43 protein-coding genes and 8 pseudogenes (1 of these 51 running past the window's edge) are annotated in these 57,671 nt (G+C 69.5%); 23 read left to right on the top strand and 28 right to left on the bottom strand.

Features of this window, described 5'->3' with window-relative positions; translation table 11 throughout:
* Positions 1-94: 94 nt before the first annotated feature.
* Entirely contained in the window at positions 95-2,158 is a 2,064-nt protein-coding gene (locus ABZ865_RS21305; RefSeq protein ID WP_361232330.1) for a discoidin domain-containing protein, read from the bottom strand.
* A gap of 297 nt (positions 2,159-2,455) precedes the next feature.
* Positions 2,456-5,107: a glycosyl hydrolase gene (locus ABZ865_RS21310; RefSeq protein ID WP_361232333.1), complete on the bottom strand. Its 2,652-nt coding sequence runs from the start codon at positions 5,105-5,107 to the stop codon at positions 2,456-2,458.
* 767 nt (positions 5,108-5,874) lie between these two features.
* On the opposite strand from ABZ865_RS21310, the gene ABZ865_RS21315 reads away from it, so the two are divergent.
* Entirely contained in the window at positions 5,875-6,708 is an 834-nt protein-coding gene (locus ABZ865_RS21315) for a PIG-L family deacetylase (protein WP_361232336.1), read from the top strand.
* Positions 6,709-7,142: 434 nt separating this feature from the next.
* Here the strand turns inward: ABZ865_RS21315 and ABZ865_RS21320 are convergent, their stop codons facing one another.
* Entirely contained in the window at positions 7,143-7,562 is a 420-nt protein-coding gene (locus ABZ865_RS21320; RefSeq protein ID WP_361232339.1) for a hypothetical protein, read from the bottom strand.
* 519 nt (positions 7,563-8,081) lie between these two features.
* Between ABZ865_RS21320 and ABZ865_RS21325 the strand changes: the two genes are divergently transcribed.
* The 3 genes from ABZ865_RS21325 (at position 8,082) to ABZ865_RS21335 (ending at position 12,115) form a co-directional block, all read left to right on the top strand.
* The gene (locus ABZ865_RS21325; RefSeq protein ID WP_361232342.1) at positions 8,082-8,540 is read left to right on the top strand and encodes a hypothetical protein; all 459 of its coding nucleotides are present in this window, start codon (positions 8,082-8,084) and stop codon (positions 8,538-8,540) included.
* 438 nt (positions 8,541-8,978) lie between these two features.
* Positions 8,979-9,722, top strand: coding sequence for a beta-phosphoglucomutase family hydrolase (locus ABZ865_RS21330; protein WP_361232345.1), 744 nt, complete (start codon positions 8,979-8,981; stop codon positions 9,720-9,722).
* Complete coding sequence (locus tag ABZ865_RS21335) at positions 9,719-12,115, top strand: glycosyl hydrolase family 65 protein (protein WP_361232348.1); 2,397 nt, start codon at positions 9,719-9,721, stop codon at positions 12,113-12,115. Before ABZ865_RS21330 ends, ABZ865_RS21335 begins: the two co-directional genes overlap by 4 nt.
* Before the next feature lie 727 nt (positions 12,116-12,842).
* Here the strand turns inward: ABZ865_RS21335 and ABZ865_RS21340 are convergent.
* The 8 genes and pseudogenes from ABZ865_RS21340 to ABZ865_RS21375 all read right to left on the bottom strand — a co-directional run bounded on the left by ABZ865_RS21340 (position 12,843) and on the right by ABZ865_RS21375 (position 19,581).
* Positions 12,843-12,998, bottom strand: coding sequence for a hypothetical protein (locus ABZ865_RS21340; protein WP_361232352.1), 156 nt, complete (start codon positions 12,996-12,998; stop codon positions 12,843-12,845).
* 120 nt (positions 12,999-13,118) lie between these two features.
* On the bottom strand, positions 13,119-13,535 hold the full coding sequence (locus tag ABZ865_RS21345) for an ester cyclase (protein ID WP_361232355.1): 417 nt from the start codon (positions 13,533-13,535) through the stop codon (positions 13,119-13,121).
* Positions 13,536-13,618: 83 nt separating this feature from the next.
* Positions 13,619-14,023 (bottom strand): annotated as a pseudogene (locus tag ABZ865_RS21350) (alpha/beta hydrolase).
* 335 nt (positions 14,024-14,358) lie between these two features.
* Positions 14,359-14,580: pseudogene (locus ABZ865_RS21355) on the bottom strand (transposase); the annotation flags it as partial.
* Between the two features lie 173 nt (positions 14,581-14,753).
* Positions 14,754-15,209, bottom strand: a complete 456-nt coding sequence (locus ABZ865_RS21360; RefSeq protein ID WP_361232358.1) for a DUF6884 domain-containing protein — start codon at positions 15,207-15,209, stop codon at positions 14,754-14,756.
* Positions 15,210-15,557: 348 nt separating this feature from the next.
* Positions 15,558-17,018, bottom strand: coding sequence for an MFS transporter (locus ABZ865_RS21365; protein WP_361232361.1), 1,461 nt, complete (start codon positions 17,016-17,018; stop codon positions 15,558-15,560).
* A gap of 289 nt (positions 17,019-17,307) precedes the next feature.
* On the bottom strand, positions 17,308-18,009 hold the full coding sequence (locus tag ABZ865_RS21370; RefSeq protein ID WP_361232364.1) for a DNA-3-methyladenine glycosylase: 702 nt from the start codon (positions 18,007-18,009) through the stop codon (positions 17,308-17,310).
* Between the two features lie 567 nt (positions 18,010-18,576).
* A complete protein-coding gene (locus ABZ865_RS21375) occupies positions 18,577-19,581 on the bottom strand; it encodes a GlxA family transcriptional regulator (RefSeq protein WP_361232367.1) in 1,005 nt (334 codons plus the stop codon).
* A gap of 568 nt (positions 19,582-20,149) precedes the next feature.
* Between ABZ865_RS21375 and ABZ865_RS21380 the strand changes: the two genes are divergently transcribed.
* Complete coding sequence (locus tag ABZ865_RS21380; protein ID WP_361232370.1) at positions 20,150-21,229, top strand: TDT family transporter; 1,080 nt, start codon at positions 20,150-20,152, stop codon at positions 21,227-21,229.
* Positions 21,230-21,323: 94 nt separating this feature from the next.
* On the opposite strand, the gene ABZ865_RS21385 is transcribed toward ABZ865_RS21380, so the two are convergent.
* From ABZ865_RS21385 to ABZ865_RS21395, 3 genes and pseudogenes are all read right to left on the bottom strand, one after another.
* Positions 21,324-22,865 (bottom strand): DUF488 family protein, encoded by a 1,542-nt coding sequence (locus ABZ865_RS21385; RefSeq protein WP_361232373.1) that lies wholly within the window; start codon positions 22,863-22,865, stop codon positions 21,324-21,326.
* A 53-nt stretch (positions 22,866-22,918) separates the two neighbouring features.
* Positions 22,919-24,706 (bottom strand): annotated as a pseudogene (gene dxs / locus ABZ865_RS21390) (1-deoxy-D-xylulose-5-phosphate synthase).
* A gap of 81 nt (positions 24,707-24,787) precedes the next feature.
* Positions 24,788-27,532 carry a multifunctional oxoglutarate decarboxylase/oxoglutarate dehydrogenase thiamine pyrophosphate-binding subunit/dihydrolipoyllysine-residue succinyltransferase subunit gene (locus tag ABZ865_RS21395; protein WP_361232376.1) on the bottom strand — a complete coding sequence of 915 codons (2,745 nt, stop codon included), beginning with the start codon at positions 27,530-27,532 and terminating at the stop codon, positions 24,788-24,790.
* 261 nt (positions 27,533-27,793) lie between these two features.
* Here ABZ865_RS21395 and ABZ865_RS21400 point away from each other — a divergent pair, with 261 nt between their 5' ends.
* Complete coding sequence (locus ABZ865_RS21400; RefSeq protein WP_361233600.1) at positions 27,794-28,141, top strand: MarR family transcriptional regulator; 348 nt, start codon at positions 27,794-27,796, stop codon at positions 28,139-28,141.
* A 791-nt stretch (positions 28,142-28,932) separates the two neighbouring features.
* On the top strand, positions 28,933-30,678 hold the full coding sequence (locus tag ABZ865_RS21405; protein WP_361232379.1) for an MOSC and FAD-binding oxidoreductase domain-containing protein: 1,746 nt from the start codon (positions 28,933-28,935) through the stop codon (positions 30,676-30,678).
* 289 nt (positions 30,679-30,967) lie between these two features.
* Here ABZ865_RS21405 and ABZ865_RS21410 read toward each other — a convergent pair whose 3' ends face one another.
* Entirely contained in the window at positions 30,968-31,579 is a 612-nt protein-coding gene (locus ABZ865_RS21410) for a TetR family transcriptional regulator (RefSeq protein WP_361232382.1), read from the bottom strand.
* Between the two features lie 158 nt (positions 31,580-31,737).
* Between ABZ865_RS21410 and ABZ865_RS21415 the strand changes: the two genes are divergently transcribed.
* From ABZ865_RS21415 to ABZ865_RS21425, 3 genes are all read left to right on the top strand, one after another.
* Positions 31,738-31,923, top strand: coding sequence for a hypothetical protein (locus tag ABZ865_RS21415; protein ID WP_361232385.1), 186 nt, complete (start codon positions 31,738-31,740; stop codon positions 31,921-31,923).
* Between the two features lie 32 nt (positions 31,924-31,955).
* Positions 31,956-32,309, top strand: coding sequence for an ester cyclase (locus ABZ865_RS21420; protein WP_361232388.1), 354 nt, complete (start codon positions 31,956-31,958; stop codon positions 32,307-32,309).
* Positions 32,310-32,617: 308 nt separating this feature from the next.
* Positions 32,618-33,238: a TetR/AcrR family transcriptional regulator gene (locus ABZ865_RS21425; RefSeq protein WP_361232392.1), complete on the top strand. Its 621-nt coding sequence runs from the start codon at positions 32,618-32,620 to the stop codon at positions 33,236-33,238.
* 64 nt (positions 33,239-33,302) lie between these two features.
* Here ABZ865_RS21425 and ABZ865_RS21430 read toward each other — a convergent pair whose 3' ends face one another.
* Both ABZ865_RS21430 and ABZ865_RS21435 read right to left on the bottom strand, forming a co-directional pair.
* Positions 33,303-34,481: a YbfB/YjiJ family MFS transporter gene (locus ABZ865_RS21430; protein WP_361233603.1), complete on the bottom strand. Its 1,179-nt coding sequence runs from the start codon at positions 34,479-34,481 to the stop codon at positions 33,303-33,305.
* A gap of 196 nt (positions 34,482-34,677) precedes the next feature.
* Positions 34,678-34,980: a muconolactone Delta-isomerase family protein gene (locus tag ABZ865_RS21435; RefSeq protein WP_361232394.1), complete on the bottom strand. Its 303-nt coding sequence runs from the start codon at positions 34,978-34,980 to the stop codon at positions 34,678-34,680.
* Positions 34,981-35,145: 165 nt separating this feature from the next.
* Here ABZ865_RS21435 and ABZ865_RS21440 point away from each other — a divergent pair, with 165 nt between their 5' ends.
* The 5 genes and pseudogenes from ABZ865_RS21440 to ABZ865_RS21460 all read left to right on the top strand — a co-directional run bounded on the left by ABZ865_RS21440 (position 35,146) and on the right by ABZ865_RS21460 (position 38,717).
* A complete protein-coding gene (locus tag ABZ865_RS21440; RefSeq protein ID WP_361232397.1) occupies positions 35,146-36,069 on the top strand; it encodes a LysR family transcriptional regulator in 924 nt (307 codons plus the stop codon).
* Between the two features lie 289 nt (positions 36,070-36,358).
* On the top strand, positions 36,359-37,072 hold the full coding sequence (locus ABZ865_RS21445) for an SDR family oxidoreductase (protein ID WP_361232402.1): 714 nt from the start codon (positions 36,359-36,361) through the stop codon (positions 37,070-37,072).
* A gap of 32 nt (positions 37,073-37,104) precedes the next feature.
* Positions 37,105-37,476 carry a nuclear transport factor 2 family protein gene (locus ABZ865_RS21450; protein ID WP_361232405.1) on the top strand — a complete coding sequence of 124 codons (372 nt, stop codon included), beginning with the start codon at positions 37,105-37,107 and terminating at the stop codon, positions 37,474-37,476.
* 514 nt (positions 37,477-37,990) lie between these two features.
* Positions 37,991-38,248, top strand: a pseudogene (locus ABZ865_RS21455) (DJ-1/PfpI family protein); the annotation flags it as partial.
* A 70-nt stretch (positions 38,249-38,318) separates the two neighbouring features.
* Positions 38,319-38,717, top strand: coding sequence for a helix-turn-helix domain-containing protein (locus ABZ865_RS21460; protein WP_361233685.1), 399 nt, complete (start codon positions 38,319-38,321; stop codon positions 38,715-38,717).
* A 180-nt stretch (positions 38,718-38,897) separates the two neighbouring features.
* Here the strand turns inward: ABZ865_RS21460 and ABZ865_RS21465 are convergent, their stop codons facing one another.
* The 6 genes and pseudogenes from ABZ865_RS21465 to ABZ865_RS21490 all read right to left on the bottom strand — a co-directional run bounded on the left by ABZ865_RS21465 (position 38,898) and on the right by ABZ865_RS21490 (position 43,577).
* Positions 38,898-39,773: an ABC transporter substrate-binding protein gene (locus tag ABZ865_RS21465; RefSeq protein ID WP_361232408.1), complete on the bottom strand. Its 876-nt coding sequence runs from the start codon at positions 39,771-39,773 to the stop codon at positions 38,898-38,900.
* A gap of 58 nt (positions 39,774-39,831) precedes the next feature.
* A complete protein-coding gene (locus tag ABZ865_RS21470; protein WP_361232411.1) occupies positions 39,832-40,587 on the bottom strand; it encodes an SDR family oxidoreductase in 756 nt (251 codons plus the stop codon).
* Positions 40,584-40,817, bottom strand: a complete 234-nt coding sequence (locus tag ABZ865_RS21475; RefSeq protein ID WP_361233688.1) for a hypothetical protein — start codon at positions 40,815-40,817, stop codon at positions 40,584-40,586. The genes ABZ865_RS21470 and ABZ865_RS21475 overlap by 4 nt, the downstream gene beginning before the upstream one ends.
* Positions 40,818-40,924: 107 nt before the next feature.
* Positions 40,925-41,017 (bottom strand): annotated as a pseudogene (locus ABZ865_RS21480) (IS5/IS1182 family transposase); the annotation flags it as partial.
* A gap of 71 nt (positions 41,018-41,088) precedes the next feature.
* Positions 41,089-41,979 (bottom strand): NAD(P)H-binding protein, encoded by an 891-nt coding sequence (locus ABZ865_RS21485; RefSeq protein WP_361232414.1) that lies wholly within the window; start codon positions 41,977-41,979, stop codon positions 41,089-41,091.
* A gap of 224 nt (positions 41,980-42,203) precedes the next feature.
* On the bottom strand, positions 42,204-43,577 hold the full coding sequence (locus ABZ865_RS21490; protein ID WP_361232417.1) for a carboxypeptidase regulatory-like domain-containing protein: 1,374 nt from the start codon (positions 43,575-43,577) through the stop codon (positions 42,204-42,206).
* 290 nt (positions 43,578-43,867) lie between these two features.
* Here ABZ865_RS21490 and ABZ865_RS21495 point away from each other — a divergent pair, with 290 nt between their 5' ends.
* Positions 43,868-44,437 (top strand): TetR family transcriptional regulator, encoded by a 570-nt coding sequence (locus ABZ865_RS21495; protein WP_361232420.1) that lies wholly within the window; start codon positions 43,868-43,870, stop codon positions 44,435-44,437.
* Between the two features lie 741 nt (positions 44,438-45,178).
* Here the strand turns inward: ABZ865_RS21495 and ABZ865_RS21500 are convergent.
* A pseudogene (locus tag ABZ865_RS21500) lies at positions 45,179-45,399 on the bottom strand (MerR family transcriptional regulator); the annotation flags it as partial.
* Between the two features lie 522 nt (positions 45,400-45,921).
* Here ABZ865_RS21500 and ABZ865_RS21505 point away from each other — a divergent pair.
* From ABZ865_RS21505 to ABZ865_RS21515, 3 genes and pseudogenes are all read left to right on the top strand, one after another.
* Positions 45,922-47,337 (top strand): DEAD/DEAH box helicase, encoded by a 1,416-nt coding sequence (locus ABZ865_RS21505; RefSeq protein ID WP_361232423.1) that lies wholly within the window; start codon positions 45,922-45,924, stop codon positions 47,335-47,337.
* Positions 47,338-47,544: 207 nt separating this feature from the next.
* On the top strand, positions 47,545-47,787 hold the full coding sequence (locus tag ABZ865_RS21510) for a DUF5302 domain-containing protein (protein ID WP_361232426.1): 243 nt from the start codon (positions 47,545-47,547) through the stop codon (positions 47,785-47,787).
* Between the two features lie 326 nt (positions 47,788-48,113).
* Positions 48,114-48,242: pseudogene (locus ABZ865_RS21515) on the top strand (maleylpyruvate isomerase N-terminal domain-containing protein); the annotation flags it as partial.
* A 247-nt stretch (positions 48,243-48,489) separates the two neighbouring features.
* On the opposite strand, the gene ABZ865_RS21520 reads toward ABZ865_RS21515, so the two are convergent.
* Complete coding sequence (locus tag ABZ865_RS21520; protein WP_361232430.1) at positions 48,490-50,175, bottom strand: ribonuclease J; 1,686 nt, start codon at positions 50,173-50,175, stop codon at positions 48,490-48,492.
* Between the two features lie 840 nt (positions 50,176-51,015).
* On the opposite strand from ABZ865_RS21520, the gene ABZ865_RS21525 reads away from it, so the two are divergent.
* Together ABZ865_RS21525 and ABZ865_RS21530 are read left to right on the top strand one after the other, a co-directional pair.
* Entirely contained in the window at positions 51,016-51,219 is a 204-nt protein-coding gene (locus tag ABZ865_RS21525; RefSeq protein ID WP_014670069.1) for a cold-shock protein, read from the top strand.
* A gap of 195 nt (positions 51,220-51,414) precedes the next feature.
* Positions 51,415-52,202, top strand: a pseudogene (locus ABZ865_RS21530) (IS5 family transposase); the annotation flags it as partial.
* Between the two features lie 25 nt (positions 52,203-52,227).
* Here the strand turns inward: ABZ865_RS21530 and ABZ865_RS21535 are convergent.
* The gene (locus tag ABZ865_RS21535) at positions 52,228-52,584 is read right to left on the bottom strand and encodes a hypothetical protein (RefSeq protein WP_361232433.1); all 357 of its coding nucleotides are present in this window, start codon (positions 52,582-52,584) and stop codon (positions 52,228-52,230) included.
* Between the two features lie 800 nt (positions 52,585-53,384).
* Positions 53,385-54,350 carry a pirin family protein gene (locus tag ABZ865_RS21540; protein WP_361232435.1) on the bottom strand — a complete coding sequence of 322 codons (966 nt, stop codon included), beginning with the start codon at positions 54,348-54,350 and terminating at the stop codon, positions 53,385-53,387.
* 258 nt (positions 54,351-54,608) lie between these two features.
* Here ABZ865_RS21540 and ABZ865_RS21545 point away from each other — a divergent pair, with 258 nt between their 5' ends.
* Together ABZ865_RS21545 and ABZ865_RS21550 are read left to right on the top strand one after the other, a co-directional pair.
* Positions 54,609-56,093 carry an MFS transporter gene (locus ABZ865_RS21545; protein WP_361232439.1) on the top strand — a complete coding sequence of 495 codons (1,485 nt, stop codon included), beginning with the start codon at positions 54,609-54,611 and terminating at the stop codon, positions 56,091-56,093.
* Between the two features lie 405 nt (positions 56,094-56,498).
* Positions 56,499-56,858 carry a cupin domain-containing protein gene (locus ABZ865_RS21550; protein ID WP_361232441.1) on the top strand — a complete coding sequence of 120 codons (360 nt, stop codon included), beginning with the start codon at positions 56,499-56,501 and terminating at the stop codon, positions 56,856-56,858.
* Between the two features lie 162 nt (positions 56,859-57,020).
* Here ABZ865_RS21550 and ABZ865_RS21555 read toward each other — a convergent pair whose 3' ends face one another.
* A protein-coding gene (locus ABZ865_RS21555) for a pyridoxal-phosphate dependent enzyme (protein ID WP_361232444.1) crosses the window boundary here: on the bottom strand, positions 57,021-57,671 show its 3' portion. Its footprint extends 324 nt past the window's final position; the window shows 651 of its 975 coding nt (coding positions 325-975); its start codon lies off the right edge, out of view; it ends in the stop codon at positions 57,021-57,023.

The raw sequence follows: 57,671 nt of genomic DNA on the forward strand, positions 1-57,671 counted from the left end.
GGGCGTTGAGCGGGACGACGTACTCGCCCTTGGCGTCGGCCTTCTCCAGGTCCATCGGCGTCGTCTCACCGCCCCCGGACAGCGGGCCCCGTCGTCAGCCGCTGTGCACGCCGACCTCGTACAGCGAGTACCCCCACCCGGTGCCGCGCTCCGTGCCCGCGATGCGGACGTAGCGCGCCGGTGTGCCGGCGAACCGCGCGGTGTCGAGCCCGCCGTCGCCCGTGGTGGTCGACCAGACCGTGTTCCAGTTCACGCCGTCCGTCGAGAGCCGGATGCTGTACGACTTCCCGTACGCGCGCTCCCAGTCGAGGGTGACCTGCCCGACCCGGTGGGTGGAGCCCAGATCGATCTGCAGCCACTGGTCGTCGCTCCAGCCGCTGGCCCAGCGGGTGTCCCGCAGGCCGTCCACCGCGCGGTTCGGCGCATAACTGACGAACGGGTTCCACTCGGTCGAACTGGCCGTGGCCGGGGCCCCCTTGGCGAGATCGACGCCCGCCTGGTGCCGCTCGGTCGCGCCCCAGGTGCCGAGGTAGGACTCGGCACCCCGGAACAGGTCGTTCACCACGCCCTGGCCGCCGACCATCCTGATGTCCTCGATCCAGTCCGGGACGAGACCGTAGTGCGCGGCTCCGTCGGTGTTCAGGTCCCAGGTGCGCTCACCGGTGGTCTGCCGGTCGATGAGGGAGCCCCCGTCGACGCTGCGGAAGGGGTACGTGACCTTGTTCGGCGCGTCGGCGCCCCGAGGTCCGGGCCAGCCGCCGACACCGTTCATGTCGGTGCCGTAGCCGTACCCGACGTCGTACTTGTCCCGCAGCGCCTTGGTGCGGTTCGCCTCGGCCACGAACCCCTCGGAACCGTGCATGTACTGGGCGATGAAGCCGCCGAGGCCGTAGACCCGCTCGGTCCAGTTCAGGTCCATCCAGCTGTGCGAGGAGATCACGCCGGGGTAGGACTCGGACTCGAAGATGTCGAGCGCGCGGCCGACGGCCTTGACGCTCATGTGGTCGATCTCCAGCATCATCTTGCGTTTCATCATGCCGCGCACGGCGTACTCGCCGAGGTCGGTCAGTCCGCGGACGTTGCACTGCGCGTCCGAGGAGTACGAGGGGACGCTCACGCCCGCCGGGAGCTTCGCCTCGGCCCCGGCTGCCGTGGCCGAGCCGATGGGGTTGTCGTGCTGGGGGCCCGTGCACTTCTCCGTCTTCCAGAAGGTGCCGGTCGACAGGAACTGCCCCACGTTGATGGCCGTGCCGAGGCTGCCCGAGTCGAAGCGGACGCCGCACAGCGCGTTGTCGAACTTGTGGCACAGGAACATGCTGCGCACGCCCAGCGCGTACAGCTCGTCCAGGCCGGCGTCGATGTCCGCCTTGCCGCACTGCGGGATGTCCAGGATCTGCTTGCAGCCGAACGGCTCGGAGGTCTCCACGCCGAGAATGACGGCCAGCTTGCCCTGCTCGATGACCGCACGGGCCTGCGCGCTGTCGGTGACGATCCGGAACCAGCCCTTGCCCGGACCGCCGTACATCTTGTCGATGTAGGCCTGCAGGTCGTACGTCATCTTCGCCTGGAGCCGGAGCGACGTCATCTCGTCGCAGCTGCGGTCCTTGAAGAAGTACACCGAGCAGATCACGCCGTTGGTGACGAGGTCGTTGACCAGCACCCGCTGACCGCCGCGCCAGGCCCGTTCCACCCACGCGTAGTAGTTCTGCTGGTGGGTGAGCGAGTCGTGCGCGGGCCAGTCCTTGAACGTGGGCCAGCCGACCGGGTCGTGCCGGCCGTCACCGCCCTTGGTGATGAAGTCGAAGACGGCGAGCGAGCCGTCGGGGTAGTGCTCGGGGCAGTCCTTGAGCGCGTCGGCGATCCCGGCCTCGGAGAAGACCTTGCCGCAGATGAGGCGCCCGCCGAAGGCCTCGTTGGCGAACAGGTGGTCGTGCGCGTCGACGAACCCGCGCACCTCGCCCTTGGTGTTCGTGCCGGTGAACGGCTCGCCGGTGACGTCGATCCCGGAGTCCGGCGTCGGGCGTGCGGCCGGGACCCACCACGCGTCTCCGGCCGCCGAACTCGGGGTGGGCCCGAGGACGACGGCCAGTACGAGGAGGAGCAGCGGCACGATGATCACGTCTCTGCGTCTGAGGTACCGGCTTTTGCTCTTGGCCACGGCCCACGTCCCTCGGTCGGCGGGATGCGCGGTCGACGGGCAAGGACATTCGGACCCGAAGAAGCCGCACACCACGCGGTTTGTCATGCCCCGTGCAAACTGCCCCAAGAGGATCGCCAGTGCCGCTTTACGAGTCAAGACTCAGGTTCCGTGGATGACGGAGTTCTCGGTGAGTGCGCGACCACGTGCGGCCTCTCCACGACCGATGCCCCGGACCGCGGTCGGTCCGGGGCATCGGCTCCGTCTCCGGCTGCGCCGGGACGGGAGGGGAGGGTCGGGGAGGGGCGGGGCGTGGCGTTACGGCGTCCGGGTCTTCCAGATGCCGCGGCCGTGCGTGGCGACGTACACCTGGCTGCCGTCCGGGCCGGGGGAGAGGTAGACCGCCGGCGAGGTGGGCAGGTTCGTGCCCAGGCGTGCCCAGTGGCCCGCCGAGGTGCTGGTGAACACGCCCAGGTCGGTGGCGACCACGAGGGTGCCGTTCGCGCTGACGAGAGCCGAGTTGGCCGGGGCGTCCGGGAAGGAGTCCGCGGCCGCGGGGTCACCGCTGATGTCCGTCCAGGTCGTGCCGCCGTCCGTGGTCTTCCAGACGTGGCCGTAGCCGGCGCCGGGGCCCTCGTTCCAGTGCCGCGAGAAGCCGTTGATCACGGCGTAGACTGTCTTGCCGGAGGCGTCGGACGGGTCGATGGTCAGACCGGAGATGTAGCGGTTCGGGAAGGCGGCGGGCAGGTCCACCTGGTGCCAGTTGCCGCCGTAATTGGTGGCGACGCCCCGCCCGAAGGTGCCGTCGACCTTCGAGCAGGGGCCGCACCAGGCCGCCCACGTCACGTGGCCGCGGCTGGCGACCGCCGAGGCGGAGTGGCCGGCGCCGAGGTCGTAGAGCTTGGTCCAGTCGGCGCCGGAGGTGCTCTTCCAGGTCTTGGTGTTGCCCCAGACGTACTGGCCGCCCGCGACCCACAGGCCGTTCGGGTCGGTCTCGTCCGCGCTGAACGGGGCGATGAAGCGGGCCCCCGGGTCGCCGGGCGCGATGTCGGTGATCACGTCCTCGGAGCCGTCGTCGCTCGCGGTGTAGCCGCAGTTGTTCGTGATCTGCAGGGCGAGGTCGACGTACTCGCCGACCGTCTGGCAGCCGTTGTCGGGGTTGACCAGCTGGTCGCCGCCGTCACCGCCGAACGGGGAGACCATCTCGCCGTCCGGGTTGAGCTGCTGCCTCTGGTAGGTGGCGCCCTTGGGCGCGAGCAGCGAGACGCCGTTGTCCTGGAGGCCGCCCCATACGGCGTCGCCGCTGCCGTCGGTCATCCTCCCGGCGCGCACCGAGTAGTACTGGAGGTTGCGCAGGGTGCCCGACTCGTTGAGGTTGCGCCAGCCGGCGGTGCTCTGCGTGGTGGGCCGGGCGTAGGCGCCGCCGTCGTTGCCGACGAACACCTCCGGCGTGCCGCCCTTCCACTGGGAGAAGGCGAGGGCGTGCTGGTCGGAGTGCATCACGTCGCCGTCGCAGGAGTTCGCGGCCGGGTCGTACGAGAAGCACGGCATGCCGAAGTTCCAGTAACGGCCGATCGCCTTCCAGGTGGCGCCGCCGTCCCGGGACTCGAACATCTCCTCGAGGCCGAGGTAGACGTGGTCCGGGTCGCTCGGGTCGACCGCGATGACCTGGTCGTACCAGGCCTGGGAGCCGGGCTGGTAGCCGGAGCCGATCTCCTTGATCTTCATCGCGGAGCCGGTCGTCGACAGCGACGAGGAGTTCGCGATCTGCTTGAACGAGCCGCTCGCGTCGCCGCTCTGGCTGACGTACACGCCGGCGAGGACCGAGTACACGCCGGAGCCGGAGGCCTTGTTGAGGAGCTTGGGGGACTCCATGGAGACGTACAGCCTGCTGCCGTCGGCCGCGTACGCGAAGGCGGCGTTGCCGATCTCGGCGGGGTTGATCGCGCCGGTCGGGTTGGCGCGCTTCCAGGTGGTGCCCGCGTCGTCGGAGTAGTAGAAGCCGTTGTAGGCGGCGCCGCTGCGCCAGGCCACGTTGGCCAGCAGTTTCCTGCCGTCGCTGCCGGGCTGTACGGCGATGTCGTTGGCGATGTCCGCGTAGTGGCCGTCCACCCCGCAGCCGACGCCGCTGATGCCGACGCCCGCGCACGGGGCGAGGACCTTCGCCCAGGCGGTGGACCGGCCGGCCGACAGCGGGCGCCGGAAGACGCCGTGCGAGGAGGCCGCGAAGACGTATCCGGCGGCCTGGTCGAAGGTGACGGTGTGGATGGAGGACGAGTCCAGCTCCGTACCGCCCACCTTGTCGCTTTCGCCGAAGGTCCCGGTGACCGGGTCCGCGAGCCGGTAGACGCCGCTGCCCAGGTAGTTGTCGGAGGCGGTGGTCGCCTCGCCGGTGGCCAGCCACAGCGAGCCGTCGGGCGCGACCGCGAGGGCGCCCACGGACAGGGCGGGCAGCCGGTCCGCGATCGGCGTCCAGGTCCTGCCGTCGTCGGTGGAGCGGAACACACCGCCGCCGGCGGCGCCCGCGTAGACCACGCCCCGGTGTGTCGGGTCGGTGGCCAGGGCGGCGATACGGCCCGCCGAATACCCGGCGCCGCCACCGGAGTTGGACGCCGACCGGTCGCGGTAGTGCAGCGCGTCCTCGTTGTACGGGGAGGTGGTGACCTCGCTCCAACTACCCGACTTGACCGGCATGTTCTTGATGTGCGCCCAGGCGTCGGCGTACGCGCCCGGCGCGATCCGGTCGCTGGGGGAGAGCCTCGGCTCGTTGAACGTGTCGAGGGACTCCATCAGTTCGTGGGACTCCTCGCCCGCCACCTCGTGGCGGCCGGCGTCCGGGTCGCCCGCCCCGTACGCGGTGACGGGTCCCGTCCCCGCTATCAGGAGTGCGGCGGCCGCGGCGGCGAGCGCCGCTCTGCCCCCGCTCTCCGCCCCGCGACGCGTTCTGCGCCGTGCGGAATTCACGCGCATGGACTGTCTCCGGCTTCTTCGGCGCAGGTCGCGGCCGCCCCTACGGCCGCACGTGATCTCCTACTGCCGAGCGCCGGAACCGTACTCCCGCGCACGCCCTCAACCCCAGAGGTTTACAGCGACTTTATAGTCTGACAAACGTAACGATTGTCAAAAATGGCCTCGTTCGCCATCTTGCCTCTCGGAGTGACGGCGGCATCTCATCAGTTCCAGCGCAGTCGGCCGGCATTCCGTCACCGGCGGGGGGGCTGTCCCTCGGGGTTCACGGGAGGCGCCAGGCCTGGGGTGGCAGTTGGTTGCGGTCGTGGATCTGGAGCTGTGTGCCGTGGGTGGTGACCCCGTTGGGATCGTCGAGACAGCGCCCGGACTGGGGGTAACGCATTCCGCGAGGCAGATTCGGATGCCGGAACGGGGACGGAGGGACAACGGACACCCCGACAACTACATAGGCCTGCGGAAGAGCCCCGAGCATGCCCGCTGATCACGCCGTCGCACCGGAAAACGCCAAGATCCCCGACAGAGTCAAGCCAAGAGATGCAGGTCGCGCCTGTACCTCGTTCGCGTTGAACGCCGACGCCTGAAAGGTTGGCCGCGCCGGGAACAGCCGGTCCGGCCGGCACGGTTGCATCGAACGAGGGACCGGCGCCGCACGGGCGGGGAACACGGAGACCACAAGGTCGTCCCCCCCACCAGGATCCGGGCCCCAGGATCGCGGTACGCCCGCCGCACACTCGGACCAAGACGTATTTCTACAGGAGGACTGTTTCGTGACTGACCGGCCCTTGACGCTCATGGCAGTACACGCCCACCCCGACGACGAGGCCACCGGAACCGGAGGGGTCCTCGCGCGGTACGCGGCGGAAGGCATCCGCACGGTTCTCGTGACGTGTACCGACGGCGGTTGCGGTGACGGACCCGGTGGTGTCAAGCCGGGCGATCCCGGGCACGATCCGGCGGCGGTCGCCTTGATGCGCCGTCAAGAACTTGAAGCGAGCTGTGACGTCCTGAAGGTCAGCGATCTGGAGACGCTGGACTATGCCGACTCCGGGATGATGGGCTGGCCGAGCAACGACGCCCCCGGATCGTTCTGGCAGACCCCCGTGCAGGAAGGCGCGGCCCGACTCGCGGAACTCATGCGGCACTACCGGCCTGATGTGGTCGTCACCTACGACGAGAACGGCTTCTACGGCCACCCCGACCACATCCAGGCCCACCGCATCACGATGGCGGCACTGGAGATGACCGCGCTGGCACCGAAGGTGTACTGGACCACGATGCCGCGCTCGATGATGCCGCGGTTCGGTGAGATCATGCGCGAGTTTCATGAGGACATGCCGGAGCCGGATCCTGCCGAGGCCGCCGCGATGGCCGAGATCGGTCTCCCCGACGATGAGATCACCACGTGGGTGGACACGACCGGGTTCAGCGGTCAGAAGTTCGACGCGTTGGCCGCGCACGCCAGTCAGGGCGAGAACATCTTCTTCCTCAAGATGGGCAAGGAGAGGTTCGGTGAATTGATGGGCATGGAGACCTTCGTACGTGTCCGGGACGCCACCGGCGCGGCCATCCCCGAGAACGACCTCTTTGCCGGACTGCGCTGATCTGCGGTCCGACCGGCTGGGAAAGCGCATCGACCGCACGGCGCGATCGAGCGGGTCACGCAATCGGGGGCTTGTCCACGCGGGTTCCGCTCCGGCAGCCCGCGTCCGGGCCCTCGCCGGTGGCGTCGACGTGTGCCCACACTTCCGACTCGACACCGCGCTCGTCCCCAAACCGTCCGTTGCTCCAAGTGCGATGCTTCGCTTCGTACCGCGGGCAACGGCACTTCACGGGCCGTTACTGGGCAGCGACGACGGAATCGCTGCTGGGGTTCGAGTCACGGCTGTACCGATCAAGGCGGGGGCTCACGCTGTCCAGTCCTCAATTCCTTGAGACATGGCTATGTCTTTCGCAGCATGTGGGCCCCTGCATCGTCCTCCGGTGCGGGAGGCCCACGTGTGTTTCCGGCGCCGGCCGTGGTTTCGGCTGACTGTGGTCAGGTGCGCCGGCGCGGCACGCGCGTCCGGTGCACGAGCGGGATACCGAGGCGGGCGGCCACGGTTTTCTCCAGGGCGGAGACGACGTGGTCGGGGGTGGTCTCGCGCAGCGGGATCACCCAGTACTCGACCCACTCGTCCCGCTTCGACTTGTTGCCGTTGACGTGCCGGCTGAGCCTGGTAGCGGTGGGCCCCCGGGTCAGGGCTCGGGTGGGAGCGGCCTTTCCGCAGTAGCAGGCGTTGCCATTGCGGTTGACCACGATGTAGATGGCCTTGTCCTCGTACCCGGAGTTCTCGCCGATGGGAATCGGCTCGGGCTGCGGTTCGACGAGCCACTGCCCGGCGAGCCGGGCGAGCATGGCGTACCCGTCGTCGGTCCAGGCGGTATTGGTCCTGGCCCCACGTTGCTCGGCGAGCACGACGATCTGCCCGAGAGCAGAGCCGTGATGGGAATTACTCGTAGTCGTACGCTCGCGCCGTGGCCGGGCTTTGACGGTGAGTGGAGAGGGGGCGGTCTGCATTCGCTCAGGCCCTCGATACGGCCGAGGACTGTTCGATCGGGTGATGCGCGAAACGGATGACCTCCCGCCCACGGTGGAGCACATCAGCCTGTTCAATCCGTTCTCGCTGTACGAGATCCGATTGTGAGGACTGATCACGACCGGTCGTGCTCGCGAGGCCATACGGCTGGTGGAGCACAGTGCGACGCCCACCACAACGGTGGCGCCGCAATGGCGGGTGATCGAATTGGTGACCATGGGACATGTGCAGCTGCTCGCCGACGACCGCCACGGCGCGTCGGAATCTCGGTGCCTCGGCGGCGGCAGGCGACCGCCCCCACCTCCTGTTCACGATCCACAAGTCTTGACTATTGCTCGCCCTCAACTCAGCACGTCGGCAGCACTCTTGTACGCCGCAGCCTGCGCTGGCGTGAGGAAGTGCGAGACCCGAACGACGACCGCGCCATGGACGTAGTCGTACTCGGCGAGGGCGGGCATCGCCTTCGTGACGGCCGGGATGTACTTCGTGCGGATCTGTGCGTCCGACGGACTGTCGACGACCTCGATCGCGACGCCGCCTTCGACGTCGCCCTTTTCCGTGCCCTCGACATCGCTCGACCCGATCCGGGAGTCCGTGAAAGTGACCTTCGACGTGTACTGGTTCGGCCGGCCGAGGAGATGGTTCGGGTCGTTGGCCGCCGTGACGGTGCCCGAGAGCTTCGCGGAAGTGACCTTGCCGGAGATTTGGGCGAATTCGAGGTGCCGCTGCCGCTGTTGCTGCTGCAGGCCGCAAGGCTGGCGAGGAGGAGGGCAGCGGCTGCGGTGCTGAGGGTCTTGTTCACCGGCAGATCATGCAGCCTGTGCGTCTGGCGCGGAAGCAAGGTGATGGAGCTGTGACGGTGTGTTCGGGTGCGCACCCCGAAGAACCCGCGCCCTCGGCCCACGATCGGCCATCGCGGCCGGGACGCAGCCGATAGTCGCCCGGTGCGCCCAACCACACGAGCTGCCGCCACAAACGCCACGCCCTCACCGGCGCCGCATATGGCGTCCTCCTCCCTGTCGCGGACGACCACTGCATGCTCTGCGAGGCCACACGCTCAGCAGGCCGCTCCCTCAATATCGGCGACCGGTGGATGGCCCGCTCGATCTCGCCTGGCCGGGTGAACAGCGACTGGTCGCCGAGCACACCTGCGAGTCCCTGCTTCTGGCGCACTGGTGCCCATCAGAGCCACGGCATGGAGTGCGCCCACAGGGCCTCGACCGAGCGGGTGCCTTCCGGCGTGCCGGAGGGTGACCTATCGCCTCCGTCCGCAGGTGCCTTCTAGCCTCGTCGGCATGCTGGGGCTTCCTGCACATGTCCGTGCCTGCCTGTTCGACCTCGACGGGGTGCTCACCCAGACCGCGAAGGTGCACGCGGCCGCCTGGAAGGAAATGTTCGACGGGTATCTCCGCGAACGCGCGACGCGCGAGGGGACCGAGTTCGTGCCGTTCGACGCGGTCGGCGACTACGACGAGTATGTGGACGGCCGTCCCCGTGAGGACGGCGTGCGTACGTTCCTCGCCGTACGCGGGGTGCACCTGCCCGAGGGATCGCCGGACGACCCGCCGGAGGCGGAGACGGTGAACGGTCTGGGCAACCGGAAGAACGGACTGGTCCTGCGGCGGATCCGCGAGGAGGGCGTGGAACCCTACGACGGCTCGGTCCGCTTCGTGCACGCGGCGCGGGCGACGGGCCTGCGCTGCGCGGTGGTGTCGTCGAGCGCGAACACACGGGACGTCCTGCGAGCGGCCGGCATCGAGGACCTGTTCGACGAGCGGATCGACGGGGTGGTCGCCCACGAGCGCCGGCTGCGGGGCAAGCCCGCCCCGGACACCTACCTGGAGGCCGCCCGAGGGCTGGAAACGGATCCTGGGCAGGCCGCGGTGTTCGAAGACGCCCTCGCCGGCGTCGAGGCCGGGCGGGCAGGACGGTTCGGCGTGGTCGTGGGCGTCGACCGGGTCGGCCAGGCGGAACAACTGCGAGCTCATGGTGCCGATGTGGTGGTCCGTGACCTGGCGGAGCTTCTGGAGGAACGGTGATCACCCATCCGAGCTTCACGGTCGAGCCGTGGTGTCTGCGCGAGACCGAGCTGAACCTGGACGTGCTCGCGCAGAGCGAATCGGTCTTCGCCCTCTCCAACGGGCACGTCGGGTGGCGCGGCAACCTCGAGGAGGGAGAGCCGCACGGACTGCCCGGCGCATACCTCAACGGTGTCCACGAACGGCATCCGCTGCCGTATGCCGAAGCGGGCTACGGGTATCCCGAGTCCGGCCAAACGATGATCAACGTCACCGACGGCAAGGTCTTCCGTCTGCTGGTCGACGACCACCCGTACGATCTGCGCTACGGCCGACTGGTCGCGCACGAGCGGGTGCTGGACTTCCGCTCGGGCATCCTCAGCCGCACCGCACGATGGACCTCACCCGGCGGTCGTACGGTGCGGATCTCCTCGCGGCGGCTCGTGTCCTTCACGCAGCGCTCGGTGGCCGCGGTGGTCTACGAAGTGGAGCCGGTCGACGGACCGACCACGGTGGCCGTGCAGTCCGAGCTCGTCGCCAACGCGCAACTGCCGCGGCTCCAGGGCGATCCGCGCGTGGCCGCGGCAATCGAGTCACCGCTGCTGACCGAGGAGTATTTCGCGCAGGACACCCGGCTGCGGCTGGTGCACTGCACCGACCGCAGCGCGCTGCGGGTGGCCGCAGCGGCGGACCATCTCGTCGAAGGGCCGCAGACCACCCGCTGGACGGCGCAGTGCGAGGCTGACGTCAGCCGCCTGACGGTGACCGCGGACCTGGTGCCCGGGCAACCGCTCCGGCTGGTCAAGTTCGTGGCCTACGGCTGGTCGGGGGAGCGTTCGCTGCCGGCCGTGCACGATCAGGTGGACGCGGCGGTGGCGGCCGCGGTCAGCACCGGCTGGGACGGTCTGGCCGCGGCACAGCGGGCGTACCTGGATCGCTTCTGGGCGGGCGCGGACGTCGAGGTCGAGGGCAGCGCGCGCATCCAGCAGGCGGTGCGGTTCGCCCTCTTCCATGTGCTCCAGGCGGCGGCCCGGGGCGAGAGCCGGGCGATTCCCGCCAAGGGCCTGACCGGAACCGGGTACGACGGTCACTGTTTCTGGGACACCGAGTCCTACGTGCTACCGGTGCTGACGTTCACCGCGCCGGAGGCCGTCGCATCGGCACTGCGGGCGCGTCACCGGATGCTGCCGACGGCGCGGGAGCGCGCGCGTCAGCTCGGGCTCGCGGGCGCAGCATTTCCCTGGCGCACCATCGACGGTGCCGAGTGTTCGGCCTACTGGCCGGCCGGGACGGCCGCCTTCCACATCAACGCGGCCATCGCGGTGGCCGCCGACCGGTACGTGATGGTTACCGGGGACGAGGACTTCGAACGCGGTGAGGGCCTCGAACTCCTCGTGGAAACGGCCCGGCTGTGGCGCTCGCTCGGACACCACGACGCGGAAGGCGTCTTCCACATCGACGGGGTCACGGGCCCCGACGAGTACAGCGCGATCACCCGCGACAACCTGTACACCAACCTGATGGCGCGACAGAACCTGATCTCGGCCGCGGACGCCGCCGTGCGTCATCCGGAGCGCGCCGCGACACTCGGTGTCGACGACGAGGAGACTGCCGCATGGCGGGATGCCGCGGCCCGCATGGCGATGCCGTACAACGACACGCTCGGCGTGCACGAGCAGTCGGCCGGTTTCACGAGTCTCCAGCGCTGGGACTTCGAGGCGACCCCGCCGGAGAACTACCCGCTTCTGCTGCGTTACCCCTACTTCGACCTGTACCGCAAGCAGGTGGTGAAGCAGGCCGATCTGGTGCTGGCGATGATGGAGTGCCCGGATGCCTTCTCCGACGACCAGAAGGCACGCAACTTCGCCTATTACGAGGCGCTGACGGTCCGTGACTCCTCCCTGTCGGCGTGCTTCCAGGCGGTACTCGCCGCCGAGACCGGGCACCTGCGCCTGGCCTACGCCTATCTCGGCGAGGCCGCGCTGATGGACCTGGAGGATCTGGAGCACAACACCCGGGACGGGCTCCACATCGCCTCCCTCGCCGGTACGTGGATCGCGCTGGTCGCCGGTCTCGGAGGCTTGCGCCGGTACAGCGGTGACGATGGGCGGCAGGCCCTGCTGGCGTTCGCACCGCGCCTGCCGGAGGCGCTGTCCAGGGTGGCTTTCACGCTGCTGGTACGCGGACGCAGGTTGAAGGTGGACATCAGTCCGTCCCAGGTGCGGTATCGCCTGGTGGAGGGCGAACCCCTGGTCGTGTTGCATCACGGGCAGCCGACGTCCCTGACCCCGGACGCGCCGGTGGACCGCCCGGTGCCGCCCGCACCTGTGCTGCCCGAGCCGCAACAGCCCCCGGGCCGCCGCCCGGTGGGCCTGCCCATCGAGGAGGATGACCTGGCGGCGACACCGGAGTAGCGCACAAGAGCCGCACCACATGCGACGCTGAGGAAGGCCTCGTGGATGTCGTCGCGTATCTCCCGGTGGATCCGCAGACGGCGGAACCAGCGCAGGTGGGGGAACGCGGGCTCCGCGACCAGCGTCGGAGTCGACGGCGAGCCGCTCCACGAGGTCGGCGGGCAACGACGGGTTCTCGGCGAGGGCCGCCAGGTGCGTCCGCTCGGCGACGCACCGCTCGGCGTCGGTGCGGGCGAGGAGCCCTCGGCTCAGCGCCTCGGCGGCGGACTTCGGATCGCGGAGGAGTTCGGCGGTGACGCGTGCGTCCCGCCGGCACTCCCTCAGTGCGGCGGCCCGCCGCACCTCGGGGTCAGGGGCGGCCAGCAGCGCCGACCGCTCGCCCGGCGGCAGGATCTCCCATGCACGCACCGCTTTCCGGCGCGCTGCCGAACTGTGATGAGTGGCCATCGAGGCCACGAACGACGGCGCCAAATGAGGCGAGTCCAGCAGTGCCGCCCGGACAGAAGGGGCGGTATCGTCGAGCAGGCGGACGCACGCGGCGTCCGGGAGCGGCGCGACCTTTGTTCGCGGGTGGTACACCTCGGGTCCGTATGCAAGAGCAGCCCGCACCCTGGGAGAAGGATCGTCCACGGCCGGGCCCGCTGTGCAGGCTCCGCCCTGGCGCTCATGGCAAAGTCGATCCAGACGCCCGGGTTCGGGTGGGCAAGGATCACCACGACCGGGCGTCTCAGGGCGGACGGTCACCGCCCCCGTCGAAGGCGAGCAGGCGCAGTAGCAGCGCTGTCGGCAGCGACGGATTGCGGGCGACTCCGTCCAGCACGGATGCGTGAAACGCCACCATCGCCAGTTGAGCCGGCGGACCGCGCACCTGACCGTTTGCCATCCGAGGACCTCAACATTCTGCCTCCCCGAAGCGTCCTCTCGGCACCGCATGGATAGGAACGGTGGCCGATCGCGTGCGAGCTGGTTGTTCCCGGTACCATCGGAAATCCCGCTCTTGGGGTCACAACTCGGTGAGTCCGAGTTGGCGCAGCATGCCGAGTTCGTCGCTGCTGCCCCAGCGTTCGACGAGCTTTCCGTCGCTGTCGAAGCGGCTGATCTGCATGCCCCGGTAGCTTGCCTTCCTGCCGGTCGCCGGCCGTCCCATCAGCGGCCCCAGATGCGTTCCGGTGATGGTGTAGGCAAAGGCCAACTCGTCGTCGGTGACCACCAGATGCTCCACCGCGACGTGCAGGTCGGGAAAGGCTGCCCGCAGATCGGCGAACATGGCCTTGTACCCATCGGGCCCCGGCAGCTGTCCTGGGGCTGGATCATGGTCGATCGAGTCGGGTGCGACGATCTCGTCGAGGGCCGCGAGGTCGCCGGTGATGACCGCCTCTGCGAAAGCGGTCTGTGCGGCGATGTTCGTTTGCTGAGACATGGCATTCCTCGGGCTCGCGCCTGCCAGTGGTCTGGCGCCGGCCGCGTGAACGCGGGAAGACCGGTGAAACGACACCTGGTCGGTCAGCCGCGTGCGAATTCAAGGAGGTCGTTGTTGACCGTCCCGCGAACTCCGGCACCATCGGCAGTCCGTGCGGAGCACCGGAGCAGACCTTGAAGGTCACGTCCTTGACCAGTTGCGACGATTTTTTCGCGGATGCCACGATGGGCACGATCTGGTCGTCGTCGCCGTGAATGATCAGCGTGGGGATGTCGAACTCCTTGAGGTCCCCCGTGAGGTCAGTCTCAGAGAACGCTTTGACGCAGTCGTAGGCGCTCTTACCCGGAAACCGTTGTCCGCCATCAGCTTCAACTGCGGATCCCACGCATCCGCGATCAGTGGCCAGCCGTGGGAAAACACCATCGGCTGACCCGCCCCCAGTCCTCGAAGTAGATCTGTGTGCCGTCCTTGGCAGCGGCAAAGGCCATGATCGCCTCGCTAGCACTTGTTCGGAACTCCACCCTTCACGGCCATTCAGCGCCCGAGCCGGGCATGTGAATACCACGTCCGACCAGCAGTGAACGCCCGCGAGGGCGAGGGCGATACTGGTGAAGGCAGCCGTTCCGTACAGTCTCTTCCCCACGCTACTCGGGACGCCCCACTTCAGCACGCCGGGTTGCGTCCATGGAGATGGTGTACGGGTTCGACCTGATCCGGGGGTTTGCTCCGGCGTCGGGATGATGCCCGCATAGATGAACGGCCACCGGCTGATCTTCGAGGTGTCGAAGCCCGAAGGAGATCAGCACGATGACCGCACCCGACAAAGACGACGCCAGCAGGTCATCCCCGAGCCGAATCCCAGCTCCTGCGGCAGGTGCTCCCAGGAGATCCCGGTATGGAGAACAAACAAGATCCCCTGGAACACCGGGCGGTCATCCAGTCGCTTCCACCCTGGGTAGCGAGACCGTCGCTCGACATTCGGAAGCAGCGGCTCGATCACCGCCCAGAGCTCATCGCTGACCTCCCACGGCTTCAGCCGCGCCACCTCAGCGCCCCCACAGCGTGACCAACCTGACGTCCCGTGGGATCCAGCCGCGCCGTTGATCGCTGGTACCACCACACCATGTGCGACCGTCACTTCTGGAATGCTCCCCAGTCCCCGTAGTGCCATGCGCCTCGGCACATGGCGGCGAGGCCTCGGGGTCGCCGCACGAAGCGTCATGTCAGAGGCATTCCCCGTCCCTCGCGCAATGCTGCAAGCCGGGCCATTTGCTCACCCATACCGCGTGCTCCGGCCAACGGCGTGTGGACGTGCGGCCAGACGGAGCGCACGAGGCTGATGTGTCGTGCACCGCCGAGGGCCACCACCGGGTCAAGGCCCACGATGTCACGCACGGTTGCCTGTTCCAGAAGGACCTGGCTCGTTACCGCGTCGGCTGCGCCATGAGGTGTGTCGTACGGCTCGATCACGTCGTCGAGGTCGAGGAGCCCGTGGCGTGCGGAGAGAATGAGCAGCAGGTCAGGTTGCAGTGCGTCGGCGGCCTTGCGGCATGCCCGGTGGTAGGAGCCTACGTACATGTCTGCGGAGCGCGCGGGCGAGCCCAGTTTGCGGCTGCCGCACGGGATGACGACGAGTTGCGGCTTGAAGTAGTCGAGCTGGTCGTTTGTGGTCATGTCTGGGGTCCTGTCTGTGCTGTGAAGTGAGCAGTACTGGTCGTGTGCGAGCCCGGCGTGTTCTGGTGGAGACCCGCCTGCCGGGCGGTCGAGCCGGGGGATGGCTATGGCGGAGCGGAGTTCGAGAAGAACAGGGTCATGCCGGATGACCGGCCTGAGGCGTCCACGGGAGGGGCAGGGGAGGCGGCCGATGGAAGCTCAGACCCGGCAATGCCGCCGTCGCACGAACAGCTGGTGCATACTCGGCCTCTTCGAGCAGGCCCACTATGTCCCCTGACGCGCAGCGGCAGCACCGTTCCGCCAGGCCCGCCGCGGCCGCGGACTCTCGCTTTCGCCGCCGGCGGCACGTCAGACCACGCGCTCCTTGGCGTTGGTCCTCACCGTCGCAGTCTCGGCCGGTGTCGGGTGGATTCCTGCGAAGCCGAGGAACGCACCGAAGGCCGTCATGCCGGCGGCGATGGTGAAGCTGAAGGCGTAACCGTGCGCGGCGGCGGTCACCTGGTCGGCGCCCGCACGCCGCAGCACGGCGGCGTGGCCGGTGCCCAGTGAGACCAGGGCAGCCAGGCCGATGGCGCTGCCGATCTGCATGGACGCATTGTTCATGCTGGTGGCGATGCCCGCGTCCTCACCGGTGGCGCCGTCCACTCCGGCGACAGTGGATCCGACGAGGACGAGGCCGCCTCCCAGCGGCACGAGGATCAGTCCGGGCAGTACGTCGGCCACATAGGTGCCGTGGCTGCTGAGGCCGGCAAGGAGAACGTAGCCGACCGTGGTGACCGCAAGCCCTCCTCCGTTCAGGGCCCGCAGACCGAACCGGGGAAGGAGGCGAGGTGCCATCACGGTGGCGCTGAAGAGAATGACCAACCCGAACGGTACAAAGGCGAATCCGGTCGCCAGCGCGGAAAAGTGCAGCATGCGCTGGACATACAGGCTCAGTGAGAAGAAAAGGGTGGCGAACCCCACGTAGTAGCAGATGCGCACGATGTTGGCCATGCTCCGGTTACGTGAGCGCAAGAATGCGAGGGGCACCAGGGGCTGGGCCACGTGAGCCTCCACCAGCACGAAGCCGATCAGGCAGAGCACACCGATCACGACGCAACCCAGGACGGGGAACGAGAACCATACGTGACTGTCCTTCTCCAGGAGGCCGAACACGACCAGGAGCAGACCGAGGGTGACCGTGACGGCGCCGAGGACGTCAGGCCGACCGCGCTTGGTGGCCCGGCTTTCGGAGACGAGCTTGAAAGTGGCGAAAAACGCGAACGCGGCGATGGGCAGATTGATGAAGAATATCCAACGCCAGGAGGCGATGGTGGTCAGGATGCCCGAGAGCACGACTCCCAGGGCTACCCCAACTCCGGCCAGGCCGCTCCAGATGGCCATGGCCCGTGCCCTTTCCTGCCGCTGTGTGAACAGCAGCGTCACCAGGGACAGGGCTGCCGGGCTGACGAGTGCCGCACCGACGCCCTGTACGAAGCGGCCGGCGATCAGTACACCGGCTTGCTGGGCCGCTCCCGCGCTCGCCGACGCCAGCGCGAAGATCGCCAAGCCGGTCAGGAAGAGGCGTCTGCGGCCGAGCAGATCACCCAGGCGTCCGCCAAGCATCAGCAGCCCACCGTAGGTGACGGTGTAGCCGTTGACGACCCATGCCAGGCCCGTGGTCGTGAAGCCGAGATCGTGCTGGATGGGGGGAAGCGCGACATTGACCACGGTCACATCGAGGAGCAGCATCACCTGCACGAGGCAGATGATCCCGAGCGCGCGCCACCTGCGCGGATCCGGTTCGGGAGTGGGACTGATCGGAGTCATCACTGATCGCCTTCTATACGGTCGGGCCGCCGCCTTCCCCGCGGACGCCGTCTCAGGAGGAGAGACAGCAAGCGGGCCCGGCCCAACGGACATTTCCTGAGGTTTTCAACTCGCAGGCGCCAGGTGTGCGTGGCCGCGGATAAGGACAGCGAAGGCGCACATTCGGTCTTCGCTGCGGGTTCGTCGCAGACCCCGGCGCCGGTACCGGAGCGAGGCTGAAGCACCTCCGGGTGCCGCCGCCTCCGGGGAGCGGCGCCGGCACTCGTGATGTCCCAGGCCGGCGGGAGGGTCAGCCCTTCGCCCGCCTCCGTTGGCGGGACCCCGGGTGCGCCCGATAGGCGCTGACGCTCGACTCGCCCAGCATCCAGAAGCGCCAGGGGTACAAAGCAGCAGGACCGCCCACCCCCGTCCGCGGCCCTCGACCGACCCGCGCGGACGAGACGCCCCCGGCGGGTTCCGCGAGGAACAACTCCGCCGCCACGTCGCATGCTGACTGTCCGTCATGACGCAGATCGGCGATGCCCAACGCTCGCGCGAGGTTGGCCGGGCCGCGCGCCAGATCGCGCGCCCGTACCCCAGGCCCCCGGAGTTCCTGCGCGACGTCTGCTCCCTCCACGACGGTGCCGGCGCGGAGCAGCACCGAAGCGGGACGCCGCCCGGGCCCGCAGACGGCGTTCAGGCACCGATGAACCGCGTGCGTCCGGTACACATAGAAGGTCCCCGGGGCCCCGAACTCCGCTCGATAGGTCCGGTTCGGGCCCCGGAACGCATGCGAGGCCGGATCATCGGGCCCCTCGTACGCCTCCACCTCGGTGATACGCACCGCCGTCACGCCGCGCTGCGAGCGCGAGACCACGAGAGCCCCCAGGAGTTCGGGAGCCACCTCGAGGGCGGGCCGGTCGAAGAAGTGCTCGCGCAAGGCGGACCGCCCTGCCGACGCAGCCCCCGGCTCATCGAACGCCCGCAACTGCTCGTGATCGGTCCCGGCCACGCCCGGGACCGTCCGGTTCTCTGCCAAGCCGCTGCCTCCTGTCGAGATTCCGGGACGCCGGATCCGACGCCCCCACCGTCCCAGCGCTCTCCTTGCGTCGCCCCATGGCCCGAGAAACTGCCGTGAGGCACTCGGATACGGACCTTCGAGCCGAACGCCCACCAGGCCGTGGAGGAAGGAACACACTTCCGGACGAGGTGACATCGAGGCCGAGCACGCGATCCAGGCTGCGGACGCGATGCCGGACTATCCGCAGTCGGGCGAACGTTTCCGGGGCCGCGAGACAACGGGGCGGGCATCCGGCCGACCGGCGCTTCACCCTCCTGCGCGTCACCGGCCACGCGCATGTATGGGTGAGCGAATGCGTCACCATCTACGACGGTGCGCCTTCGTACTCGGCGAGCGTCATGGAATTCGCCGACCAGCAGGTCGTGCACGAGGCGCAGTACTTCGCCCGGTCCTTTCGGCGCGCCCGCGTGGCGGGCCGCGCTCGCAGAGCCCCTCGTCCGGCACGGCCGGCCTGTCGGATTTCGGCGATTGTCTGTGCTCGCCGGATACCTCCAGGGCTCAGGCGCCCTTGCCGTCGACTCCGGTGTGCGTGGTGCGGAAGCGTGCCCGGTAGGCTCCCGGCGTGATGCCGAGGTTGCGCGTGAAGGCCCGACGCAGGGACTCCGGTGACCCGAAGCCGGTGCGCCGGGCCACGGTGGCCATGGGGTCGTCGCTGTCTTCCAGCATCGCCTGGGCGGCCTCCATGCGGACCTGCTCGACGTAGCGGGCCGGGGTCGTGTGCATCTCGTCGTGAAACAGGCGTGTCATGTGGCGGGTGCTCACACCTGCCCGGCGCGCCATGGCTGCAAGGGTGTGCGGGGCGGACGGGTCCTCGGCGACCGCGTCCAGGACCCGGCGCAGCATCTCCTGTCTCGCGCGCGGGGTGTGGGTGCGGACACTGAACTGGGACTGGCCGCCCGGCCGCTGCATGAACACGACCATGTCCTTGGCCACGGCGCGGGCGACGTCGGCGCCGAGGTGCTCCTCGACCAGGGCGAGCGAGAGATCGATGCCCGAGGTGACGCCTGCGGAGGTCATGATGTGGCCGTCGCGTACGAACAGGGCGTCCGCTTCCACGGTCACCTTCGGGTAGCGCAGGGCGAGCTGGTCGGCGAAGCGCCAGTGCGTTGTCGCCTTCCGTCCGTCGAGCAGTCCGGCCGCGGCGAGGAGGAAGGCGCCGGTGCAGATGGACGCCGTGCGGCAGCCGCGTGCGTCGAGCCCTCTCATGGCGTCCAGCAGCGCGTCGTCCTTGATGAGGGAGGGCCACTCCGGGCCGCCGGGGATGACGACCACATCGCTGGCCCCCTGTACCTGCGCGGCAGCGAGGTCGACGCGCAGTCCGGTGCCGGCTGCGGTGACCACGTCGGCGCCGTCAGGGGAGACCGTGCGTACGCGGTAGCGGCCGCCGAATTCGTTGGCTGTCGTGAACACCTCGATCGGGCCGGTGACGTCGAGCAGCCGTACGCCGGGGAAGACCAGCACGGTCACCAGGAGCGGCTTCCTGCCTGACGGCCTGTCCTTCATCGTGCGCCTCCCGGACGGACTGGGGCCCACATCGGAGGACACCATCATCCGCCCGGCGATGCTCTGCCGCTCCCGTGCCGATTGTCGTCCGCGTCCCTGCGGCATGCTGCTGCCTTCCGTGGTGTGCAACGAGGCATCGGGCCTCGGCGCCTCGCCCGTGTTCAGCGGTCGCTTGCCGTCTCGTCATGGCCACAGGTGTGGCCACAACACGCTCGGACAAGGACATCGGGGCATCGGGCCGGCACCCGGCAACGGGCCTGCACGGTGCTCGATGTCCTGGTGTGAGGGCATCATGGCGCGTGCTGTTCGGTGGCGGAAGCCGCGCTTCGCCATAGCGTCGAGGGCGCCAATGGGCCGACGGTCTCGGCCGCGTCCCTGAGCTGCTGGGTGTGGCCCGGCCAGTCGGCCTGCCCGTCACCGTGGCTGGTCGTGGACGGTGACGAATCCGACACCCCAAGAGAAGGCACTCCGCGCCGTGACACCCCACCCCAGTACCAGCCGAGCGGTCCCGTCCCAGGTCGGCCCGGCCCCGAGAGCGTCCGCGGTCGGCTCGGCCCCGAGATCATCCGTGCTTGTACGTGACCAGCCGGACGAGGCGAACGGCAAGGAGCGTGGCCGGCTCGGTCCCGGCTGGTTCGCCGCCGTCATGGGCAGCGGGATCGTCACCGTCGCGGCCGCCACCCTGCCGCGCGGTTTCCCCGGACTCGGCGAGGCCGCCACGGTGGTCTGGGCGGGGACCGCGCTGCTGCTGATCGTGCTTGCCGTCAGCTATACCGGGCAGCGGGCGCTGCGGGTGCATGCCGGTGATCCGGTACTGGCCCAGTTCTTCGGGGCGCCGCCGATGGCTCTGCTCACCGTCGGGGCCGGGACGCTGCTGCTCGGCCGGCGGCTGATCGGGGAGCGTGCGGCGGTGGATGCGGACTGGGTGCTGTGGTCGGCCGGTACGGTGCTGGGTCTTGCCACCGCCTGCACGGTGCCGTATCTGATGGTCACGCGGCACCGTTTCACGCCGGACGCGGCGTTCGGCGGCTGGCTGCTACCGGTGGTGCCGCCGCTGGTCTCCGCCGCGACGGGCGCGCTGCTCGTCCCGCGGGCGCCGGCCGGGCAGGTCCGGCTGGCCTTGCTGCTGTGCTGCTATTCGATGCTCGGGCTCGGGTTGGTCGCGGTCCTGCTGGTGCTGGCCATGGTGTACAGCCGCCTGGTGCATCATGACGCGCCCGGCGGTGCGGTGGTGCCCACGGTGTGGATCGGCGTGGGGGCGCTGGATCAGGCGGTGACGGCGCTGGGGACGCTGGCCACGGCGTCGCCGAGCGCGCTGCCCGCCCCGTACGCGCGCGGGAGTGGTGTCGTAGCGCTCCTGGGTGGGCTCGGGATCTGGGGCTTCGCCCTGCTGTGGCTGGTACTGGCCACGGCGCTGACCGTACGGGAAATCCGCAGAGGGCTGCCCTTCGCAGCCACCTGGTGGTCCTTCATCTTCCCCCTCGGTGCGTGCGTCACCGGCACGAGCGCGCTCGCTGCTCGCACCGGCTCGCAGCTGTTCGTCTGGATCGCCGTCGTCCTGTACGCCCTGCTCGTGGCCGCCTGGGCGGTGGTCGCCTGGCACTCCGTGCGCCATGCTGTCCGGCAGCGGGGGCGCGCCCGCCGCTGACAGGCCCGTGGACCGCTCCGCATGACACGGACGTGTCGCGAACCCGGCTGTCTGCCGACGGGCAGCCGGGTTCGTGCCGCATCGCAACACGTGCCTATGGCAGCGCCCCGGGTGCCGTCGAGGCCGTGGTCTGCGGGCGGGCCGTCTGCCCCGCACCGGCGGATCCGTGCGCGGTCGTGGGGCGGGCCCGGAGTCTGGCTGCCACCATGGCGGCGAACACGACAGCCCAGAACACCGCGGCGATCCAGACCTCCCAGCGGCCCACGCTCGTCATCCACGAGGTTGCGGTCGCGCGTCCCAGCTCGTGCGTGGTGACCGCGTACATGCCGACCGGGAAGACGAGGTTCCACCAGCCGAGCTCGTAGCGCAGCGGGATACGTCGCAGCGCGTGCCGCCAGACGCCCAGAGCCAGTAGGAGCGGGATCAGCCAGCTTGAGAACGCCCACAGGACGACGGACGTCCCGATGACGAGCGGGCGCGACAACATCGTGGTGCCTGGATGGAGTGCGATCAGCCGGACGCCGGCGAGTACGGCGATCGCCGCCGCCCCCATGAAGATCCATACGGACGTCATGAGGCCTCCCGGCTGCACCGGCCGGGCCAGCAGCCGGGCCAGGACCAGTGCGGCGGTCAGCAGGTACTGCATCAGGCCGACGGCCCAGCACACCACTGCCAGGACGGCCAGTGCGTGTCCCGGGGTCACCCGGGCCAGCGATGCCGCCGCGACCGCCACCGACTCCGATCCCACTGACCACAGGAACCAGGTGCCGTTCACCTGGTCGAGCGAGGGGCCCCGCTTCAGCGTGGTGATGAGTGCGAGCGGGATGCCGTAGTCCAGCACCACCCACCCCAGCGTCCCGAACGCCAGGAACGCCCCGGCGATAGCGGTGTGTCCGGTCGGCACAAAGCGAGCGGCCAGCACGTTCGAGGAGATCGCGAGGGTGAGGAACGCGAAGGCACGCGGCCCGAGGAGATCCGCGACGAACCGCTCGCGCCGGCGCAGCAGCCGCCAGCCGTAGGCGGGCACCAGTACGGCATAACCGGCGAGGGCCACCCACAGCAGTACGGCGGAGGCGGTGCCGGCGCCGTTGACGAACAGGGCCGTGGAGACGATGCCGGTGCCCATCACGAACGCGAGTGCGCCCGCGTTGAGATTGGCCACCGCGGTGGAGAGGGCCGCGCGGTGTCCGGGCGGCCGGGAACCGGGAGCGGTGCGTCCGTGCTCGGGAAGGGCGGCATCCGGGCGCCGCTCATCGTGAGAGCCGGTTTCGGTGAGCCATTCGGCCAGGACCGCGGTATGGCTGTGGTCCATGTCCTGGGTGGAGGTCAGCAGGGTGAGGCTGCGGTGTTGGGCCAGTTCCCGAAGTCGGGCAGCTGCGTATTTGTGCCGTTGATCGCCCAGTTCGGTGAGATAGCGGCGGCGGAACTCACCGAACTGCTGGGGGTGGTGGCCGTACCAGCGCTGCAGCTCGATGGAGGGTGCGACCTCCCGCAGCCACTCGTCGAGCGGTGCGCCTTGCCGGCGCAGACCTTCCGGCCAGACCCGGTCGACCAGCACGCGCTCGCCGATCTCGCCGTCCTCGCCGTCCTCGCTTGGCGTCTGCTCGTCGATTCTGCGGCAGATGATCTCGGACATGACGCATCCTCCGGCCGCTTTCGCAGTAGAAGCATTTTACTGGTATGCGAAATTCATTGCCTTTTGGGTGCGGGGATGGTGCGGGGACCGGTGGGTACCGCGGTGACGGCCGCGCGGGCCAGGGTCTGGGTGACGGTGTGTGCGATCGCCTGTGCGGTCAGGCCTGCTTCTGCGAGGATCTCGGCCCGGGTGGCCTGCCGGGGAAGCGGCGCGCAGGCCGTCCTCGACCGTGACGACCAGGGCGTGCGGCGGCGGGCGCGGGCAGTTCGTCGGGGAGCGGCTTGACCCACAGTGGGTCCACTACGGTGACCTCCACCCCCTGCTCGGCGCAGAGCTCCGCCGCTTGGAGAGCGACCGAGGCCGTCGTTCCGACAGCGATCAGCAGGACGCCGCCGGTGCCGGGGGCCTCGTGCAGGACGTCGACCGCACCGGCGCGGCCGACCGCCGGGATCGCCGGGCCGACCGTGCCTCTCGGGTAGCGCAGGACCGTCGGCGCGTCGGTGATAGACACGGCCTGCCGCAACTGCCGCCGCAGCGTGCGCGCATCGCGGGGAGCCCCGATACGAGGCCGGGGACAGCTTGGAGCATCGCCAGATCCCACAGCCCGTTGTGGCTGGGGCCGTCGTCACCGGTGACTCCGGACCGGTCGAGGACCAGGGTCGCACCGAGCCGGTGCAGCGCGAGGTCCATCAGCACCTGGTCGAGGGCGCGGTTCAGGAAGGTGCCGTACAGGGCGATCACCGGATGCAGGCCCGCCATGGCCATCCCGGCGGCCGAGGCGACCGCATGCTGCTCGGCGATCCCGACGTCGAAGAACCGTGCCGGGTAGCGTGCGGCGAAGTCGTTGAGACCGACGGAGCCGGGCATGGCCGCGGTGATCGCGACGACGTCCGGGTGCGCGTCGGCCAGTTCGACCAGTTCGACCAGTTCCCGGCCGAACACTGCCGTCCAGGTCAGACCAGCGGGCCGCAGAGGGTGCCCGGTCTGCGGGTCGATGATGCCGACGCCGTGCAGGTGGTCCTCCTCGTTCTGCTCGGCCGGCGCGTATCCGCGCCCCTTGCGCGTGATGCAGTGGACGACGACCGGGGCACCATGGGCCTTGGCCCGTTCCAGGGCTGCTTCCAGGGCGGTGACGTCGTGGCCGTCGACGGGCCCGAGGTAGCGCAGTCCCAGCTCGCAGAAGAGCGAGTGCGGCATCACGGCCTCCGCGCTGCCCCCTGCGAGGCCCGCTTTCAGGCCCTCCTTGATGCCTTCCTTGGCCGCGTGCAGGGTGCAGTGCAGCGCCCGGCCCGGCGCTCCGGCACCGTCGGTCCGTTGTCGTTGACGACGATCACCACGGGCCGGTTGGGTGCCGCCGCGATGTTGTTGAGGGCCTCCCAGGCCAGCCCTCCGGTGAGTGCTCCGTCGCCGACGACGGCGACGATGTGCCGGTCCGACTCTCCTGCGAGCTGTGCGGCCTTGGCCATGCCATCGGCGTACGACAGGGCTACCGATGCGTGGGAGTGCTCGATGTGGTCGTGCGTGGACTCCTCCCGGCTCGGGTATCCGGAAAGCCCGCCACGCTGCCGCAGGCCGGAGAACTCACCGGCCCGCCCCGTCACGATCTTGTGGACGTACGCCTGGTGCCCGACGTCCCACAGCAGCCGGTCGCGCGGGGAGTCGAAGACCCGGTGCAGCGCCAGGGTCAGTTCCACGACGCCGAGGTTGGGCCCCAGATGGCCTCCCGTGGCCGCGACGTGGCGGACCAGGAAGTCGCGGATCTCCCCGGCCAGCCGGACCAGCTCTGGATGGCTCAGACCCCTCAAGTCCGCGGGCTGGTTGATGCGCGCCAGCAGGCTCATGCCGCTGCTCCTCCTCGATGCTGCCGTGGTGTCGACGGATACGCGCTGTGGGCAGCCGATGCGCACCCCGCGAGCCGCTGATCACTGGAAGGCCGATGTCACGAGAGCCTTCTGCTCCACGCCGTGCCGGCGGGCCGAGCCGGCCGCGGGCGCGGGCGCCTCGGGCCGGCTCACGCACTCCACGGCGCGCCGGGTCAGCCGGTGCAGACGCGGCGCGACGAACGACCACGCACCCTGGTTCTCCGGCTCCTCCTGCACCCACCGCACGTCCGCGGCCGCGGGGAAGCGGGCGAGTTCCGCCGCGAGTTCCTCGTCGGGGAACGGGTAGAGGCGCTCCACGCGGACGATCGCCGTGTCGGTCGAGCCCGCGGTGTGCCGGTGGGCGTCGAGGTCGTAGAAGACCTTGCCCGAGCACAGCAGCACGCGCGAGACACGGGCCGGGTCCGTCGTGTCGTCCGGCAGGACCGGGCGGAAGCCGCCCTGGGTGAACTCGGCCAGGGCGGAGACGGCCGCCTTCGACCGCAGCATCGACTTCGGGGTGAAGACCACCAGTGGCCTGCGGCCGTCCAGCGCCTGATGCCTGAGCAGATGGAAGTAGTTGCCCGGCAGGGAGGGCATGGCCACGGTCATGTTGTCCTGCGCGCACAATTGCAGGAAGCGTTCGATCCGGGCGGAGGAGTGGTCGGGGCCCTGGCCCTCCAGGCCGTGAGGCAGCAGCATGGTCACTGCGGAGCGCTGGCCCCACTTCTGCTCGGACGAGGCGATGTACTCGTCGACGACCGTCTGCGCGCCGTTGGCGAAGTCACCGAACTGGGCCTCCCACAGCACCAGGGCTTCCGGACGGGCCTGCGCATAGCCGTACTCGAAGGCCAGCGCTGCCAGTTCGGACAGCATCGAGTCGTACGGTGCGAAGCTCGCGGCCTGCGGGCTGAGGGAGTTCAGCGGCGTGTGCTCCGCGCCGGTGCGCCGGTCGGTCAGTACGGCGTGGCGCTGACCGAAGGTGCCGCGCCGGGAGTCCTGTCCGGCCAGCCGTACCGGGACGCCGTCCAGCAGCAGCGAACCGATCGCCAGTGTCTCCGCGGTGGCCCAGTCGACGGTGCCGGTGTCGAGCGTCGCCGTGCGCCGGTGGAGCTGCGGCAGGACACGCGGGTGCACGGTGAAGCCCTGCGGCAGGTCGGTCTGCGATGCGATGACCTGACGAGCCGTCGCCTCGTCGATCGCGGTCGCCGTGCGCTGGGTGGCCGCCTGTCCGGCGTCGGCGCAAGGAAGGTCTTCGGCCGGTGTGGGAGCGGGCAGCGCCCGGGTCTCGGCGAAGGCCCGTTCGAGGTGATCCTGGTAGTGGCGGCGGGCACTGTCCACCTGCCGCTCGCCGATGTCCCCGCGGCGTATGAGGGCCGCGGCGTACAGCGTGCGCACCGAAGCCTTGGCGTCGATGCGTTCGTACATCACCGGCTGCGTGATGGACGGGTCGTCGACCTCGCTGTGCCCGTGGCGCCGATAGCAGACCAGATCGACCACGACGTCCTTGTGGAACGTCTGGCGGTAGTCGAAGGCCATCCGTGCGACGCGGTCAACGGCTTCCGGGTCGTCGCCGTTGACGTGGAAGATCGGGGCCTCCACCATCCGTGCCACATGGGTCGCGTACGTGCTCGAACGGCCGTTGGGGGGCAGGGTGGTGAAGCCGACCTGGTTGTTGACGACCACGTGGACCGTCCCGCCCGTGCGGTAGCCCGGCAGTTGCGACATGTTCAGGGTCTCGGCGACCACACCCTGGCCGGCGAAGGCCGCGTCGCCGTGGAGGACGACCGGCAGTACGGGGAAGGGCTCGCCCTGGTCCCCGGCCAGGTCCTGCTTGGCCCGCACCACGCCCTGGGCCACCGGCCCCACGATCTCCAGGTGCGAGGGGTTCGCCACGACCGAGACGGCGATGGTGCCGCCGTCCAGGGCACGGTAGGCGCCCTCCGCGCCGAGGTGGTACTTCACGTCCCCCGAGCCCTGGACCGACCGGATGTCCACCGCGTCCTCGAACTCATCGAATATCTGGCCGTAGGACTTGCCGATGATGTTGGCCAGGACGTTCAGCCGGCCGCGGTGCGCCATCCCGATGACGGCTTCTTGGACACCGTCTTCGATGGCGCGGAGCAACAGGGCGTCGAGCAGCACGATGGCCGACTCGCCGCCTTCGAGCGAGTACCGCTTCTGGCCCACGTACTTGGTCTGCAGGAACGTCTCGAAGGCCTCCGCGGCCCCCAACCGGTAGAGGATCCGCAGCTGTCCGGCACGGTCCGGGCGGCGCTGCGGGCCCTCGACGCGCTGCTGGATCCAGCGGCGTTCCACGGCGTCCTGGATGTGCATGTACTCGAACCCGGCGGTGCGGCAGTAGAACTCCCGCAATGCGCCCAGCACTTCGTCGAGTGTCATCGTGGCGCGCCCGGCGAACCCGTCCACGGCGAAGTCCTCCGCCCGGTCCGCGTCGTCAAGTCCGAACGCGGCGATGTCGAGCTCCGGATGTGCTGCGGCTGGCCGGGCCATGAGCGGGTCCGTTCCCGCCATCAGATGCCCGCGCACACGATACGCGTGGATGAGCGCCGCGACCCGGACCGCCTTGAGCGCCGCCTCGTCGATGCCCTCGTGGTGTTGGGCTGAGGCGGTCAGGGAGGCCGCGGCGGCCGGGGACACCAGCGTGGCGAAGAAGTTCCTCCACGTCTGGTCCACCGAGCCGGGGTCGTGGAGGTAACGCCGTCGCTGCTCGTCCACGACCCATTCGTTGAGCCCGAAGTCCAGCCCGTGAGACGCTGCTCGAGCGGTGTCTGATTGCGACGCCATGGCGCGAACGCCTTCTTTCCTCTGCGAAGCCTTGGGATGGCGGACGCGGCTACGGCGGTCGTCCGCCTGCGTGCCAAGTGTTCGAGGACTTCGCAACCTTTGCGGAGACCGACCCGTTCGACCGCGTCGCACTGACGACGCTAGGACGCCGGGAGTGCGGAGACGGATGGCCGGGCGCGCCACGACGGCCTCACATCAGGACGGACGGGTGAAGACACCCCGCAGTGGCAGTTTTCAGGGGTCCTGCGGACCTTGGGTCTCGTGCACGGTGAGTTGCGGGTGCGGTACGGACTGTCGCTCCATGACTACCTCATTCTCGGCGCGCTCGCCGAGGCCGCGAGCGGATCTGTGCCCGTTGCCAAGCTGGCGGCGTTCCTCCAGGAATCCGGGGACCGGATGTCCTACCTCCTCAGGGGTCTGCAGGCTGCCGGACTAATTGATCGCCATCGTCGTGCCGGAGACCGCAGGACGGTCGAGGCGACCCTGACCGACGCAGGACGCTCCAGGGTCGCCGCCGCCGAGACGACCGCGCAGGCGCTGATGCGCCAGCACCTCGATCCGGGACTGGACACCCAGGAGCCGTCCGGCCGATCGTGTGACGTCACTTGATCTGCTCGTTTTCCACGCCACCGGCTGTGGTCGGCGGACGGCACCTGGGCGCGGCTTCTGCGGCGAATCCAGCCCGTGGCCTACAGCGGGCGAGATCGACTGCGACGTCCTTCATCAGCGTTTCCGATTCCGGACCCCCGGGATCAGCAGGACGTCGCATGGCTTCTGTACATCATCGACCCGCACATCGGCGCCGAGGCGGGTCCCGGCGGAGGTGATCACGTCCGTACCTCTCGGACGCGATCCGCACCTGACACTGACCGCCGAACTCGTTGGCCGCAGCGAACACCTCGATGGGACCGGTCACATCGAAGAGCCGCACCCCGGGTGAAGACGAATACCGTCACGGTGGTCGGGCCCCGTCCGGGGCGTTTGTGGTTCATCGGGTGGCTCCGGGCCGTGCGCGGCGCAGAGGCCAGTACCCCGTTGAGCGCTGGTCGGTGAATGCTCCGAAGCGGTCGGCGCGCCGGTCGTAGCAGGGGTCGGGCCGCGAACCGTCGGATTTGCCTGGGCTCATCGTGCGCCTTCGAGTCGTACCGAGACTACGACCTGTTTACTCCCTGCTGGGAGGCAAGGGCTCCCAGTCCGCCACTTGGACGGGCGTCAGGCGCGATTGAGCGTTCGCAGGGCGAGCCGCATGCATTGACACGGAGTGACAGGTCCGCCTTCTGACGGCCTGTCGTCAGAAGGCACGCATACGATGGGACTGATGTGCGGCTGAGCGCGCTTCCCTGCGAGGCACAGCGTCATGAGGGGGGCTGTCCCGGCTACCATCGCGCAGGAGGTCCACCATGGCGACGCTGTTGTCCGTCAACGTAGGACTGCCCAAGGATGTGCCCTGGCAGGGAAGGACCGTGCACACCGGAGCCTGGAAGGCCCCTGTCCGGGGCTGCCGCATGGTCCGGCGGCTGAACGTCGACGGAGACGGTCAAGGAGATCTGGCCGGGCACGGCGGCGAAATGCGAGCCGTCCTCGTCTACCAGTTGCAGTCCTACCAGTACTGGCAGAAGCAGCTCGGTCGCGACGACCTGACTTTCGGGATCTTCGGGGAGAACTTCACGGTCGACGGCCTGCCCGACGACGAAGTGTGCATCGGCGACCGGTACCGCATCGGCGAAGCGGAATTCGAAGTCTCCCAGCCCCGCGTCACCTGCTACCGGGTCGGCATGCGCCTGGGCGAACCCACCATGGCTTCCTTGCTCGTCGCCCACCACCGGCCGGGTTTCTACCTCCGAGTGATCACCGAAGGCCGCGTGCAGGCCGGTGACGCCGTCACCCTCACCCGCAAGGGACCGGAACAACTCAGCGTCGCCGACGCCGACGCGCTGCTCTACCTCCCGGACCGCGACCCCGCGAAGCTGCGCAAAGCACTGAACATCCCTGCCCTCAGTCCCGGATGGCAGCAGTCCTTCCGCGAACTCGCCGCGCCCGAGCAGCCTGCACAGAAGCCGGGACAGCCGGGGGAGCAGCCTGGCAAAGAACCGGGATGGCCGGGCTTCAAGCCTATGCGCGTCACCCGCATCGTCCCCGAGACCTCCACCGTCTCGTCCCTCTACCTCACTACCACCGACGGCACACCCCTGCCCGAGGCCCGCCCTGGCCAGTACCTCTCCATCCGCCTGGCCATCGACCATGCCGCCCCCGAAGTGCGCAGCTACTCCCTGTCCTGCGCGCCCACAGCCGACACCTACCGCATCAGCGTCAAGCGCGAACCCCATGGGAAAGCCAGCGGCTACATTCATGCGAGGCTCCACCCCGGCGACCTCGTGGACATCGCCAGCCCCCGGGGAACCTTCGTACTGGAAGAACACCCCGGCCCGATCGTGCTGATCTCCGCGGGGATCGGTGCCACACCCGTGCTCGCCATGCTCCACCAACTCGCCGCCACGCGAGACCCGCGCGCCGTCTGGTGGATCCACACCGCCCACGACCGCGCCCACCACGCTTTCGCGGACGAGACTCATACCCTTCTGGCCCAACTTCCGGGCGCCCGCGAGTACATCTACTACACCGGCGAAACCCCACGTCCCGACGAGCCCCACAGCACTCACGGCCGCCCGACCGCTGCATCCCTCATGGCCATGGGCATCCCCGCCGAGGCCAACGCCTACCTGTGCGGCCCACTCGCCTTCATGGACGACCTCGCCGGCTTCCTGCGCGATCTGGGTCTGCGCCCCCAGCAGATCCATACGGAACAGTTCACCGCTCTCCCCGCCATCAACCCAGGCGTGACCGCCACCGCTGGGATCCGGCCGCATCAGCCTCCCGGTCCCACCGCAACCGGGCCCCTCGTCACCTTCGCCCGTAGCGGCATATCCACCCCATGGTCACCCGCTCACGCGACCCTCCTCGATCTTGCCGAAGCCTGCGACATCCCCACCCGCTGGTCCTGCCGCACCGGCGTGTGCCACACCTGCATCACCCACCTCGTCGCAGGCGACATCACCTACACCACCCCACCCCTCGAACTTCCCGAGCCCGGGACCGTCCTGGTCTGCTGCAGCAAGCCGACCACCGAGGTCGTCCTCGATCTGTGATCGGCCGACAAAGCGGGTGAGGAGCCGGCTGACCAGCCACGTAGCCGTGGTGGATCGCACGCCGGACGCAGACCCTCGATACCCATGGCGGCCGCCGGCCCGCCGAGCACCGAAACCGCGCAGGGCCGGCGTCCAGGACTGCATGAGCCTCGGCCGCACCTCTCTGATGAGTTCCGCCGTTGAAGCGCGGGCGGCGCGGAGCCGACACCCGGCCAACGCCAGACGATGTCGACTCGGTGCCGGACAGGCGACGTGTCGCCCCCGTCTTGCCGCCGCCCCGCAAGCGGTGTCAGCGCAGTGCGGCGACCGCCGTGCGATAGAGGACGTCCTCGGCACGGTCCCAGGACCAGCCGCTCTCGACCACCAGGGTGCGCCAGCCGGTGGGGCCGAACCAGTGCCAGAGCAGGTCGGCTGTCTCCTCCACCGGGTAGGAGGGCGGTGGAGTCAGGGTGTGCATATGGCGGGCGGTCGTGTGCAGCGCCTCACGGTAGTCCGCGGTGGCGCGCTCCCACAGGGCCTCGCCGTCCTCGTGGACGGGCAGCGCCTTGCGGATCGCCTCGTGCACGGTGAACTGACTCTCGTTGCCCATCCGCGTGCCATGAGCCAACGCTCGCAGAACCGACTCTGGTGTCCGTTCCTCAAGCAGCGTCTGCATCGCGCGTTCGTAACCTGATGCGTTCACGCCTTCGTCGACGATCCGATTCAGGATGTCGCTCTTGCTCCCGACGCTCGCGAAGACGGTCTTCGAGGCCACGCCCGCCGCCGCGGCGATGTCGGCGACGGTCACCCGCCCGTAGCCGCGCTCGGCGAACAGTTCTGTGGCCTGACGCAGGATCAGCTCGCGTGTCTGCGCGGCCGCCTGTTCGCGCAGCGGGGAGACGTAGGAGCGCTTGGACGGCATGATCGCAATTCTATCGCCGTGAATTCATTAGGTGTGCTGTAACCTCAAATGTGCCGGTCGAACTCGGACCGAATGCGCGGCCACGCCGCCGGTCCCGCGGGCCGACCCACGTGATCATCGCGACCGCACAGCCCACGAGAGGCAGCAGCGTCATGGGAATGGACCCCACAGAACTGGCCCACGGACTCTTCCGCGTCCTCGAGACAGGTGCCCCGGCGCTGGCCGCCGACGTGGTGCATGAGGACTTCTGCAACCGCGAGGCGGCCGTGGCACCCCCGGCCTGCGCTCTGCCCGGCCCGGCCGGGGTCCTCGCCTCGGGTGCGGATGCGCTCCGCCTTCAGTGATCTGCGTTTCCCGGTCCTCGGCATCGCACGCAATGACGACCAGGTCTGGGGTGCGGCTGCGCATGCGGGGCCGCCACACGGGGCCCTTCGTCCGCTACCGCGACGGCGCACTCGACCAAGCCATACCCCCCACCGGGCATGACATCGATTTCGAGCAGATCCATGTACTCGGCCTCCGTGACGGCAAGGTGGTGAGCCATGAGGCGGTACGCGACGACATCACCATGCTCGGCCAGCTCGGTGTCTTTCCGCCGGCCCCGCCCACGGCACTCCGCATGATCGCCTGGCGTATGACCGGGCGAGCCGCACGCGCCGCCACCCGTGTCACGGCCGAGGCTGCCGAGGCGGCCGCGCTGCTGCGCGACAAACCGGCCGAAAGCCGCTGAGTCGACCGCGCCACGTCGGCTGAGAGGTCTGCGGTGCGGCACTCGCCCCAGGACCGTGGCCGCCAGCGGATGCGATCGACCTCCGCGCGCGAGACGGCGTATCCGCGTAACGGTTCCTCGTGCGGAACCGACCGGTGCCCAGGTCGGCAGACGGGAGGAGGGTGATTGCGGGGACGAACCGAGACCGTTGTGCTTCTGTTCGCGCGCTGACCGGGCCGAGAGCCTCTCCCTGCATCGGCGTCCTACGGCCGCCCGAGGTTCGCTCGCTGCCGGTAGCCGACCGGTCGGTTATTTCGTACGCTCATGTCATGGGACGTACCTCTGACGCCAGGCGGAAGATCCTGGACGCCGCTCGCTCGCTGATCGAGGAGCGCGGGTACTCGGCGCTCGGCGTGGCCGAGATCTGCAAGGCCGCCGGGGTGCCGAAGGGGAGTTTCTACTACTTCTTCGAGTCCAAGGAGGCCCTCGCACTCGCGGTCGTCGACGAACACTGGGCGGCCCAGAAGCGCGACTGGACACAAGCCCTGACCGGTGACGCGGAGCCGCTGTGGCGGTTGCGGCGGCTGTTCGAGGAGACGGAGGCCGGCCAGCGTGCCGTCCAGCTGGGCTGCGGCACCGTGGCGGGCTGTCTCTTCGGGAATCTCACTCTGGAGCTGAGCAACCAGACCGAGGCGGTCCGCGAGCGGCTGCAGGAGATCTTCGACGCACAGGTCGACATGGTGGAGTCCGTCATCGCCGAGGCCCGCGAGCGCGGCGATGTCGGCGTGACCGACACCCGGGAGGCGGCGCGCGCCGTCGTGGCCCAGCTGGAAGGCCAGGTGATGTTCGCCAAGCTGTACAACAACACGGACCGGCTCGGCCCCCTGTGGCCCAACTGCCTGGCCCTCCTCGGCGGACGGCCGACGCAGGAGGCCGTGGCCGGCGTCTGAGGCCCGATCTTCGCCTGCGCGACTGCTCCCGGCGGCTGCGGCGGCCCGGGAGGGCCCGGTCTCCTCAGGCCTCGTCCTCGTCCGGCACGGGGCAGGTGTACACCGGTGCGGACTGCCCCACCTGCCCGGCAGACCGTGCCGCAGGGCTCTGGTCCACCGGCATCGCGTGGGGGAAGCCGACGCGGAGCACGGCGGCGGCGACCGCGCCGGCCAGGACCACCGCCGAGGCCAGGATCAGAGCCTGGTGGTAGCCGTGGTGGAGCAAGGGGGTGACGGCCAGCGGGCCGAGGATCTGGCCGACCGAGTAGCCGGCGGTCAGCAGCGCGACCGACCGCGGGAACCGCAGATGAGCGCCCGCGGCAAGGGTGAGGGTGCTGATGCCGATGAACGTCGCGCCGAACAGGATCGCGGAGACCAGTGCGGCCGGCACCCCGCCGACGACGGCGGGCAGGGCGATGCCGACGGCCTGGATGACCAGCGCGGTGAGCAGCAGGTCGGGGCGGGACCAGCGATGCCCGAACCATGCCCACAGCGCCGAGGACGGCACGGCGGCCAGTCCGGCCAGCACCCAGGCGCCACTGCCGACCCAGCCCGGGGAGCCTTGTCCGATCGCGGCGACGAGGAAGGTGCCGGCGACGATGTACCCGATGCCCTCCAGCGTGTAGCTGACGAACAGAGCGCTGAACCAGCGGTGTACCCGTGTCCTGGGATGCGAGCCCGCCCCGCCGCCGGAGGGTGCGGGCGTTTCCTCCGGACGCAAGGTCCAGCAGGCGACGGTCATGAGTGCGCAGAGCACGGCCGAGGCCCACCAGGCGGAGCGCCAGTCGCCGAACGCGCGCAGGAAGAGGACGACCAGACCGGACAGGGCGATCCCGGCGCCGACGCCTCCGAAGGCCCAGCCGGTCAGGTGGGCGGGGTGCTGCCTGAGGTGGCCGAGGAGGGAGTTGACCGCGATGACGAAGATCAGGGCGCTGGTGATCCCGGCGAGCAGCCGGAGCGCAAGCCACGCGCCGGTGCTGTGGACGGTGGGCATCCCCGCCAGAGTGGCGGTCAGTACCACCAGGGAGACGCGAAGGAGCAGACGGGAGCGGACCAGTGCCGGGACGAGGATGCCCGCCAGCGCGCCGATCAGATAGCCGACATAGTTGGCGGTGGCCAGGTTCGCACCGGCACTCGCGGACAGCCCTGCCTGCGCGTGCATCAGCGGCAGGATCGGGGTGTAGACGAAGCGGCCGACGCCCATGCCTGCCGCCAGTGCCGCGGCGGCCTGGGCCGCGTGGCCGCGCGGCGAGTGCAGCGTGCGGTGCGGACGAACGGACGACAGGCCCAGGTCCGGCGAACTCACGTGGATATCCCTCTGACGCGGTGCAGATCTTGGTTGATGAAGGCCTCGGTGCCGCAGCCATGGGTGACGGCGATGGCCCCGGCACAGGCGCCGGTCACTGCGCCGCGCCGACCGTGCCCGGGTCGTTGGGGTGGGGCACCAGTGCGGTGACGGTGAAGGTCATCCAGGACCGGAGCGGCAGTGTGCCGAGTATCTTCTCGTGCAGCTCGGCTTCGTCGGCGGCCCGCCAGATGCCGATGCTGCGCAGCTCGCCGACCGGACGCCACAGCCGGTACAGATGGCCGGAAGCGGCCAGTTCCGCCGCGCGGACGGCCTCGGCGGCTCGGCGGCGCCCGACCTCGTCCGCACCGACGCCCTCGGGGACGGTGGTGGTGATCTGCACCAGGAACTCTGGCATCTCCTCGCTCCTCTCGGATCCACGCCGGAGTCACTGGATCCGCGTCGTAGGGCCGTTCGGTGCCCCGTCCTCGCCTTCGTGCCTCCATCCTGGCCCTGCCACCAGGGACGTTGCCACGACCGGCTCCCTCCTTGCTGATAGGTGACACCTCCCAGCGCGCGTAGCATGACGGGCGTGGAGCTGCGCCAACTGAGGTATTTCATCGCGGTGGCCGAGGAGCTGAACTTCGGCCGGGCCGCCGCGCGGCTTCTGATCGCGGGCCCTTCCCTCTCCCAGCAGATCAAGGCCCTCGAACGCGACCTCGGGGTGCGCCTCTTCGAGCGCGATCGCCGCTCGGTGTCCCTCACTCCGGCCGGTGCGGAACTGCTCCCGCACACCCGCGCTCTGCTGGAACGGGCGGATGACCTCCAGCGCCACGCCGGCCGGCTGTCCGGCTCCGAACCGGTCCGGCTCGGCTACGTCAACTGGCTGCCCGGAGATCTGACCGTTCGTACCTCCGCGGTGGCTCAGATCCACATCGACGCCTGGGTCGCCCCCTCCCACACCCAGGCAGCCCGGGTGGCCGACGGCAGCCTCGATCTCGCGGTGTGCTGGGTACGAGCCGAGGACGTGGAACGGCACCGCCTGAACGCCCGGATCCTCGGCGCCGATCGGCTCTATGCCGTCGCCAAGGGAGACGACACCAGCTCCGTGCGGGCCCGGGACACCGCGGTTCTCCTCGACGACGACATCACGTCCTGGTCGTCCTGGAACGTCTACGCCGAAGAACTCGCCCGTGACACCGGAGCCCGAGCCGTGCCCATATCGGACGGCGGCATCACCGGCCCGGCCTTCTTCGACCACGTCCGCCGCAGCGACCGTCCGATCATCAACTCGCCCAAGGGTCAGACCTGCGCGCTCCCGGCCGACCTGGTGCGACGCCCCGTCGTCGCCCCCGAGGTCTACTGGACCTGGTCCCTCGTCCGACGCGAGGACGAGGCACGCGTGGCGGTCATCGCTGCCATGGACGCCCTGTGTGACGGCGTCGTAGACCTGGGCATACACGCCGCCGACGCCTGGCTGCCCGCCGGCGACCCGTACCGACAGTAGAGACCGAGTCCCCGCCGACGGAAGCCGCCGTTCCCCGGTCCCGACGCAACCCGTCGGGCCCGACGCGATCCGTCGGGTGCCGACGCAATCCGTGGTCCTCTACCTGCGACGTCCTCACCTGCACTGAGAGCCACGGCCTCCCAGACGGAAGGAATCGAGTCCCAGCGGAGGGGCCGCCAACCGTTGCCTCGCGGGCGCACGGCTGCCTATCGTCGAATAGTCGACCGGTCGGCTAGTAATTCTTCCACCGGTCCGGAACAGTCCTCCCACCTCGAAAGTGAAGATCACCGTGAGCATTGCGCAGCAGAAGGTCGCCGTCATCACCGGCGCGTCACAGGGCATCGGCGCCGGACTGGTGGACGGCTACCGCGCACTCGGGTACGCGGTCGTCGCCACCTCCCGCACCATCGCACCCTCGGACGACGCGGAGGTCGTCAACGTCCAGGGGGACGTCGCGGATCAGTCCACCGCCGACCGTGTCATCTCCGCCGCGGTGGAGCGGTTCGGCCGGGTCGACACCCTGGTGAACAACGCGGGCGTCTTCGTCGCCAAGCCCTTCACCGACTACACCCTCGACGACTATGCGGCCGTGATCGGCGTGAACCTGAACGGTTTCTTCCGTATCACTCAGCTGGCGGTCGAGCAGATGCTCGCCCAGGGCGGCGGTCACATCGTCAACATCACCACCAGCCTGGTGGACAGCGCTGACTCCAGGGTGCCCTCGGTGCTTGCCTCTCTGACCAAGGGCGGCCTGCAGTCCGCGACCAAGTCCCTCGCCATCGAGTACGCCCGCCGTGGTATCCGCACCAACGCGGTGTCGCCGGGCACCATCAAGACCCCCATGCACCCCGAGGAGACCCATGAGTTCCTCGCCGCCCTGCACCCGGTCGGCCGGATGGGTGAAGTGAGCGACATCGTCGACGCCGTGCTCTACCTGGAGAAGGCGCCCTTCGTCACCGGCGAGATCCTCCATGTCGACGGAGGCATGAGCGCCGGACACTGACCGTACACCGAGTCTTGGACCAAGGAGTGGACATGACCGCCACGACCGACGACGCGGAGATCCTGAGCGGAGTGCTCGACCAGTGGAAGGCCGCGGTCGACGCGCACCAGCCCGACCGCGTCGCCGCCCTCTTCACCGAGGACGCCGTCTTCCAGGGGCTGCACCCCTACAGCGTCGGACGCCAGGGCGTCGCCGACTACTACGACTCCCAGCCCCTCGGCATGAAGGCGGCATACCAGATCCTCGAGACCAGGCGGCACGCCGACGACCTCGTCCTCGGCTACCTCGCCGTCGAGTTCTCGTTCACGGACCGGCCCCCGCTGGACGTGAAACTCTCAGTCCTCGTTGTCCGCACAGGGGACGACTGGTCCATCGGCCACTATCAGGTATCCCGCCTGGATTAGCCTGTTCGGCCAGATCAACCGACCTCGTCTCTGGCGCATGTTGACGCCCGCTCAACGGGCGCTTCGCACCCGGGTTGCGCCGCACCGTGCCCCTGAGTGGGGTGACCGGTGTGGCGTGTACCTGTGCTGTCAGCGACGCCTTCTCCCACTGCGGAAGCGTGCCAGCGGCTCCTTCTCCGCGGTCCGAGTCTCGGCCGGGCTGCTCCACCCCGACCGTGCGGGTAGGACTGCTGACATCGAAGCTACCGAGCCGATTTGCACGTGCAGGCGCTGCGGAGGCTCCCGCCCCGAAGTGCCTCCCTCAGGTCCCGTTCGGTCGTGAGGTGGGTCACTCGCCTGCCGGGCGCCGTCGAGTTCGCCACGTGCTCGAATATCGCCTGGGGACGCGGCGTGGCGGCGGACTGGGAGGATCTACCTCCCAGCAGGGAACAAGCCGGTCGTGGTCAACGAGCGCCCAGGAACGGGCCCGCTCACCGTGACTGTGTTGGTCTTCCCGGGCGTGCGGCTGCTCGATGTGACCGGTCCCATCGAGGCGTTCGCGTCGGCCAACGAGTTCAGCGGGCGCTATCGGGTGCAGCTCGCGTCCGAGGACGGGGCGGAGGTGGTCACCTCCGCCGGGACCCGCCTCAGCGCTGACCTGCGTGTCGATGAGGTACGTGAATCGTGCGACGTTCTGGTGATCCCGGGCGGTCCGGATTGGGAGACGCTGATCAAGGACGACGCCCTCCTGGATGCCGTCCAGCAGCTGAATGAGAAGGCCCGTTGTACGGCAACGGTGTGCACGGGAGCGTTTCTGCTGGCCGCGGCCGGACTTCTGGACGGCCGTCGTGCCGTGCTGGCGGATGACGACATCGGCGGGCGTCAGCGCCGGTATCGACCTGTCGCTGGCGCTCGTCGAAGATCACTACGGCGCGGAGGTCGCTCGGGCGGTCGCCGAGGACATGGTCGTCTTCATGCAACGACCGAGTGGCCCGTCCCAGTTCAGCGTCCGCTCCCGTGCCCCGCACAGCGGCCAAGAGATACTCCGCCAGGTCCTGGACGCGGTCGCCGAGAGCCCCGAAGCCCAGGTGCTGCTGGAGACCTGTGATGACCCCATGGCTGTGGTAGCCCGGCACACAGGGTTCGGCTCACCGGAGTCGCTTCGCAGAGCGTTTCTACGGCAGCTGGGTGTGACACCTGGTGCGTTCCGGGCCAGTTTCCGCACGACCGGCGTGGGCACTTCCGAGGCGGGCTCGGCGTAGTCCGTGACCGTTGTGCTGGTCGCCGGTGGAAGACCGCGGAGGCGGGAGGGCCCTGATCGACGGCGGCTCGGAGGGAGGAAACCCATACCTGAGAAGAACCACGCCGCGGTCGCGGTCACCGGAGTGACACATCGGCCCGCGGGCCCAGGGCTTCGCACGCTACGACTCGACTCCTCATGCCTAGGCTGTGGCCGCGGTGCGGTAGAACTCGGCCGCGGTGACGGTGGCAGGGACGCCGAGTTCGGCGGCGACCGCGGTGATCGCCTTGTCGCCGACAGCGAGGTCGGCCTGGCCGTCCGTGGTGAAGTACGGCGCGATGAACGTGTCGTAGTGGGCTCGGGCCTCTTCCGCGGTCTGTCCGCCGAGGAACGTCTGCATGTGGCGCACCGTGGTGTCGGGGTCGTCGTGGATCACCTGAAGGGCGCGCCGGTGGGCTCGTACGACGGCCAGGACCGCAGGGTCGTCCGGTGAGATGTAGGTGGGGTCGACGGCCACGCCCACGGTGGGGATCTGGAAGTGGTCGCCGACCCAGGCCAGCACCTGCCAGCCATGCTCGGCGGCCACCGCCTCCGGTGCCATGGTGCTGCCGACGTAGGCGGCGTCGATGCTGCCGTCGTTGAGCCGGCGCAGATCCATGCCGTAGTCGCCGGGCGAGCGGACGATGGTCTTCACGTCACGGTCCGGGTCAAGGCCGGCCTTTCGCAGCACGATCCGGGCGAATGCGCCGGGCGGGGTGTGCGGGGCGTGGACCGCCAGCCGTCGCCCGGCCAGGTCGGCCAGGGAGGTCAGGCCGGGGCGGGCGAGGAACCAGAACAGCGGGCGGTGGGTGTTGACACTGAGTGCGACCCACGGGGTGCCGTCGGTCAGTCGTGACAGCAGTGCCCGGCCGAGCCCGATGGTGGCGCAGCGGCGCAGCCGTTCCACGTCCCAGTTGCAGCCGTCGCGCAGCGCGACGTGGACCCCCTCCTCGGCGTAGTAGTCCTGCTGGTCGGCGATGTAGGCGGCCAGCTCCTCGTGCAGGCCTCGTCCGACGTAGGCCAGGTCGATCGTGTGCATGAACGTCTTTCCTTGATCGTTTAAGGGTTCGGCCGTGTGCGCGGAGGTCAGCGGGGCGTCAGTACATGGCCATGCCGCCGTTGACCGCGGCCGTGGTACCGGTCATGAAGGAGTTGTCCTCGGCGGCGTAGAAGGCGACCGCCTGGGCGACATCGGCCGGGTGGGCCAGGCGGCCCAAGGGGGTGGCGGCCACCTGCCGCTGCCTCGTCGCGTCGTCGAGTACGGCATCGGCGGTGCGGGACTCCACCGGGCCGGGCGAGACGACGTTGACCGTGATGCCCTGCGGGCCGAGTTCCTGGGCGAGATACCGGGCGAACTGCTCGAGTGCGGCCTTGGAAACGCCCAGCGCGATCATGCCCGCCCGAGGCAGGCGGCTGAGTCCGGTGCCGATGTAGATGAGGCGTCCCCACCCTCGTTCGGTCATCGTGGGCAGTACGGCTTTGGTGACCGCGAACGCCGCGTGCATCTCGGCGTCGATCTTGCCGCCCAGTTCTTCCCACGTCATGTCCTGGAACGGCTTGACCGCATACGGGATGAGCGCGTTGTGCACGAGCACGTCGATGCCGCCCCAAGCTGCCTGGACCTGTCCGACCATGCTCTCGACGGCCGCCTCCTCGCGCACGTCGGCCTGCATGGCCATGGCCTGGCCGCCCGCGGCCTCGATGTCGGCCACGACCTCCTCGGCCGCCTTGGTGTTGCGGAGGTAGTTGACCACCACGCGCATTCCTCGCGCGGCCAGAAGTCGCGCCGTGGCCGCGCCGATTCCGCTGCTGGCCCCCGTCACCAATGCCACCCTGCCGGTCGTCCCGGTCATGGCCCCACCTCCTGATCGTCGTCGCGGGCCGTCGGGATGACCGCCCGGGGTCTTTCGTCGTCGATGCCCCGGCCTGTCGGGCGGATCGCCCCGTACAGCACGGTGTCGACGGTCGCCCGCAGCAGATCGGCCGCGGTCCAGTCCAGATCGCGCGGCAACTCCGACATGAGCAGCCGCTCCAACGCGCCGCGTGTGATCTCACTCAGCAGCTCGGGCGGCGCCGGCAGCAAGCCCTGCCGGTGTCCCTCCCGGAACAGCTGGCCGGCAGCAGGTCAGCTCCGACGATCTCGTGCGCGCGGCCGACCGCCTGCGTGAGCAGTTCGCGGCACCGTCGATTGTCGTGCGTCCCGCCACACTGTTGCCGCACCTTGGACCGCGGCATCAGCGGCTTTGCGATCCCCAATAGACCGTCCGGCACGACCCAACTCACCCCGCTCCATGCACAGCCCAACGACCGCCTCACCACACAGGGCACCGCCTTGGCTTCGCTTCCGCCTCAACTCAGGCGGTACCCCGGGCGGTGTTCGGCGCAGGCCACCAGGCTGCGTTCGAGATCGGGGTAGCCGGTGAGCCGGTGAGTCGAGGAACCACGTCGGTGACCACGGAAACCTCGCCCCTCTCGATCGCCTGATACCACGAGATCCAGGTCTCGATCTGTTCCCCGCTCATGCCCAGTCGCCATCGCCGCGCGAAGGCTTCCTCGAGGGTCTCGGGTTCGTAGCGGTAGGGCCGACCGGTGGCTGCGGCGATCCGGGTGACAGCCTCGTCGAGAGTCAGGGCCTCGGGCCCGGTGATCTCCAGGGTCGCGCCGTCGTGCTCGGAGCGGGGACCGTCCTCGATGGCGACGGCCGTGATCACGTCGGCGATGTCCTCGTGGGTGACGAAGGCGGCCCGGCCTGTCGGCGCGGGGCCGCTTACGACAAGTTCCTCGTTGGCGAGGGCGGCAGGCGTCGCCGCGTAGAAGCCCGCCCGGAGCACTGTGTGGCGGATCCCGGTCCCTGCCAGGAACTGTTCGGTCAGCCACTGGTCACGGGCGTTGAGGTAGGTGGCGGTGGGCGCCGCGCTGACGAGGGACACATACAGGACCCGGCCCACGCCGACCGCGATCGCGGCCTCGACCGCGGTGGCGTGTTCTTCCAGCCGGCGACCCGTACGGTGTCCGGAGACCAGGATGAGGGTCGACGCGCCCTCGAGCGCCCTGCGCATGTCTGCGGCGTCGGCGTAGGCGGCCGGACCGCGTCGCTGGGCGCCTGGCAGTTCGGGCATGCGGTCGGGACTACGTCCGACGAGGAGTTGCGGGACGCCGTGGTCGGCGAGTCGGGCCGCGATCCGGCTGCCGAGCGCACCGGTCACCCCGGTGACCGCCACCGTGGGGTGATTCTTGTCAGACATGTGTTTCCCTCCAGCCCGGGCCGCTGCCGATCCCGGCGTTCTTGTTTTCCGCTTACGTCCAGCAAAGAGAGCGATGGTTTCGGCCGCATCCTCTAGCCGTGCGATGGCGCCGGGGGCCACCGCCACGCGGCGCGGCGACTTCCCGGGAAACCAAGATCGTCGCGGTGTGCATCGAGCAGGGCACATCGACCTCGTCGGCCCCGGCTGGCGCCATCCGTGTGGTCTCAGGATCCGTGTCTCGCGTGTCCGAGGTCGAGGCGCTGAGCGCCCGCGCGGACTGACGTGCCGTTGCGCCGGTCGTGCAGGGTGAAGTCGGCCCGGACGGCCACCCCGGACTGCAGCAGCTTCTGGTGGACCAGGGGGTCCCGGCCGGGGTGCGACACGACGACGCTGATGTATCCCTCGGGCAGTCCGGTCACGGCGTACTCGCCGCGCGCGTTCGTCGTGGTCCGCACCAACTGCCGGCCGCCGGTGTCCATGACGGTCACCGCGGCATGGCGGACGGGCTGCTGTTCGCCGTCGTAGACGGTGCCCTCCAGCATCGGCAACGGCTCGCCGAAGTGGTGGGGGTGGACCGGTAGCGCGGTGGGTGTGGGCGTCTCCAGGGAGGGGTCCTCCACCGGCGGTTCGGGAATGTCCTGCGGCTCGTCCTGCGCTCCCCGTCGTACGGCCATGCGGTGGTGGTGCCAGGCGTCCAGGCCCAGCAGCGCCCAACCCGCGGTGATCCACCCGCACAGCACGAGGACCGGCTTCAGCACCCCGACACCGTCGAAGTACAGCACTCCTCTCAGGGCGTCGACCGCGTTGCCCAGCGGCATGACGGCGTGCAGGGCCTGGAAGAACCCCGGCAGCAGCTGCACGGGGACCAGACCGCTGGAGGGAACGCTGAGCACGACGTACAGGCCCAGACCCGCCAGGGGGAAGAAGTGCTTGACGAAGGGCGCCATGCCGAGGGAGAACGTGGCCACGGCCGTGGTGAGCAGGAAGGCGATCGCCAGGGCCGCGGGGTCGTTGGGGAAGAAGCCCAGTCCCACGCCGACGAGGAAACCCACGGCGCTGAAGAGGCCGGCGACGCCCACGATAGTGATCAGCTTCTTGCGCCGGTTGAGGGTCACCGCCCGCAGCAGGGTCGTGGCGAGTATGTAGCCGGGGACGTTCCAGGCGATCCCGAAATAGACCAGGGTCGCGCCGGACCCGTCCTTGCTGACCGTGGGGGCTACGTCCGTCACGGTGAGCTTCTGGTGGTTGTGCGCCGCAAGCTGGGTGAAGCCCTTGGTCAGCACCTGCTCGAGGGACGCGCCGTTGGCCTTGGCCACGTAGAGCACGGCATGTCTGCCCGTGGCGGCGAAGCCTGCCGCGGCGTCCCGGTCCAGCACCGCCCGGCGGGCTGCCCGGGCGTCCGGGACGGCGGTGACGTCGAACCCGCCGGGATGCTGCCGCTGCAGTGCGGTCTCGACCCTGTATTCCACCGCGGGATCGGCGATCACGAGCTTGGCGTGGTGGGGCTGAGGCTGGTGGAAGGCCATGGGGAAGCTGAACAGCAGGCCGAGGAAGAGCACTGCCGGGATCGTGAGGGTCTCGACGAGGACTCTGGCCACGGATATGCCCCGGGGACGCGCGATCCGGTGTTTCACAGGACCACCCCCTGGCCGCCACGGCGGGCCATGCCGCAGAGACCGCGGCACAATCGGCCGACCGGATCCCCTGTCACCACTTGGCCGCCTCTCCGGTACCGGTGGTCCCCCACTGTTCGCGGTCCAACCAGTTTCACGGCGCCTCCCTCGGCTGTGCCGCGCCTGACCGTCGCCATGGCGCCACTCGATTAACGTACCGATCGGAACATTTACGTCTGCTGGACCTTACGTGTACCGGTCGGTACAGTCAAAGCGTGCCTCGCCCCGTCAACGCCGAGAAGCGCGCCGAGCTGCTGAAGCAGGTGGTGCACCACCTCCAGCAGCACGGCGTCGCGCAGATGTCGCTGAGTCCGCTCGCCGAGTCGATCGGCACCACCAAGCGCATGCTTCTGTACTACTTCGGCAGCCGTGAGAACCTGCTGGCCCAGGCGCTGGCCGCTTGCCGTCCCGACGCGCACGCGATGTTCGACGACGTCCGCGACAGCGCGGGGCTGCGCAAGGCGGCTCATACCCTGTGGGAGGCGATGACCGTCGGGGAGCAGTCCGGGCCGGTCCGCATGCTGCTGCAGCTGCTCAGCCTGGCCGCCACCGATCCCGAGCAGTACGGCGACATCGCGGCCGAGACCGTCGAGGTCATGATCGGCCCGATCGCCGCGGCTTACGTCCGGCTGAGTCACCCGCCACAGCAGGCGCGGACAGCGGCCACGCTCCTCGTCTCCGGCCTGCGCGGTCTGTGCCAGGACCGCTTGGTGACCCATGACATCGCCCGTACCGACGCGGCCGCCCGCCGCCTCATCAGGGACGCGGTCACGACGGCCGACTGAGCCTGCGCCCCCGACCACTTCGGGGTCTCGGTATCACCCCGGCACTCGGGAAGCCGGGCTGGTAGTCCGGTCCTGCGGGTTAGTCCATGGATGGCGCCCCGCTTGGTGGCGCAGCCGATCAAGACCAGGGCGTCCTGCAGACCACCGCCTTGGCTGACCTGAGTTAAGGGAATTCGACAAGCCCCAGCCACCCCCGCCTCCTCTGCAACCCTCTCCCTGGCCGGCTTGCTCATCCTGTCCGCAGGGGCCGGCGCCCACGCTGCCAGCAGCCAGATGCAGGCGAGTGACCTGTACGTGGCTACTAACGGGCAGTGACAGCAATGCGGGAACCCTGACGGCGTCGCTGAAGACGATCCAGCGCGCTGTGGACCTGGCTCAGCCGGGTACCACGATCCAGACTCGACCTACGCGCCCCGTACGAACATCCAGCTGATGATGCGCGCTCTTCGACAGGGCCTCGATATCGCCCTGCTCCCACAGCCGTCGCCTGAGATCCAGGGCCGTACCGCCTCGACCAGCAGACCGGTGAATGGCAACGACGCTTTGCCGTCCGGGCCGGCATCGAGGTGCACTCGCTCAAGCGTCGCGCGGCAAGCGCGACGCGGCCTGTTCCCATCCCGCCGCAATTCGTACGCAGGCTGCGTGCCCTGACGCGAGCATCAGCCGGTAGTCGGGGAACTCCTCGGACAGCAAACGGCAATGCCGGTCCTCCCGGTCGGCCACGCGGAGCCAGATCCCGTCCAGTACCGCCTCGACACCAGCGCGGGGCATGGCAATCTCACGGAGCTGGCGCAGCACGGTTGCCCGCGCCACCTGGTCAGCGCTGTAGTAGCGGTAGCCCGAGATCGGTCGACTTCGGCAGGGGGCAGCAGCCCGGAGTCGGCGTAGAACCGCAACGCGCTGGAGGTCACACCACTGCGCTGGGCAAAGACCCCGATCGGCATCAGCTCAGAATTTGGCACCTCGCCATCGTTGAGCTTCAACCAACTCGAAGGTCGACACCGACGAGCGGCGCTACGAACCTCATGGCCAGCAACATCCAGGAGTGCTGAATGCTGCGCACCATGCATAAGTCCAAGATCTAGCGTTTGGGAGCTTCCGCAGCTCGAAGCGCTGATCGCCGCGTCCGGGTCAGCAAATGGTCAGCATCGGGCCGGACGGCGGCGGTTTGCTGACCTGCACCCGCAGCAGGGGTCTGCTGCCCCGCCCGGCGCCCCGCTCGTAAGGCTCGATGCGTGGCTCGACAGCTCGCCCGTGGGGTGGGGCCCGTTCTCCAAGGGGAACGGTTGTTCCGGGCCGACCCGCTCCCAGCACCCGTACACAGGGGCGATCGGTATCAGCGGCGCGAGGTTATGCCATGTGTTAGTCTCACGCGTTTGCGTGGTCGTCGCGGTGGGCGATTCTGTCTGTTCCGTTCGGCTTGTGCGTGGGCTGTTCAAACCTGCCGGGCCTTCCTCGGTACGTTCCCTTGCGGAAGGCTGTTTATGAAGCATCCCAATTACTCCGGCATCGCTCACGGCAGTCCCGCCCAGCCCGGTGCAACGACCCCGGCGCTGCTCCCGGCCGTCACCTTCGCCGGTCTGGAACTGCCGACGGAGGTGCTGCGGACACTGAGCGAACTCGGGGTGCGCGAACCCTTTCCGATCCAGGCCGCCACACTGCCCGATGCCCTGGAGGGGCGCGACATCCTGGGACGCGGGCGCACCGGATCAGGCAAGACGCTCGCCTTCGGCCTGCCGCTGCTGACACGTACAGTCGGGCGGCGCGCCGAACCGAAGCAGCCCCTCGCTCTGATCCTTGTGCCCACCCGGGAGCTGGCCCAACAGGTCACCCAGGCGCTGGCGCCGTACGCCGAGGCACTGCGGCTGCGAATCGCCACGGTCGTCGGCGGAACGTCGATCGGCCGGCAGGTCGCCGCGCTGCGCCAGGGAGTCGAGGTGGTCGTCGCCACCCCCGGACGCCTGCACGACCTGATCGAGCGCAACGCCTGCCGCCTGGGACGGGTGAGAATCACCGTGCTGGACGAGGCCGACCAGATGTGCGACTTGGGATTCCTGCCGCAGGTTGCCGACGTGCTCGACCAGGTGCACCCCGACGGTCAGCGGATGCTTTTCTCGGCCACTCTCGATCGCGACGTCGAACAACTGGTCCGCCGCTACCTCCACGACCCCGTCGTTCACTCGGTCGACCCGGCCGCGGGCACTGTCACGACGATGGAGCACCACGTTCTGGTCGTCCACGGCCCTGACCGCTACGCCGTCATCACGGAAATCGCCGCCCGCGACGGCCGCGTACTGCTGTTCCTCGACACCAAGCACGCCGTGGACCAGCTCACCCGGCATCTGCGGGCCAGCGGTGTGCACGCCGGGGCCCTGCACAGCGGCAAGTCCCAGCCACAGCGCACACGGACCCTGGCGCAGTTCAAGAACGGCCAGATCACCGTTCTGGTGGCGACCAATGTCGCGGCCCGTGGCCTGCACGTCGACGACCTCGATCTCGTGGTCAACGTCGACCCGCCCACCGATGCCAAGGACTATGTGCACCGGGCGGGCCGCACCGCCCGCGCCGGTGAGTCCGGCAGCGTGGTCACGCTCGTGCTGGCGGGCCAGCGCCGTGAGACGAGCCGCATGATGGCCGGGGCCGGCATCGAGCCGACCGTCACCAAGGTGCGCTCGGGCGAGGCGGAGCTGAGCCGGATCACCGGCGCCAAGACTCCCTCCGGGATCCCGCTCGACGGCGGGCCCACCGTCCCCCGACCCAAGAACACCAATGCTCCCTTCCGCGGCCTCGGCACCAGCAAGGGCACCTCCCGCGGCGCCGGCGGCAAGTCCCGAAAGGCGGGCGAGGCCCGCAAGCTCGCCGAGGCCCGCAGGGCCGCCCTCATGCGTCGCAACGGCTGAGAGCCGTTGCCCTGGCAGCCTGGCCACGGGATCGACAACCCTCGGCCCGGCCCGAAGCCGTCCTGTGTGCCTCACCTACGAAGTCAACGCCTTTGGCCGCGGGAGGGATGCCCGCCGAAACGGAGCAGGATGATGTTGCCGGCGCCTCGCACTGCGCCCGGCATGACAAGCTGTGCTTGCCCACCCCCCCGAACCCAGGAGGTCACCATGACCGCAGAGCCCGTATCTACGGAAGGTTCGGAGCCGGCTGCCCCCGAGACGTCCCCGCTGGAGCCGGACAGCGACGGCAACTACGACCTCAAGCGCAAGTTCCGCGAAGCCCTGGCGCGCAAGCGCGGTGCGCAGGCGGATGCCGCTGATGTTGCCGCCAAGTCCCATGCGTCGAAGGTGCGTTCGGCGCACGGCCCGGCTGCGAGCCAGCGGTCGTTCAGGCGCAAGAGCGGCGGCTGAGTCGATGAGTCCCGCGATCTAACCGCTTCACCGGCACTCGCGCGGTCCACTCGCGCGTCCCGTGCAGTGGCCCGCGACGTGCGCATGCCCGTGCGCGCGTTGCGGGCGGGGCGTAGCCGGGGACTCGCCTGGGGGGAATGGCCCAGATGCGGTTGGCTCGGGTCGGTGGCGCCGCCGAACTGGAATTCCGGGATGAGGGCACTGCCTTGTCCGAGGTACGCGGCGGTTGTCGCGCGCCTTGCGTGCCCCTGTACCGCTGTGAAAATCGACTGCGGTTGTCCGGGTGACGGTAGACATCCGCGTGGCAAGGACATTCGTTCCCCGTCCTGCTGCGGCTGAACGACGCACAGACGGTCGCGTTCCGGGCAGCGGTCGCCTTCGTGCCCAGCCACGACGTGCAGGTGCCGGCCTGCCCTGAGTGGACGCTGTCCGATCTTGTGCAACATCTGAGCGGGGTGCACCGCCGCCATGTCACCGGTTCCTCTCGCGGCTTCGGCCGCGAGTTGCGCAGGCGGCCCTGGAGCGCGGTGACAGGGCCGTCGCCCGCAACACCGACTCCCTCGCGGACCTGCCGGCCGCCCACGGCGAGGCGATCCGCCTCGTCGAGCCCGGCGCCTTCGCCACCGTCCCGTCCGGGCGTGCCCGACCTCGATGCTCGCGGGGCCGCCGCCGGAACCGCGGACCGTGCTGCCGGGCCGCGGCTCAGGCGTCGATGATGGCGGGGATGATGAGCGGCTTGCGACGGTGGGTGCGGAACGCCCAGTTGGCGACGGCGCGGGCGAGGAGCTGTTCGAGTTGGCGGGCGTCCCCGACGCCTTCCTCGGCCGCGGTGGCCAGGGTCTTCTCGATGACCGGGATGACCGACTCGAAGGTCGTGTCGTCGTGTACGAAGCCGCGAGCCAGGAAGTCGGGGGCCTCGGCGAGGGCGCCGGTGTCCGCGTCGACGATCGCCACCACCGTGACCACGCCTTCGGCGGCGAGGGTGAGGCGGTCCTTGAGGGACGCTTCGGTGGCGCCGCCGACTTCCATGCCGTCGACGTAGACGTTGCCGGCGGGGACCTTGCCGGTGATGGACGCGCGTCCGTCGACCAGGTCGACGACGACGCCGTCCTCGGCGATGACGACCCGGTCGGGGTCGACACCGGTGCGGATGGCGAGGTCGGCGTTGGCCCGCAGGTGGCGCCATTCGCCGTGCACGGGCATCACGTTGCGGGGCTTGACGATGTTGTAGCAGTAGACGAGTTCGCCGGCGCTGGCGTGCCCGGAGACGTGCACCTTGGCGTTGCCCTTGTGGACCACGTGGGCGCCCCACCGGGTGAGTCCGTTGATCACCCGGTAGATGGCGTTCTCGTTGCCGGGGATGAGGGAGCTGGCGAGCAGCACGGTGTCGTCCTTGCCGATGCGGATCATGTGGTCGCGGTTGGCCATCCGTGACAGCGCGGCCATGGGTTCGCCCTGGGAGCCGGTGCACACCAGAGTGATCTTGTGGTCCGGGAGATTCTCCAGCTCCTTCGTGCTCACGACCAGACCGGAGGGGACCTTCAGATAGCCCAGGTCACGGGCGATGCCCATGTTGCGGACCATGGAGCGGCCGACGAAGGCGACCTTGCGGCCGTGCTCGTGGGCGGCGTCCAGGACCTGCTGGATGCGGTGCACGTGGCTGGCGAAGCTGGAGACGATGACCCGGCGCGGCGCGGTGCGCATCACCTGCTCGATCGCCGGGTTCAGCTCTCGCTCGGAGGTGGTGAAGCCGGGCACTTCGGCGTTGGTGGAGTCGGTGAGGAACAGGTCCACGCCCTCCTCGCCGAGGCGGGCGAAGGCGCGCAGATCGGTGATGCGGTCGTCGAGAGGGAACTGGTCCATCTTGAAGTCGCCGGTGTGCAGCACCATCCCGGCCCGGGTGCGGATCGCGACCGCCAGGCTGTCGGGGATGGAGTGGTTCACCGCCACGAACTCGCAGTCGAAGGGCCCGAGCTTACGCCGGTCGCCCTCCCGCACCCGCACCGTGCGCGGCCGGATGCCGTGTTCCTTGAGCTTGGCCTCCAGGAACGCCAGCGTCAGCTTGGAGCCGACAAGGGGAATGTCGGACCGCTCGCGCAGCAGGTACGGCACGCCGCCGATGTGGTCCTCGTGGCCGTGGGTGAGTACCACGGCCACGATGTCGTCCAGCCGGTCCCGGATCGAGGTGAAGTCCGGCAGGATCACGTCCACGCCGGGCTGGGTCTCCTCGGGGAACAGCACGCCGCAGTCGACGATGAGCAACTTGCCCGCGTGCTCGAAGACGGTCATGTTGCGGCCGATCTCACCCAGGCCGCCCAGGGCGATGACCCGCAGCCCTCCTTCGGCAAGGGGCGGGGCGGCTTTCAGCTCGGGGTGCGGATGACTCATACCCTGACGGTACCCGGAGAGCGGGACAGGTGATCCATTGCCTGTGCGATCTCCTTTTCCCGACGGAGCGGGGCACCCGCAGCGTGCCTCGGCACGATCGGATCACGCCGGCGACCGGGGACAGGGAGCGGTGAAAGCGGTACCACCTTCCGTGGCCGAACCGTTCGCCCGGTGCTGGAGAAGATCTCGTGCACCCTGTCGTGCTTTCCGGCGTTCGCTGCCTCCCGGCGGGCCTCGGCACTGGTCCACTCGCAGTAGTCGAGACTCGGGTGTCCTCGGCGCTCAGGAGCAAGTGGGCTGAGAGGGCCCCGAGGCAGCTCCCTTCGCATGGCAGACAGATGGCGGTGTCCCAGAAGCGCTTGCCGCCCCCGCCCGACATGCTGGAAGCCGATGTGGTGCCCCATCGAACTTGACGACGAGGTCGCGCGGGGGCGGCTCGTCCGTGGTCTCGAGCCGGTTCCGGGAAGTCGAAGGTGACGTCGTGTGGGGAGGGGCCGGTCACGCATGATCGGTGGGGCCCACCCGGAGAACAGTCGGCGGCGGGGAGAGGCCATGCCTCGCCGCATCCTTGTGCAGAAGAAGGGCGCGAAACTGCTTGATCGCCATCGGCCGAGCCTCACGGGCGATCCAGCCCTTCGTTCCGGGCCGGATGCTGGCGCGTTTTCGCTAGCGGCTTCCGTCATGCCGTTATAGCGTTGTGATCAGCAGTCGTGGTTCCGAAGTTCCGTTCGCCCGTGATCGCCTCACGGGCGTTCTTGCTGTTCAGCGCCTCTCCGGACCAGGGCGATCACCTCCCGGTCACGCAGGGTGCGTGCCCGGTTTCCCTCAAAGGAGACAGTCATGGCCAAGGGCACAGTGAAGTGGTTCAACAGCGAGAAGGGCTTCGGCTTCATCGAGCAGGAGGGCGGCGGCCCCGACGTCTTCGCCCACTACTCCAACATCGCCAGCCAGGGCTACCGCGAGCTGCAGGAGGGCCAGAAGGTCGAGTTCGACGTCACACAGGGCCAGAAGGGCCCGCAGGCTGAGAACATCCGCCCCGCCTGATCGCGCCCCGGTAAGGGCCCGGCATCCCGGCTTCGGGACGCCGGGCCCTTACCGTCGCACGACGGTTCATCTGACTGCGGGGTGCTGCCGGGCGCTGGCCTGGGACGGGCAAAATGGACACCCGTTGTTTGACACTCAGGTCGCCCGACGCATTAGACGCCGTTTCTTTTGGCGTGATCGGTCGTTGAACCGTGCATGACGGATCTGGTTGAGCGGCTGGTGCCGGACGAGTTGTGGGCGCTGTTCCGGCGGGTGGTACCGCCGACGGAGGTGAAGCGTCCGCAGGGCGGGGGTCGGCGGCGGATAGGTGACCGCGAGACCCTTGCGGCAATCATCTTCGTGGCCACCTCGGGCTGCACTTGGCGTCAACTGCCGCCGGTGTTCGGGCCTGCCTGGCCCACGGTCTACCGGCGTTTCGCCCAGTGGAGCCGGGCCAGGGTCTGGGCCAGGCTCCACAGGGTCGTCCTCGACGAACTCGGCGCCCACGGTGAACTGGACTGGTCGCGGTGCGCGATCGACTCCGTCAGCGTCCGGGCGGCAAAAGGGGGCCACTTACCGGACCGAATCCGACCGACCGCGGCAAGAGCGGATCGAAAATCCACCTGATCACCGACCGGAACGGGCTGCCCCTGTCACTGGGCATCTCCGGCGCCAACATGCACGACAGCCTCGGTCTGAAAGCTCTCGTACGAGGCATCCCGCCCATCCGTACCCGACGCGGTCCGCGCCGCCGACGTCCGGCCAAGCTCCACGCCGACAAGGGATACGACTACGACCACCTGCGCCGATGGCTACGAAAGCGCGGAATCCGCCACCGCATCGCCCGCAAAGGCATCGAGTCCTCCGCGCGGCTGCTGGGCCACCACCGCTGGGTCGTGGAGAGGACGGTTTCCTGGCTCGCCGGATGCCGCCGCCTGCACCGCCGCTACGAGCGCAAGGCCGAGCACTTCCTCGCCTTCGTCGGTCTGGCGGCGCTTCTGATCGGACACCGCCGCCTGACCAAGACCGTCAGGGCCTGCGTCGATTCTGCTGAGGATCGAAGCAGACCAGCCCCATCGAGCCCGCGAGGGCCGCTGCCCAAGCAGAGACCTCCTCAGCCCTGCTCCAACTCATCGGGAAGTAGACGAGCGGGCCACCGGCCCCGCCGATCAACGGCCCTGCGGCCCACGGCGAGGCGTCCCCCGCATCATCAGTCACGTCACCCCACCGCTCAGCAAGCGCGGCAACATAAGCCGCGATGCGCTCGGTCGGAGGAGAACCCACCTCTGTGTCCAGGTAGCGGTCGAAGAGATCCGTGAAGACTCGACCGGCGGTCCTGTCGTCCGCCGGCCACTCTCCTTCCCAGACAGCCAAGTCGTAACTCATGCCCGGAGGCTCTCACACCGCAATGGCAAGACAACGTTGACGACCGACAGGCACCAAAAGAAACGGCACAGACCTTGTGGGCGTAGCCGTGGTTGGTGAACAGGGCATCCGGCCTGCGGCGCGGTCAGTCGGCTTGGTGCGTTGAGTTGCTCAGATGACGGTTCAGGATCTCGGCGGCCTCGTCGATGAGGTCGGGCGGAGTTCGATGGCCGGCCCGCTCTTGTGGTGCGTGTTACTGGTAGTGATATCGACTGCGAGTATCCCGAAGTGGGACGTGGATCGGAGCAAGGTGATCGGCGCCCTGCATGTGTTGGGGCTGGGCGCACCCGCGCCGACCTGGCCTGGCAGGGCGACGTCACCCCAGTCGTCTATGCCGCGGCCGGAACTCTCCGGGCCGACCTACAGGCCGCAAGGGTCGGACGTTCGTCACTCCACTTGAACCTGTTGGGTTCCCACAACCACTCGAGTGGTCGGCATGCGACGGCTGGCCCCGAGGCTGATCGGCTCCGGAGGCAGCATCAGCCGACTACGGCATGCAGACGATCTGACCCCCATGCCGAGCATCAAGGGGCGACCACACCGCTTCACCATGTTCTGATGACTCATCAGTAAAGTTAGCATTGGGTCAGTATTCGTCCAGCCAAAGCTGCCCTCAGATGCCCAGACCTTGGAAACGCGGACAGCCTCGGAGGAGTCCGTGCGGCAGCATCCAAGGGCCCTCGCCACCAGGGGTCCTCGTGGCCGGACGGGCGTAGACACGGTCTCGGACCCCCTGGACGGGAGACTCGGGCTTTCCAGGGTCAGCGGACCCTTCCTCGTGGCTTCAACGGCACCGGCGGCAGCTCCGGCGCGGGCAGCGGACTCCCGGCGTAGCCCTTCACCTCACCGAAACGGGTTCCCTTCATCCAGTCCTCGCGGGCCTGGGCGATGTCCTCCTGTGTACGCCCGACGAAGTTCCACCACATGATCAGCTCCTCGGCGAACGGTTCGCCGCCCAGGAGCATGATTCCGGCGTCCGACTCGGCGCGGAGGGGGAGTTCGGTGCGCCCGCAGCCGAGGTAGAGCATCGAGCCGGGGAGGACCGGTACGCCGTCCACGTGGACCTCGCCGGACATCGCCAGGACGCCGTACTCGAAGTCGGGGTCGAGGGGGAGGCGGACGTCGGCGCCCCGGGTGAGGGCGAGGTCGGCGCCGACGATCGGGGTGAACGTCGTACCGGGGGAGGAGGATCCGTCGAGGTCGCCGAGGATCACCGTCGCGGTCAGGCCCGGCGCGGTGACCGTGGGCAGCTCCGCGTGGAACTCGAACCGGGGCTCGGTGTGGCGGTGTTCGTCCGGGAGGGCGACCCACAGCTGCGCGCCGTGCAGGAACCGGGCATGCGGCTTCGGGCTCTCCTCGGAGTGGCTGATCGCCCGGCCCGAGGTCATCAGGCCCAGCTGCTTCGGGCGGATCGTCTGGAGGCTCCCGGTGGAGTCGCGGTGCAGCACCTCGCCCTCGTGCAGCCAGCTGACCGTCTGCAGCCCGATGTGCGGATGCGGCGGGACCTGCATGCCGGGCTCGTCGGCGATGTCGTCGGGGCCGTAGTGGTCGACGAACGCCCACGCGCCGATCATGCGCCGGCCGAGGTTCGGCAGCAGTCGGCGCACCTCGGTCGACTCGCCGAGTTGGACGTGACGGGGGCTCAGCAGCTCGCGCACGGGTTCGGCGACGACGAATCCGCGGCCGCCGCACACGCTCGGTTCGGGCGCGCGGTCAAGGTTGCTCATGCCGCCCAACTTAGCGGCAGCCCGTCACCGTTGCCGAGCGACCGGGATCCGGCTCGCAGGTAACGAGCCGTCCGGCGGCACCGGTGAGACGGAGCAGGACACGCACCGGGGGGCGCAATACCGGGGCGCAGTACCAGGGGCGCAGTACCGGAGACGCTGCCACAGTCGGCGAAGAGTCTCCTTGCTTAAGTCAAGCAACTGACTTACATTCGGGGAGTTCCTGCCCCGCATTCCGCGCGTCCCGACGGAGGCCCGAGCATGTCCCCTGTACGACCCCGGCCCACCCAGGCGGGGGAGTCCCCCACCGCACCGCGCACGAACGTCGTCGTAGCGGTGCTGGCCCTCGGCGGGATCGTGGTCTCGCTGATGCAGACCCTGGTCATCCCGATCGTCCCCGAACTTCCCGAGCTGCTGCACGCCCCGGCCTCGGACGCGGCCTGGGCGGTCACGGCCACGCTGCTCGCGGCCGCCGTCGCCACGCCCGTCATGGGCCGGCTCGGCGACATGTACGGCAAGCGGCTGATGCTGCTGACCAGCATGGTCATGCTGGTCGCCGGCTCGGTCACGGCCGCGCTCAGCGACACGCTCGCCCCGATGATCGTCGGCCGCGCGCTCCAGGGCCTGGCCTCCGGCGTCATCCCGCTCGGCATCAGCATCATGCGCGACGAACTGCCCGCCGAACGGCTCGGCTCCGCCACCGCCCTGATGAGCGCCTCCCTCGGCGTCGGCGGCGCCCTCGGTCTGCCCGCCGCCGCACTCCTCGCCGACCACTTCGACTGGCACATGCTGTTCTGGACCTCGGCCGCGCTCGGCGCCGTCGCCGCCGTCCTCGTCCTGCTGTTCGTGCCCGAGTCGTCGGTGCGCACCGGCGGGCGCTTCGACCTGCCCGGCGCGATCGGGATGGCGACCGGTCTGGTCTGCCTGCTGCTGGCGATCTCCAAGGGCGCCGACTGGGGCTGGGGCAGCGGCACCACCCTCGGCCTGTTCGCGGCCGCGGTCGTCGTCCTGATCGCCTGGGGACTCTACGAACTGCGTGCCGCACAGCCTCTGGTGGACCTGCGCACCACCGCCCGCCGTCAGGTGCTCGTCACCAACCTCGCCTCGGTCGCCTTCGGATTCTCGATGTTCGCGATGTCCCTCGTCCTTCCGCAGCTCCTGCAGTTGCCTCGGGCGACCGGTTACGGCCTGGGCAAGTCGCTGCTCGACGCGGGCCTGGTCATGGCCCCGACCGGCCTGGTCATGATGGCGATGGCGCCCGTCTCCGCGTTCATCTCCAGGACGTGGGGGCCGAAGGTGACCCTGATGTGCGGCGCGGTGATCGTGGCCGGCGGGTACGGGCTCAGCATCGTGATGATGGCCGCCGTCTGGCAGTTGCTCGTCGCGTCCTGCGTCATCGGCGCCGGCATCGGCTTCGCCTACGGCGCGATGCCCGCCCTGATCATGGGCGCCGTGGACCCGTCCGAGACGGCCGCGGCGAACAGCCTGAACACCCTCATGCGTTCCATCGGCACCTCCACCGCGAGCGCCCTCGCGGGCGTGATCCTCGCCCACATGACCACCGCCTTCGGCGCGACCCGGCTGCCCTCCGAGAACGGCTTCAAGACCGTCATGGCGGTCGGTTCGGGGGCGGCGGTGCTGGCGCTGCTCGTGGCTGTGTTCATCCCCCGCCGGGTAGGGGCGGGGGAGAGCCCGGTGGGTGAGGCGCAGGTGACAGAGATCGAACTCGCCCAGCCCGGGGCGTAGTTCGCCGGATCGGTGTGGTCGGGCTCGCCGGGGCGCTGCGGATACCCTCGGCGAGCGCGGCCGCCACCGGATCGGCCCGGCCGCCTCAGCGGTGAGGTGCCCCGTCCTCGCGCATGCCGAGCCGACGGGCGACCGCGATGGCCGCCCGACTCCCGACCTCCCGCGAACTCCGGCCCAGGACAGTGCCGTTGCAGCGCGCGGGAGGCGAAGGCGGAGGTGGGGATGTGCAGAGGCATCCCGGTCGCGCTGACATCGTTGTCCGCGAGGTGCCGGATGGCGTCCCCGTAGGGTCGGGCCGACGATGGAAGCGTGGGGCACGGTCGCCGTCGCGTCGGTGCCGTCCGAGTCGCCGGGGGCGGAGGCCGGCCCCGGCCGTGGTGAGCGGCCGGAAGGGAGGACACCGTCATGCTGGAAGTGAAGACGGTCGACAAGCCCGACGAGCGGCGTGACTTCCCCCGCGGCCACCTCGAAGCCCTGCACCTGACCGGGCTCGACTTCGCCGTGGGCACCTTCGAACCGGGCTGGCGCTGGTCCGAGTCCGTTGCGCCGATCGCGGGCACCGAGAAGTGCATGGTCCCCCACAACGGCTATGTGGTGAAGGGGCGGATGCACCTCGCCATGGACGAGGGCGGCGAGGCCGAGATCGGCCCCGGCGACGTCTTCGTGTGCTCCCCGGGCCACGACGCCTGGGTGGTGGGCGACGAGCAGGTCGTGGTGTTCGACTTCGCCGGGACCATGGCCAACGTGTACGCCAAGGGGGACTAGAGCGGTGGGGCGGTGGGGCGGTCCACCGTCCGCCACCGGGCGCCGGGTCGTACAGGGTGCGGTCCGGCGCCGTCGTGTGTCGGCGGGCGGATGTTGTGTGTCGGCGGGCGGGTGTGGACGCCGGGAGAGGAGCCGCGCGGCCGACCCGTCAGCCCGCGCTCGTCAGCCCGTGTACGGTACGACCCCTTCCTCGGCGAAGGCGAGCGCCTCCGCGTGCCCGAACAGGCCGGGCAGGCCGCCGGTGTGCACAAACACGGTCCGCTCTCCCCGCCGCACCTCGCCGTCGCGTACGGCGGCGATCAGGCCGGCCAGGGCACGGCCGGTGTAGGTGGGGTCCAGGACGAGCCCCTCGGTGCGGGCGGCGAGCCGGAGCGCATCGGATGCCGGGCCGGTCAGCGCCGCGTATCCGCCGCCCACCTGGTCCCGGCGCACCCGCAGCCGGTCCGCGGTGACCTCCTCGGTGGTCAGCGGGCGCGCGAACTCCGTCACCGCCGCGGCCGGATCGGCCAGCGCGCCCACGTCGACACCGAGCACCGCATCCGTGCCGAGGGCGGCCACCAGGCCCGCCATGGTGCCGCCGGAGCCGAGCGCGACGACCGCCGTGACCAGGTCCGGCACCTGCTCCCGCAGCTCCTCGCCGCACCGCACATACCCTCGCGCGCCCAGCGTGCTGGACCCACCGAACGGGATCAGCGCCGGCCGCGCACCCTCGGCACGCAGCCGTACGCACGCCTCGGCCGCCGCCGCGTCCAGCCCGGCCTGGTCGACGTCGCCCGCCCAGGCCACCCGCGCCCCCAACAGCCCGTCCAGCGC

This window comes from Streptomyces sp. NPDC047085 (assembly GCF_040643735.1).
In the GTDB taxonomy this organism is placed as follows: domain Bacteria; phylum Actinomycetota; class Actinomycetes; order Streptomycetales; family Streptomycetaceae; genus Streptomyces.

Coding starts and splice junctions, on each gene's coding strand:
- ABZ865_RS21345 (WP_361232355.1), bottom strand. CDS start 13,535: ATGTCTCAGCAAACGAACATCGCCGCACAGACCGCTTTCGCAGAGGCG.
- ABZ865_RS21385 (WP_361232373.1), bottom strand. CDS start 22,865: ATGTCCGAGATCATCTGCCGCAGAATCGACGAGCAGACGCCAAGCGAG.
- ABZ865_RS21535 (WP_361232433.1), bottom strand. CDS start 52,584: ATGAGTTACGACTTGGCTGTCTGGGAAGGAGAGTGGCCGGCGGACGAC.
- ABZ865_RS21460 (WP_361233685.1), top strand. CDS start 38,319: ATGACGACATCGGCGGGCGTCAGCGCCGGTATCGACCTGTCGCTGGCG.
- ABZ865_RS21485 (WP_361232414.1), bottom strand. CDS start 41,979: ATGTCTGACAAGAATCACCCCACGGTGGCGGTCACCGGGGTGACCGGT.
- ABZ865_RS21420 (WP_361232388.1), top strand. CDS start 31,956: ATGACGACCAGGTCTGGGGTGCGGCTGCGCATGCGGGGCCGCCACACG.
- ABZ865_RS21550 (WP_361232441.1), top strand. CDS start 56,499: ATGCTGGAAGTGAAGACGGTCGACAAGCCCGACGAGCGGCGTGACTTC.
- ABZ865_RS21520 (WP_361232430.1), bottom strand. CDS start 50,175: ATGAGTCATCCGCACCCCGAGCTGAAAGCCGCCCCGCCCCTTGCCGAA.
- ABZ865_RS21410 (WP_361232382.1), bottom strand. CDS start 31,579: ATGCCGTCCAAGCGCTCCTACGTCTCCCCGCTGCGCGAACAGGCGGCC.
- ABZ865_RS21540 (WP_361232435.1), bottom strand. CDS start 54,350: ATGAGCAACCTTGACCGCGCGCCCGAACCGAGCGTGTGCGGCGGCCGC.
- ABZ865_RS21430 (WP_361233603.1), bottom strand. CDS start 34,481: ATGGGCGTCGGCCGCTTCGTCTACACCCCGATCCTGCCGCTGATGCAC.
- ABZ865_RS21375 (WP_361232367.1), bottom strand. CDS start 19,581: ATGAAGGACAGGCCGTCAGGCAGGAAGCCGCTCCTGGTGACCGTGCTG.
- ABZ865_RS21330 (WP_361232345.1), top strand. CDS start 8,979: ATGCTGGGGCTTCCTGCACATGTCCGTGCCTGCCTGTTCGACCTCGAC.
- ABZ865_RS21505 (WP_361232423.1), top strand. CDS start 45,922: ATGAAGCATCCCAATTACTCCGGCATCGCTCACGGCAGTCCCGCCCAG.
- ABZ865_RS21510 (WP_361232426.1), top strand. CDS start 47,545: ATGACCGCAGAGCCCGTATCTACGGAAGGTTCGGAGCCGGCTGCCCCC.
- ABZ865_RS21310 (WP_361232333.1), bottom strand. CDS start 5,107: ATGCGCGTGAATTCCGCACGGCGCAGAACGCGTCGCGGGGCGGAGAGC.
- ABZ865_RS21525 (WP_014670069.1), top strand. CDS start 51,016: ATGGCCAAGGGCACAGTGAAGTGGTTCAACAGCGAGAAGGGCTTCGGC.
- ABZ865_RS21405 (WP_361232379.1), top strand. CDS start 28,933: ATGGCGACGCTGTTGTCCGTCAACGTAGGACTGCCCAAGGATGTGCCC.
- ABZ865_RS21470 (WP_361232411.1), bottom strand. CDS start 40,587: ATGACCGGGACGACCGGCAGGGTGGCATTGGTGACGGGGGCCAGCAGC.
- ABZ865_RS21545 (WP_361232439.1), top strand. CDS start 54,609: ATGTCCCCTGTACGACCCCGGCCCACCCAGGCGGGGGAGTCCCCCACC.
- ABZ865_RS21340 (WP_361232352.1), bottom strand. CDS start 12,998: ATGGCAAACGGTCAGGTGCGCGGTCCGCCGGCTCAACTGGCGATGGTG.
- ABZ865_RS21440 (WP_361232397.1), top strand. CDS start 35,146: ATGACGGGCGTGGAGCTGCGCCAACTGAGGTATTTCATCGCGGTGGCC.
- ABZ865_RS21395 (WP_361232376.1), bottom strand. CDS start 27,532: ATGGCGTCGCAATCAGACACCGCTCGAGCAGCGTCTCACGGGCTGGAC.
- ABZ865_RS21435 (WP_361232394.1), bottom strand. CDS start 34,980: ATGCCAGAGTTCCTGGTGCAGATCACCACCACCGTCCCCGAGGGCGTC.
- ABZ865_RS21415 (WP_361232385.1), top strand. CDS start 31,738: ATGGACCCCACAGAACTGGCCCACGGACTCTTCCGCGTCCTCGAGACA.
- ABZ865_RS21365 (WP_361232361.1), bottom strand. CDS start 17,018: ATGACTCCGATCAGTCCCACTCCCGAACCGGATCCGCGCAGGTGGCGC.
- ABZ865_RS21425 (WP_361232392.1), top strand. CDS start 32,618: ATGGGACGTACCTCTGACGCCAGGCGGAAGATCCTGGACGCCGCTCGC.
- ABZ865_RS21465 (WP_361232408.1), bottom strand. CDS start 39,773: ATGCACACGATCGACCTGGCCTACGTCGGACGAGGCCTGCACGAGGAG.
- ABZ865_RS21450 (WP_361232405.1), top strand. CDS start 37,105: ATGACCGCCACGACCGACGACGCGGAGATCCTGAGCGGAGTGCTCGAC.
- ABZ865_RS21360 (WP_361232358.1), bottom strand. CDS start 15,209: ATGACCACAAACGACCAGCTCGACTACTTCAAGCCGCAACTCGTCGTC.